This is a genomic window from Sphingobacterium phlebotomi (genome assembly GCF_008180195.1).
In the GTDB taxonomy this organism is placed as follows: Bacteria; Bacteroidota; Bacteroidia; order Sphingobacteriales; family Sphingobacteriaceae; genus Sphingobacterium; species Sphingobacterium phlebotomi.
This window is the reverse complement of sequence record NZ_VTAV01000019.1, coordinates 1-57,671: the sequence shown is the minus strand read 5'-3', so window position 1 is coordinate 57,671 and position 57,671 is coordinate 1. Positions and strand designations below refer to the sequence as shown.

Below are 57,671 nucleotides of genomic sequence, written 5' to 3'. Positions count from 1 at the left end.
CGGCAGTGGCGGGTACAACAAATGCTTTGGTGGAGATAGGACATGCCTTTCTAGCTGGTAAGACGGAAGAGGCGCTAGGTCTAGTCAAGCAGCATAAGGATAAGTACGAGGAATTAATTAAGGAACTTTTCACGACAGAACAAGGACTTGGAAAGGGAAAGAATCTAATTGACTATCACTTTAATTACATTGCTTCTTTGGGTAACGAAATGTTTACACCCATCGAAGAAAAAATCATCTTGGCACAAGGAGAGTTGTTATCCACCACTTTGTTTCATTTCCATTTAGAAGAGATCGGTGTTTCATCGGTGTTGTTGCCTGCGTTGGATTTTATGAAAATAGATGAAGACAACGAGCCTATGGTGCCGTATATTGGAGAGAAGCTTTCCGCTTTATTGGCGGAACATTCCGATAATACTTTGTTTATTACACAAGGTTATATCTGTCGTAATTCGTTTGGTGAAATCGACAATTTACGTCGTGGAGGATCTGATTATACGGCTTCGCTTATTGGAGCAGCTATTCAGGCGGACGAAGTCCAGATATGGACAGATATCGACGGGATGCACAATAACGATCCGCGTGTCGTAAAAGGAACACAGCCGATAGCAAATCTCAGTTTTGATGAAGCAGCGGAATTAGCTTATTTCGGTGCGAAGATTTTACACCCGCAGAGTGTTTTTCCAGCACAGCGGTATAATGTGCCGGTGCGTTTATTGAATACAATGGATTCGCAGGCAGTAGGTACACTGATAAGCAAAGAAGGGGGTAGCAAAGGGCAAATCAGAGCGATTGCCGCTAAAGATGGAATTACGGCCATCCATATCCACTCTTCCCGTATGTTGTTGGCTTATGGTTTCTTGCGCAAGATATTCGAAATATTTGAGCGCTATAAAACACCTATCGATATGATTACAACATCCGAAGTGGCTGTTTCGTTGACTGTAGATGAAACTCGAAACCTAGATGATATCATCAAGGAGGTTGAAGACTTCGGTTCTGTTCACATAGATCGCGATCAGACGATCGTCTGCGTAGTTGGTGATTTCAGTGCCAATACACATGGTTATGCCGCTAAGGTATTAGACGCGATCAAACATCTTCCTTTGCGCATGATTTCTTATGGAGGATCGGATTATAATGTCTCTATCCTGTTGGATACCAGTCATAAAACAGAAGCGCTTCGTTCCTTGCATAATAGGTTATTTTAGATTGTAATAAAGATTATATGTTGTTTAATAACAGTCAGCGAGAAAGAATCAAAGAATTAGAAACGCCATTCTACTACTACGACCTCAATCTATTAGAAGAGACGTTGGAGCAGGCGAAACGTGCAGCAGATAAGCGCGGTTTTCATGTGCATTATGCACTGAAAGCCAATTTTAACGACCGCTTGTTGTCTGTGATTCAATCGAAAGGATTTGGGGCAGATTGTGTGAGTGGAAATGAGGTGCAAAAGGCGATTGATATGGGCTTTGCAGCCGATATGATTACATTTGCCGGGGTAGGTAAGTCAGATAAAGAAATTATCCTGTCGTTGCAGCGTGGCATATTTGCTTTTAACGTGGAATCGATTCAAGAGATGGAAGTCATCAATGAGCTGGCAGGTAAGCTAGGTGTCATTGCGAGTGTGTCGTTACGGATTAATCCAAATATCGATGCGAATACGCATCATTATATCACGACCGGGCTTGATGAGAACAAGTTCGGGGTTCCAACTTCCGAATTGGAGAGTGCGGCGTCGGTCATCCGACAGGCGCAGCACGTGGAGCTAGTGGGATTGCATTTCCATGTTGGATCCCAGATTACCGATATGAATGTTTTCAAGAGCTTATGCGTAAAAGTAAACGAGTGGAAAAACTGGTTTGAGGAACGGGGAACGCAAATCAAAGTCTTGAATGTTGGAGGTGGTTTGGGGGTCGATTACCAACAGCCGGACGAAAACCCAATTCCTGATTTTGAGGCGTATTTTGATATATTCGACCGGTTTTTGGAGCGGAGTGCACATCAAGAGGTTCATTTTGAATTAGGACGTGCATTGGTGGCACAATCCGGCTCGCTTATTACGAAGGTATTGTATACTAAAAGTGGTATAAAGAAACACTTTTTAGTGGTTGACGCGGGGATGACAGAGCTGATGAGACCGGCACTGTACCAAGCGTATCATAAAATAGAGGGTGTGGATACAGACGAAGAGCCAACGGTCCAGTACGATGTTGTTGGGCCAATCTGCGAAAGTTCTGATTGTTTTGGTAAAGAAGTGCCTTTGCCGAAATCGAAGAGGGGAGACTTGATTGCTATCCGAACGGCGGGCGCCTACGGTGAAGTTATGGCCTCGCGTTATAATTTGCGTGACGAAGTACGCTATGTGTATAGCGATGTGTTAAATTTATCCCCCTCACTATGAATGGGTTTTTGTTTTTCTGAAAAAAAGAGGTGAAGAGTCTTTGGATTTTAAATCGAAATACCTACTTTTGCATCACTTCAAACGACGAAGCGATGCTTCAGAAAAAGAAGTAAGATTCCGTAGCTCAGCTGGTAGAGCAATACACTTTTAATGTATGGGTCCTGGGTTCGAATCCCAGCGGGATCACAAAAAAGCAACTCCAAAAGGGTTGCTTTTTTTGTTAGCTGGGATGAGAAGCCAAGGATTCGAAAATCCTGCTATTGTACGGCCGATATTTCTACCCGCCGATTTTGTTCCCTCCCGCTTTCTGTATCGTTGGATGCAACCGGTTTGGAAGCACCAAATCCTCTGGCGCTAAGATTTTCGGATGGCACTCCGGCGTTGACGATATAGAGCTTGACCGCATTGGCTCTGTCCTCAGATAGCGATTGGTTGTATTCGGCCGTACCCTCAACGGATGAATGACCATTGATGATAAAATTGGCCGACGGATCTTTCTGCATCTCTCGGACGATATTGTCCAACACACTATAGGACTCGGTTTTGAGTACACTAGAATCAAATTCAAACAGGACGTTCTTGAAATTGAAATTCGATTTTTCGACCACCGGTTCAGGGTCTTTGCGTGGTTCTTCCTGAGCAATGACAGGTTCTTCCACTACCTCTACGGGTTCTTCCCGTACGGGTGTCTGTTCAATCTGGCTACTTGGATTAACCACGATTTTTTTGGACTTGCAAGCAGACAGGTTGAAGACCAATAAAACGCAACTTGTTGCTAAAAAGCTTTTTATTATACGCTTCATAGTATGTTCCTTTATTAACGTGTATACCCCAAAGGTACGATATATTCTTTTATCCTCCCTAGCAAAACGTATGATTTTGGCTTTACGCCATACCTCTTGGAGGTAAACTGTCATTTTATTGCTTTGTCAATAACACTGGCCGTCTCTGCTGACAGCTTCTTTTCTTATCCTTGGATTTCGGTAACGATATTATATCTTTTTGATATGCGTTGTAGCATCTCGCAATCAGTCCTCAAAAACAGATTTTAGAAAAACATAAAGAAGAATAGTGCAGCTTATCAATATCAATGCAATTACCATTAATATGATGGAGAGTATGTAAACCATAATATTCATCGTTTCCAACGTTTATGTGTCCACAACCAACCGTATGGTTCTTCCCTGATATTTTCTGCTAATAGGTCTATGTACTTTTGGGTTATTTCGCCATCGGTCGTAGATTCCGCATTGGAGCATATTGGTACGCAGACTATTTTGTAGTTTCCTTTCAATAGCTGTGTAATGTGCAGGTAGATAACTGCTGTCTGTCCCTTTCGAGCCAATTTTTCCATACCTGAAAAGAAATAGGTTTCCTGATTCAATAAAGAAAATCTATATCTTTCATCTTTTATCCGTGGACATTGGTCAGCAAGAAAAAGATAGACGGCAGGCCTCGAACTTTTAGATAGAATATAGCGCATAACTGCACTGTCAGCTAATAGCTTCATACCAAAACGTGATCTTAGTTTAATCATCAGCCTGTTCATCATACCTGACCTAAGGGGTTTGTAAACAGCATATATTTCGTGGGGTATTTTATATGGCATAAAATTTAGCATCTCCCAGTTGCCACAATGTCCTAGACAGGCAATGACATTTCTTCCGGAGTTTACATATTGGTCTATCAATTCCAAATTCTCAAATATTATTTTTCTATCAAGTACTTCTGCCGGAGCAGAAATACTTTTTATAATTTCAGCAAAATAGGCGACAAAGCAAGCGTAGAACTTTTTTACAATAGCATGGACTTCCCCATATCGCTTTTCAGGAAATGAACGTGCAACATTTTGAAAAACTACCGCTTTCCTGTAGCCGATAATGTGATAAACAAGGAAAAAAGTGAAAGAAGCCATCACATAGAGAAAAACCATCGGTAACAGGCTTATGACGTAGGTGACAGTATAAATGCTTCTATAGGCAATAGTCTGTATGGCTTGCTTCATGTTCATGAATTAAAATTTCATTTTTAAACCAATGGATGCATACGGAGAGACAGAAAAATGATAGTCATTGTCACCTGCAAACACTCCTTTCAAAGTTCTGTCGCTGTATGATGCAGGACGGTATAGGTTCAGCCCCGCCATACCCGTCACGGATAGCCCTTTTTTACCAAGTTTTACTTCGGGGCGAAACCCAGTAACGATATACTGATGTGAGAATATCACGTCTTTGCCGTCTTTTTCCAACAAGGCTACCTGTCCGTTCATTTCAAGGGCATATGATAATTTGAACCTGTCATTGAAGCCATAGCCTACCGACACATCCAAGCCCTCGATCAGTTCAATATTTATATCGTATTTTCCATCTCGCTTCCAATTGACGTAAACGGCAGGAAACACCATTGGGTAGCCCAGAGAACTGTTTATAGCTAAACCACCTCCGATATCAAGATTGGGATTCAGATGACGGATAAAAACAACACCTCCACTTCCAAGTACATTTCTGAAGCTGATTTTGGAAAAATCGGTAGTTGGTGTAAATACCCCCATTCCGACACTTGCCCTCATCGACCACTTGTCGTTCAGCGGACGTAAATGATGGACGCCTAACTGTAAGTTCATCATTTCGGACACCATTTGTTCCGAGAAATTTTGGTTTTTCAACGAAACGTATGCCCCGCTAAAACCAATTCCCCAAGCAGTCGGACGATTGTTCTCGTTTAATTTCATGGATAATGGCATACTGAACGTTCCCTGGTAAACCATGGACGAGCCTTTTGCATCACCAATTTTTTCCTTTGGTTTCTCACCCGGAGGCAAATAATAGTAACCTGAATTTCCGATGTATTCTGTCCTGAACAACACCTGCTGTGCTTTTGCGTCCAGACATAATAGCATAACCCATGTTGCTAAGAATATTGAGATTGACTTCACGATTTTAAAATTGTATTTGTACTTATTTATTATATTTTGAGCAACAAAATGATGAAAGAGGCAAAACAGAAAGAGATGACGAACATGGCAATCCTTTTTATATAAGGACAATCTTGCCTAGCTATACCCTTATTCTGTTTATGTATACTCAAAAAAAGCAGTTGCGTACGTAAATTCAGGCATTTCGCTTTTGTTATGTGTCTAAACTTCGGTGCGCAATCTGTTTCTGATGACTTCGCGATTTTTAGAATTTATACGCTATTCCAACAGATATCCCATGGTTTTTCATTGAACCACCTTTGCCTTTGAGCAAGTCTGCAATGCCAAGCTGATAACTTGCATTTATTTGCCAATTTTTATCAAAGTCGTACCCAGCAATACCGCCTAAACCGTAGTCAAAACGGTTCATGACCAGTTTGCCTGCTTCGTTGCTATTTTTGAACAGGTTTACACCATTGGACTTCATACTGATGCCATAACCGACATACGGGCCTGCCCCTATAAAGGCTTTTCCGCTACCCAACTTTCCTTGTACAATTCCGTAAAGAGGTATCTCTACGCCTAAGGATTTCAATTTATTGGACGATTTATCTACCTTAGAATCCAGCTTGGAGGTGCTGTAATATAGATCAATCCCAGACTGTAGAGCGAAATTTGAGCTCAGGTCATATTTGACAAAACCTCCGACAGAACCTCCAATGCTCATTTTACTTGTGAAGCTTTTCATATCACCGCTCAACCGATAATTTGATAAACCTGTTCCGGCTTTGAAACCGACTGATAAGGGATTTTCCTGTGCGGATAATTGAGAGAAGAAAATCAGTGCGCCTACCGCGAAAATAAATGTTAATGTGTTCTTTTTCATTGTTCTAAAATTTTAATATTGTTTTTAAATTCTGAACAAAAGAACGACGAACGGTACGGTTACGAAATCTGTAAGCGATAAGCTTTAGAAATTAATAAATGAAATGCACTATCCAAGGGATGGAGTTTTCCGCCAAGCTATTGCACGATACCGTCCATCCATTTCAGAAAGTCTGGCACGCGTACTCGGCTTACCAAAACCTTATTGGGGCATTCCGGCAAAAAGGAAAGCTTCAGACGGCTGTTGAAATATTTCGTAACATTTTCAATAGCTTTGACATTCCCGATGCAATTACGCGACACACGGAAAAACAAATGGTTATCAAGCTGTTGCTCCAGTTGGTCTAACGTATAATTAACGATATATCGTCTATCGTTGAATGTGTGGAGGAAGACAACCCCGTCTTCACTATAAAAATGGGCGATATCGTTGGTCTCTATATAATGATAGTGTTCCCCTTTGGATATCAGGAAACGGTTTTTGGTCGTAAGCGATAATAGTTGCTCAAAGTCCTTAGAACTGCTATTGTAAGGGTTGTTATGAAAGATATTCTCAAATTTGGTCAATGCAGTCTCCAATTCTGTCTCATCAAATGGTTTTAACAGGTAATCGATACTGTTGAGCTTAAATGCCTTAATGGCATGTTCATCGTAAGCCGTCGTAAATATAACAGGTGTAGTAACCTCGACATGGTTAAATATTTCGAAGCAATTGCCGTCTGCAAGACGGATATCCATAAGAATCAAATCAATAGCGGATTCTTTCAGAAATCCAATGGTATCTATGACCGTTTTCGTTTGCTTCTCCAACAGATAATCTGGACGTAATTTCATCATCATACGTTTCAGTTCTTCGTATGCGAACCGCTCATCTTCTACTATCAGGTACTTCATGGCTGTATATAGGGGATTTTTACAATAAACATTTGTCCAGTATGCTCAACCGTAACTTCTTTAGCATAGATTTTATATTGCTTGGAAATGTATTTTAGCCCGATTCCACCTTTATCCGTACTGCCTGATGGTTGGATATTATTTTCGACCGTAATATAGTCTTTATCAACATTAATTGTAATATTCAAAGTTGATTCTTCGGTTGCGATATTGTGCTTGAATGCGTTCTCTATAAGCAGTTGAAGAGTAAGGGGAATAATCTTATTCTGTTCACTGGACGATATTTTATTTACGGTAAAAGTAAAAGAGTCTTCAAACCTCATTTTCATAAGGAATATATACGAATCCAGCGCATCTAATTCTTCCGCAACAGACACTACCGGCTGTTGGGTAAGTGATAGTACATACCGATAGGTTTTTGAAAGGGCTTTGGTAAACTTGTTGGCATTTTCCTGATTTATGTATATTAAGGAAGATAATGCATTCAAGGAATTAAATAGGAAATGTGGGTTTATCTGTGATCTCAATGTTTCGTGCTGAAACAGTAGAACCTTACGTTTGGCTTTCTCTGAATCGGCTATGGCTTTTTGTTCGGATTGGAAATAATGGATTAATTCGAATACCAATAGAATAGGAATATTTGTTGACATAGCAAATGCAAACTTGACAAGGAAAGGAGGCAGTCCCTCTTGGGGAATGAGAAATACATCATATATAAAAAAATTAAATATCCATAATAATATTAGGCATATCAAGGTTATACCTGCAATGTCTGCCACAATACGTAAAAATATATTTTTGGAATAAGGTAAATATTTGTTTAAAAACAGTAGTAAGCGGTAATCTGCTATACACATAGCAAAGATTACGACATAGTGAGCGGATAACTGTTTATGAAAATTACTCCATAAATCTTCTTTCATTAAAATAATGCTGAAAAGCATCTGGCACAAAGCGTATATCAGTGTGGAGAAGAAAAAGATAAGCAGTCTTTTTACATTTATTTTTTTTAGTTGAAACATTATTCAAAAGTAAAGTTTCTATGTAAGATTTATTGAAAAATGCTTCTGTTTTCAGATGAAGTTCATTTTCATGGGAATGAAATTCATTTGCAAGCAATTACTTTAAAATATTATATTCACAAAATATAGATACTATGAAAGAGAAAGTAGTAATGATGGATACACATATTGTTAAGGCGTTTGGCACGGAAGCGCCAACAGAAGATCTAAAACCATTAAGTATCGAACGTCGTGAAGTGACGGCGCTTGATGTTGAAATTGATATCTTATATTGTGGAGTGTGCCATTCGGATCTCCATACCGCCCGTAATGAATGGCGCGGTACGATCTATCCGAATGTACCCGGTCATGAAATCGTAGGGCGAATCTCAAAAATTGGTACTGGTGTAACTAAATTCAAGGTTGGTGACTTAGCTGCTGTCGGTTGTATGGTCGATAGTTGTCGCGAATGTGAGCAATGTAAAAAAGGTAGTGAGCAATATTGTGAAAAAGGTAATGTACAAACTTACAATGGTTACGAAAAATACCTCAATAAGCAAACTTTTGGAGGTTATTCAGAGCGTATTGTCGTAGATGAAGATTTCGTGCTGCGAGTGCCTGATAATTTGAATCTGGCTGCAACAGCCCCACTACTATGTGCTGGTGTAACGACCTGGTCGCCACTGAAACATTGGAACGTTGGCCCGGGAATGAAAGTCGGTATTGTCGGTATCGGCGGATTAGGGCACATGGGCGTCAAATTGGCAAAAGCTATGGGCGCTCACGTCGTCGTCATCACTACTTCGCCGTCAAAAGTGGACGATGCCCAACGATTGGGAGCGGATGAAGTCATATTATCCACCAGCGAAGAACAGATGAAAGCAAACGCAAACACCCTTCATTTTGTTTTAGATTGTGTTTCTGCACAGCATGATGTTAACGCTTACCTAAGTTTGTTAAAAGTAGATGGAACATTAGCGCTTGTAGGAGCTCCAGAACATCCACTTCCTATTGCCGCGTTCAGCCTTATCCCAACACGCAGGAACTTTGCAGGTTCGACCATAGGCAGTATTGCGGAAACGCAAGAAATGCTTGACTTCTGTGGTGTGCATAACATTGTGTCAGATATTGAACTTATCAAAATGCAGGATATAAATACAGCTTATGACCGACTTTTAAAAGGTGATGTGAAGTACCGTTTTGTTATTGATATGGTGTCTCTGAAAAATTAATGATCAAGGACTTTTACCTGCAAGCACATTCGTGATGTGTGTTAATGTAGTCAATGGATTCTTTGCATAGTTCGTGCAACGTTGAAATGTTGATGTCCGCAAGTTTCTTTATATAAATGCAGGCTTTGCCCATTTTGAATTTACCGAGGTCAGCCAACAATAGTTTACTTCTCTCTGTCTCGGAGAAAACGTATAACGAAAACGCGGCTTTTCGTGGAGCAAACCCAAGAATCGGTGCGTCGCCTTCGTGTCCACTCGCATACTTGTAATGGTAATTGCCGAACCCAATGATGGTCGGTCCCCACATTTTGGGTTCAAAACCGGACCATTCCTGCATGAGTTCGATCAAATGAATACTGTCGGCTTTTTTCTCTTCGTTGTCAACATAGGAACTTACAAAAGCCATAACATCATCCCCTGTATAACTCGTTTTTGTCTTTGCCATCTATCAGACTTTTATTGTCTTAAAATCTTTTCCATCTTTCGGCCTTTCGCCAGTTCGTCCACCAATTTGTCCAAATACCGGGCTTGTCTTGTTAATGGGTTTTCAATTTCTTCTATCCGATAGCCGCAGATTACGCCTGTTATGAGTGACGCATTGGGATTCAGATTGGCTCTCTCAAAAAATGTTTCAAAAGTTACTTTCTCATCAATGAGTTCTTGCAGTTTTTTGCTGTCAAATCCAGTCAACCATTCTATAATTTGATGTAACTCTTCTTTTGTTCTGCCTTTGCTTTCCACTTTGGCCACATAATGTGGATAAACAGAGGCAAATGTCATTTTTGCTATGCGTGCATTATGCTCCGGTGTTGTTTTCATGTTGTGTAATTTAGCTGTGCCTCTTTATTTTTAAATTTAGCATTTTTTTGTAGATGTTTTGTATACGGATTTCAAGACGAAGTATACGGGTTGTTAAAGGTTTCTGATTGAATCGCTAGATTATTCTTCAGAATTTTGTATGGAGGAGTGTATGCATTGAAAAACGTTCGACATGAAATTAAATAAAATTCTTGTAATCACTATTTTGTTCGGCAATTTGGTGTCTTGTACAAAAGATTCTGATGATATAAATGACGATATAAAAGAACCTGTATTTTATTATGCAGGATATTCTTTTAGCAATAATTATAATGAACACGATCGAAAGGCTGTCCTGATTGTTCAAGATTCGGTAATAAAGTTATCTCCAGGCCAATCGGCTGATGCGAAAGTGATCTATGCTCATGGTCAGGATGTCTACGTCGGAGGAAGTCAGTATGCTGAGGGAAAGAAAACGCGCATCGTATATTGGAAGAATGGAGCGATAGAATATTTATCTAGTGCAGTTCAAAATAATTCTGCTACGGCTATTTATGCAGAAAATGGAAATGTCTATGTGGCCGGTACGGTTTATCAAGATAACCGACCTTATCAACGGCTGTGGGTAAACGGTGAACAGAAAGTAAATTCGGGCGCCCTGCAGTTTTCTGGTATTCGTGCTATCACAGTGTACGATGGTGCATATTATTTAGCGGGACAATTTGCGCAAGCAGCAAGTATATGGTACGGAAGTACGATGCAAACTATTAATAATGCCCCCTCTGAAGCCACTTTTATACATGTTGAAAACGGAGAAGTGTTGACTATGGGATATGGAAATGTAGATTGTAATACAGATGCCGCGAAGGTTTGGAAAGGTACCGACGAAATATTCTCTCACCCTGTTGGAACGCGAGTTAGTAATATTTTAACAACAATGAACGGAGATGATTATTACTTTGTAACCAATAGTATGTCAGCGAGTGGTATAAAACTTGCGAGAGTATATAGGAATAACCAGTTACTATATGAGTTAAATACGGATGGGCAAAATGTTAGCGCTATGGGTATTACTATTTTTAATGATAAAATATATGTTTTAGGAAATATCTTGAACGCAGGAAAGTCAGTTCCTACCTTATGGGTAGACGGTACGCCAAAAACGTTGTTTACGGAGCAAGATAATATCTATCTAAATCATTTGTATATTAACTAATTACACTCTACTGTAGAATTGCTCAAACATCCTATACCAGATTCTGATGAAAATCCCTGTCTAATAAAGTTCAATACGAGGAAGAATTTATTGTGGAAATCCAGTAATTGACTAGAGAATTTTGTGGATTTGAGATGGGATTTGTTCTCAAACGAGAAAAATAACAGAATATTTTTTAAAAACCGAAAATTTTACTAAAAATATAAGTTGCCATTGATAATAATTTAGAAAATGATGAGGTTTGATGAAAGAAATTAGTTTATATGAAAAGATTGACAATAATAATCATGGCCTTATTTGCCCTAAATGCAGTACAGGCACAGATCTTCGATCCTGTTAAGTGGACATTTGCTGCCAAGAAGACTGGAAAAGATGAAGCAGTACTTTTTCTCAAGGCCACAATCGATAATGGCTGGAACATCTATTCGCAACATATAGGTGAGGGCGGCCCTGTTCCAACTTCGTTCAATTTTACACCGTCAAGCGACTACCAACTTGTTGGAAAGGTATTGGAACCAACACCGAATAAGAAGTTTGAAAAGACTTTTGATATGCAGGTCTTGTATTTCAGCAAGGAGGTTGTATTTCAGCAAAAAATAAAACTGAAGAAAGGCCAGACGATCGTTAAAGGTGCAGTGGAGTTTATGGTCTGCAACGATCAGCAGTGCCTTCCTCCGGATGAGAAGGCGTTCGCAATTACTGTAAAATAGTTTTCGTATAACACAATTAAAAAATAGCGATGAATATCAAGCATAGTTTTTTCCGTATTTGTATCTTTTTCATCGGATTGGGTGTTATCCTACCTGCTGCGGCACAGGAAAAACACAGCTGGAAAGAGGCAGAAGCCGCGGGATATAAGTATCGTTACGTCAGTAATGATCCGATGAATACGCGTTTCTACACATTGAAAAATGGATTTACCGTTATCCTGACCGAAAATGCAATTGAGCCCCGGGTAACGGCTCAGATTGCTGTACGTGCCGGCAGTAACAACGATCCGGCTACCCATACAGGATTAGCGCATTATCTGGAGCATCTTTTATTCAAAGGCACCGATAAAATCGGAACGTCCGATTGGGTGTCAGAAAAAGCGTTATTGGATCAGATCGAAGAACGGTATGAAATGTATACAAAGGAAACCGATATAGCTAAACGTCGATCAATTTATAAAGATATTGACAGCCTATCTGTGGAGGCCTCCCGTTACTCGATTGCAAACGAATATGATAAGCTGATGTCGACAATCGGCTCACAGGGTACTAACGCACACACGTGGTTTAATGAAACCGTCTACAAAGAAGATATCCCCTCGAGTTCGATCGATAAATTTTTGATGATACAGGCCGAACGTTTTCGATACCCCGTTTTTCGACTTTTCCATACCGAACTCGAAACCGTCTATGAGGAAAAGAACATAAGCATAGACAATGATGGGAGACGTGGCTTTGAAGTACTATTGGCCGAACTTTTTCCAAAAACCAACTATGGGCAGCAGACTACATTGGGAACCGTAGAACATCTTAAAAATCCATCCCTAAAAGTAATACGTTCATTTTATGACACCTATTACGTAGCCAACAATATGGCTGTTGTGCTGGCGGGAGATTTCAATTCAGATGATATGATTAAAAAGGTGGACCACTATTTTGGCGCATTTCCGTCCGGCACAGCTGTATCCGATAGCGATGTTTTGGAGGAACCAATTCAGAAGTCCGCTGTTCTCGATGTCTTCGGTCCAAGTGCACAGTACATGATGATGGGGTACCGTGTGGGTAAGAGCAGCAGTCGGGAGGCGTTGTTGGCCGATGTGACGTCCTCATTGCTATCGAACGGGAAAGCTGGGTTAATCGATCTAAATTTATCCCAAAAACAGCTTGTATTGGGGGCAGGTGCGAATTTGAATCAACAAAAAGACTATGGATTCTTTACGCTCTTTGGCTATCCGAAGCAAGGTCAGACACTGGAAGAAGTGCGCTCGCTGTTGCTGGAACAAATCGAGTTATTGAAGAGGGGAGAATTCGATGCATCTTTAATAGAAGCCATACGTGCGAATAGCACACTATCCTTTTTGCAGGGTTTGGATAACAACACAGCGCGCACACAGCATCTGGTTACCGATTTTATCCGTACTAAAAGTGCAGGTTGGGACCAGGAAGTAGGCTATCTTGATGCACTGGCTAAAATCACCAAAGAGGAGATCGTTGATTTCGCTAAGACGTTTTTTAAAGACAACTATGTTGTTGTCAACAAAAAGCAAGGGGAGGCTGGTGATATCGTTAAAGTAGAAAAACCGCCGATTACCTCCGTGCATACCAATGCAGACAAGCAGTCTGTCTATTTAAACGAGATTGCTGCAATGCCATCACTACCTGTCGAGCCTGAATGGTTAGACTATGAGCGCGATATCCAACAGGCAAAGGCTGGTAAAGCAGATGTCCTTTATGTTCAGAACAAGGATAACCAGCTTTTCCGACAAACATTTCTTTTTGACATGGGAAGCTGGAACGACAAGTTGCTGCCCTTAGCAGGTAATTATCTTTCTTATCTTGGTACCGGCAAGATGACCGCGGCCCAGGTACAGGAGGCTTTCTATAAATTAGCCAGTAACTACAGTATAAATATCAGTAGCGAAGAAACACGTATTACGCTGACTGGTCTACAGGAAAATTATGGCGAGACGATGTTATTGTTTACTGATTTGCTAAAGAACTGTAAAGTTGACGAGGCCGCTTTAGATAATCTTAAAAACGACGTATTGCAACAGCGTCAAAACAATAAGACTAACAAGCGCAATATTATGCAAGGTTTGATGAGCTATGCAGTGTATGGTGCAAAAAATCCTTTCAACGACCAACTCTCTTCAGCTGAGTTAGCAGCTATAACAGGGGATGAACTGGTAGCCCTGCTGCATAATCTGTTGAATTACGAGCACAAAGTTATCGCATACAGTCCCTTGAGCTTGAAACAATATACGGCTGATCTTAGCGCGTATCACAAATCACCGGAATCTTATAACAGCATACCTGCGAAACGCCAATACAAACGTTTAGATCATATAGAAAACACGGTGCTCTTCACCGACTATGACATGGTACAGGCTGATATCAGCTGGTATAGAAAAGGAAGCGACTATCGGGCAGATAAAGAGGCGAGCGTAGCCCTGTTTAACAGTTACTTTGGAGGAGGAATGGGATCCATCGTTTTTCAAAACCTGCGCGAAGCGAAAGGTTTGGCTTATACGACCTATGCTACCTATTCATCACCGGCAAAAAAGGAAGATCCTTTTGCTGTGTCTGCGTTTATTGGTACGCAATCTGACAAAATAAGTGAGGCCGTAGCGGGAATGAATGCACTGTTAAATACCTTGCCACGTTCAGAGAAAGCATTTAATACTGCCAAGAAAAGCTTCCTCAGCGATATAGAAACGCAACGGATCAAAAAGGATGCTATCATCTTCAGCTACTTGCAAAATCTTAAAAAGGGTATCGACTATGATCGCCGTAAGGATTGGTATAGCCAAGTGAAGACGATGGAATTCGCTGATATTGAAAAAGTCCACCAAACGGAGTTGGCCAATAAAGCGTATACATATTGTATTGTCGCTTCCGAGAAGAATGTTACGGATGAGCAACTTGGTAATATCGGAAAACTTACGAAGTTAAGCCTCGAAGAGATATTTGGATACTAAGATCGTCCCTCATGGGTCAACAAAAGAAGGCGTCTTTAATAGAAGGGCGCCTTCTTTTATGATTTGATTTATATCGGATAAGCTGTTTCGCTTTTCGTTTCAGACAACACAAAATAGGTTTGCACCGTATTGACATGCGGTAATACCGCCAGTTTATACCGTAAGAACTGATGGTATGCTTGCATATCTCTGGTCGCAATACGTAGCATAAAATCATACGAACCAGCCATCTGGTAACACTCCATTACTTCCGGAAATTTTGCAACCTCCCTTTCAAATTCGTTTAGTACCTCGGCAGTATGTGCCTTCAAAAATACTTGGGAAAAGGAAATGAGGTCGATCCCTACTTTTGAACGGTCCAATATAGCTACCGTACGTTTTATGTATCCGTTAGCTTTTAGTTTTTTCACGCGTTCGTGAACCGCTGCAATCGATTTGTTTAGATGATAGGATAACTCTTTGTTGCTGAGTGAGGCGTCTGTTTGCAAGAGACGCAAAAGCTTCATGTCCACATTGTCAAGTTCCATGGTATGTTTTTCTTGATTTAATCGTTCAAAGATATGAAAAATTGAAATAATTATTGTTTAATTCTATTTTTCAATTATATTTTCGAATTTTTGTAGTAAGTATTGAATATTATTTTGTTTAATGCAAATTTTGTAAAATAATTATTTAAATATGATGGAAGAGATAATCAGCGAATGTCTGTCTCCAAAGCTGGATAGTAAATTTAAACACTTATGGTGTTTGGTAGGTAATACGCCGATGCTAGCATTACAATATGTTTACCAAGGAAGGCCGGGAACGATTTACGTGAAGTGTGAAAATTACAATTTAACAGGTAGTATCAAAGATAGGATGGCTTTGTACATTTTGTATAAAGCCTATATGAACTGTGCGATACGCCCGGATGATATGATTGTCGAAGCTACAAGTGGAAACACCGGAATAGCATTCTCTGCTATTGGCAAAGCATTGGGACATCAGGTTAAGATTATTATGCCCAATTGGCTTAGTAAAGAGCGTATCGATATTATCAAGAGTATGGGGGCAGACATACAACTGGTCAGTAAAGAGGAGGGAGGTTTTCTTGGTAGTATCCGTTTGAGTGAGGAATTGGCTGCAAAAGGTGGTGTATTTCTTCCGCGTCAGTTTGAAAATCAGTATAACGCTGAAGCGCACGAGTTGACTACCGGACGGGAAATTGCATCGCAACTAGAATCGATTGGGAAAACAGCAGATGCATTTGTGGCAGGCGTGGGAACAGGTGGTACGGTAATGGGGGTTGGAAATTATCTACGCCAAATAAACCCTGTTGTGAAGGTACATCCGTTAGAGCCTGCAGAAAGCCCTACCTTAACGACAGGATATAAAGTAGGATCACACCGTATACAAGGGATTTCAGATGAATTTATTCCTGCTATTGTTAAACTTGATCAATTAGACGAAGTCATTCAAGCTTCTGACGGTGATTCTATTCTCATGGCGCAAAAACTGGCAAAACAGTTGGGGCTCGCAGTGGGTATATCGTCCGGAGCAAACGTGATAGGCGCAATTAAATTGAAAGAACAGCTGGGACCCGATGCAACGGTTGTAACGCTCCTGTGTGATGACAATAAAAAATATTTAAGTACAGATTTGGTTAAAGAAGAGCCTGTTCAGGATGGATTTATCACGACAGACGTGGCGTTTGATGGATTCCATCCCATTAGTCGTCTAATGCAGCCTCTTATATCACTTCCAATATCTGCTCCACTTTCATAACTTTTTCAAAAAAACCAAAGTGTATGAACAGCATACGTAAATTTCTTATAAGTTTAGTCTTGATGATTCCCTTAATCATATTCGGGCAAGAAGCAGACACGCTGATTTCACCCGATGGGATCGAATTTAAAGAGAGTCAGGCAGATGATGAATCGGCTTCTACTGGAAGCGATACCCTGTTGGAAATACCGGAAGATCTGATCTTCGAGGAAGGAACATCAGGGAGTGACACAGCGGCAACCCTAGCAATTGACTCCCCTGTGCAGTCGGTAGACGCGAGCGCCGAGGGGGGACAGTCTCTCTGGGGGATCTTCATTGCAGGGTTACTCGGCGGATTCGCAGCCTTCATTATGCCCTGCATTTTCCCAATGGTGCCACTTACCGTCAGTTTCTTCACCAAGAAAGGAGGTTCCCGTGCCAAAGGTGTATCACAGGCATTCCTATATGGTCTGTTCATCATCGTCATCTACGTTGCCCTCGGTATGCTCATTACCATAACATTTGGCTCTGATGCACTGAATGCCCTGTCCACGAATGGTGTATTCAACTTTCTATTCTTTCTGATACTGGTCGTGTTCGCTGCCTCTTTCTTAGGAGCCTTCGAGCTTACCCTACCAAGCTCCTTTGTGAATAAGATAGATGCCCAATCAGATAGAGGTGGGTTATTAGGTCTGTTTTTTATGGCCTTCAGCCTGGCCTTAGTGTCTTTCTCCTGTACCGGCCCGATTATTGGTACACTGCTGGTAGAAGCAGCCTCCAAAGGTGAGCGGCTGGGACCTGCCATCGGTATGCTTGGCTTCTCTATCGCGCTGGCGATACCCTTCGTACTCTTTGCTTTCTTCCCTTCCATGCTGAAATCCTTGCCCAAGTCGGGTGGCTGGCTTAACAGTGTCAAAGTGGTACTGGGCTTTCTGGAGCTTGCATTGGCCCTCAAGTTTCTTTCAAACGTAGACCTTGCCTACCACTGGAACTGGTTGGATAGGGAAGTGTTTCTGGCGCTTTGGATAGTGATCTTTGGGCTCATGGGGCTATACCTGATCGGTAAGATACGCTTTGCGCACGATAGTCCGGTGGCTCATCTTTCTGTTCCACGTACCATCCTGTCGGTCATCGTATTCGCCTTTGTGGTATATATGGTACCCGGTATGTGGGGCGCACCGCTGAAGTCGATATCGGCATTTCTGCCACCATCGGCAACACAGGACTTTGATTTGTCTACAGTAGGTTTTGGAACACCAGTCGCTACAAGTTCCACTGCCACAGGCAAGCAAAAGAAATACTATGAGATCTTTCATGAGCGCGGTACGCCAAAAGGTTTCGACCCATATTATGATTATGAGGAAGGACTTGTTGCTGCCAAAGAACTTAATAAACCAGTACTGATTGATTTCACAGGTTGGAACTGTGTGAACTGTCGTAAGATGGAGGCCAATGTATGGACCGATCCAAAGGTGGCTTCGCTGCTTCGAGAAGAGTTCGTGATGGTAGAACTGTTCGTGGATGACAGGACGGAACTGGTAGCCGATGAGCAGTACGTATCGGAATACTCGGGAAAGAAAATCAACACTATCGGTAAGAAGAACAGCGATTTTCAGGCTGCTTCGTTCAATAGTAACTCACAACCGCTATACGTGATTGTAGATACCGACGGTAATGTGCTTATACCGCCAAGCGGCGCAAATTATGACGTAAACAGCTATGCGGCTTATTTGCAGAAAGGTATTTCCGTATTTAAAGGTAATTTGTGATGATAATACGATTTTATAGTTTTGTTTAGTTAGTTAAGAGGGCAGTCGAGAGATTGCTCTTTTTTATTTATTCACTTATAACGCGTACTTCTATTGTTTTTTGAAATATTGTTTTCATTTTCTATTTTTAGTTGTTACTTGAACTAACATAAATAATCTATAGTATTGGTAGACTTTTGTTTTTTTAATGTTTATATTTGTCTCCCGTCGATTAGCGTATGTATTAAACCCCTAGTATGCCAATCGCTAGTGGATTTTTTAGCAAAAATAAGAAAGAGGCATAGATATGAAGGTGCTGTTAGATGATTTTGATAAGCAATATATAGCTGCCATCAAAAATGGAGATAAGGAAGCCTTTGCACAAGTATATGAACACTATTGGAAAAAATTATTAGCCATTTCGTTTCAGCACACAAAGAATAAGGAAATGGCAGAGGAGATCGTACAAGATGTCTTTATTTCCCTTTGGCAACGCCGCAGTAAACTTGAAATAGAACATTTATCTAGTTATCTAGCTACGGCAGTCAAGTTCTCTACCTTTAAAATGTTGGATCGCACGCGCAGGCAAGAGATGATTCGAGATGCTGTTTTGCCAAAAGATGATCATCAACTAGACGAAGAGGTGATCGATGCACGTTTTTTACAAGAGTATGTTGATGGTATCGTGGAAAAATTACCAGAAAGATGTAAGCTAGTGTTTCAGTTGAGCCGAAAAGAGCAGAAATCTCATCAGGAAATCGCAGAAGAACTACATATTTCTGAAAAAGCAGTAGAAGCAAACATCACTAGGGCATTGAAAATGCTTCGTATTAATCTTCGGAGAGTGGGTTTTAGCTTGTTTTTGTTTCTTTTTCTTTAATTTCTTTCTTTTTTTTAAAAAAAACTACTTTTTCATGTAGGGATACCCTATCTCATATGGTACTCTTTATATAACAACCGGATTTATGGAGAATAATGAACTATATCATTTAATTCGTAAATACTTGCAGGGAACGGCAAGTACAGCAGAACGTGAGCGTCTTTTGAAATGGTATAGACAGGATGCCGATCGAGATGTGTTTTGGGAAACGGATGACCCATATGAAGAGGAGCTTGTGCATAATCGTATCCAGAGTAAAATATGGGTGGAGCTGGATGAAAATGTGGCGAACCGAAAAACGGGGAAACGCCTTTGGTTGTATACCGCCGTAGCAGCAATATGTTTGGCAGTTTTGGGAATAAGCTTTTGGAAAATGAATGATAAGGGAGAGGAAGCATTGATAGCAACATCACCAAAAGAACAATCGGAAAACCGATTTGTATTGTTGCCAGATAGCTCCCGTGTTGTTCTTCGACCCGGTAGCAGATTGGAGTACACAACGGATTTTAAGGGAGCGACCCGAGAGGTTTCCTTGGTAGGTGAAGCCTATTTTGATATTTATAGAAAGGAAAATCAACCTTTTATTATACATACCGGAAAAGTAAAAACCGTCGTCTTGGGGACAGCCTTTACGATAAAAGCAGCTGATGGAAAAGAAGAGGTGAAGGTAATGGTACAGCGTGGGAAAGTACGGGTGGAACGTGAAGAAAAGGTCATGGCTGAACTGACTGCAAACGAGCAGATAGAAGTGCGCACGACGATTGAAATTCCTAAACAGGAGGTATTGGCAACAGTGGAGAACACATTTGATTGGACAGGGGAAGACATGCGTTTTGATGCGCAGGCTTTCGGTGAACTAACCTCGAGACTGGAACGCCGATATGATGTGGAGATTCGTTTCAATAATCCCGATTTGGCAGACTGCCCTATCAGTGGGAAATTCAGCGGACTAGAAACACTAGAAGAAGTGTTGGATTTTCTGTGTACCACGCGCGGTGCTACATTTCACCGAAATGGAAAGGTAGTAGAAATAGACGGGAAGGGCTGTTAGGAGAAAACAAACAATATAACAACATATACACTAATCCTTTCACTAACTTAATGACAAATGAAGATAAACAAGTATGACGACCCGTAGTACGATAAGATAAAGAAAAAAGCCCCTGCCGCCGTAGGAAGCACAAACAGGGAGCTTAGGTTTTTAAAATTTTTGTTAAAACTTTTAACCCAATACAAATAATGCAAAAAATCTTGTTTTTTGCAAGTAGAGAACCGTGTCGTTTTCCGAGCTTGCATAAGCGATTTAACTTTCTTTTTCTTATGAGGGTCAATTTAATCTGTGGCGTTCTGCTGACCTTAACAATCAATCTTTTAGCCTCTAATTCCATTTTGGGGCAGAACATCCATACGAACACAGTTGAGTTAGGTATTCGCACAACTACCTTAAAAGCTGCGTTACAACAATTGGAAGTGGAAACGGGCATGAGCATTTTCTACCCGAGTGAAATTGTGGATAGATATGGTGCACCCATCTTACCTGCCCAGAAGCGTACGATTGCAGAAACTTTAGATCTACTGCTGCAGGGGAAATCCCTGGGCTATAGCCAACGTGGAACAAGCATCGTACTTTTTGAGAAACATATGTCTTTTGAAAGAGGTGACCAGACAGCACAGCATAGGGTCGTCAATGGACAGGTGCTGGATGTTTTAGGTAAACCGCTGGGTGGAGTGTCTGTCTATATCCGTAATTGGCAGCGTCTTCCACAAGAACTTAGAAATGTCTCCAGCACAGCAACGGACGAGAATGGTATCTGGTCTTTGCCTGTTCCGAGTGACACAACTTTCCTCGTATTTTCCTTTATCGGATATGAGAAGCAGGAAATTCGAGTGGGAAATAGAAGCTCACTGGCCGTAATGTTGGAGCCGGACCAGGCTATGCTAATCGAAGATGTGGTCGTAACAGGTCTATTTGAGCGACCAAAGGAGGTCTATACTGGAGCGGTGCGCTCTTTTAACCAAGAAGAATTACAGCAAGTGGCTGGAAATAATGTGCTCACAGCACTTAAATCATTAGATCCGTCTTTTCAGATGCCGGAGAATATTAACTTAGGTTCCAATCCTAATGCCTTACCAGAGGTCACGCTTCGTGGTGGAAATAGCTTGGTGGATCCGGGTGGTGCGACAACCAGCCCGTTTAATTATGAGACGGCACCAAACACACCGCTTTTTATATTAGATGGTTTTGAAGTTTCTCTCACCCGTATCAACGACCTCGATCTTACCCGTATCAAGTCCGTTGATCTATTGAAAGATGCTACAGCGACGGCTATCTATGGCTCGAGGGCGGCGAATGGTGTCGTGGTTATTGAAACTATTCGGCCCGAGGCTGGAGATTTGCGGGTAACCTATACCGGCAACATGTCGTTGGAATCTGTGGACTTGAAGGATTATAACTTGTTGAATGCAAGAGAGAAGCTGAACATCGAAGAACAAACGGGTGTTTATTTGTTTTGGGGAGATACGCGTACCGAACAACGGCTAGAACATTATTACAACCACCGTCTTGCCGAAATACAAAGAGGTGTAAATACAGACTGGACAACCTTGCCCTTGCAGGTAGGTGTCGGACATAAACACAACCTGTACATAGAAGGTGGAGATGATGTGATCTTGTACGGGATCGGAGGAACTTATTTGAATACGGAAGGCGTGATGAAAGGGTCGAATAGGCAAAATATATTGGGAAATGCCTACTTGTCCTATCGCAAAAATGGCTTGAATGTTCGCAATGAAATCACGATAACAAGTAATGTTGGGAATAATTCACCCTACGGTACGTTTCAGCAATATACAAGGTTAAATCCGTATTGGACACCATATAACGACGACGGCTCCTTGAAATATTTTCTGGAGACCGTCTACGATGGAGAAGGTAACCGGCTTACCAACTTTGATAATTATGATAATTTGGACGGAAATACCACCGACCCCACAGTACGACCTACCAATCCATTATATAATGCCGATCTCGGCGTCAAAGATCAGACACGATACACGAATTTGATGAATAACACCGCTTTACAATGGCAGGTGAACCCTTGGCTACGTCTGACGGGTAGTGTGGCGTTGCAGTTCCAGTGGGACGAATCTGACCGTTTCTTACCGGCACAACATACCTCATTCGCCAATACACCTACCTTTGAGAAAGGTTCTTACGATAAGGGGCATGGAAAGCGAATAAATTATGATGTTAATCTAGGCGCAAACTTTAATAAAGCAATAGATAAACACCTCCTGTTCGGAACGCTAGGCTTCAATGCACAACAGGTGCGAAGCTATACTAATCTTTATACGGTAATTGGCTTCCCCAATGCCCGATTGGATGATATTACACAAGGATTGGGATTTAGAGATGATTCCCGTGTAACAGGAGAAGAGAATTTTACGCGCTTATTGGGTGGGTTTGCCAACGCATCCTATGCTTATGACAATCGTTTTTTAGCGGATATGTCGTTTCGTTTAGACGGTTCTTCCCAGTTCGGTGCAAATAATCGTATTGCGCCTTTTTGGTCTCTCGGAGCTGGGTGGAATGTGCATAATGAACCGTGGCTGAAAGATACCGATTGGTTGGATATGTTTAGGCTTCGTTATTCCTTTGGTTATACGGGTTCGCAAAACTTTTCCTCGTATTTAGCGCGTACAACCTCGAGGTTTTACAATGGATCTGATTATAGAGGTATGATAGGTTCATACCTTTTAGGCTTTGGTAATGACGATCTTTCCTGGCAGAAAACTCAAAAGAACAATTTTGGATTTGACATTAATATCTTTAATAGATTAAATATCGTCGGTAACTATTACATCGAAACTACACAAGGTTCTATTGGCGACGTGAATACGGCACCATCGTCCGGATTCACCAGTTATTCCGAGAACATAGGTGATATGCGTACAAAGGGCTATGAGCTTTATGTGCGCTATAATATCATGAATTCGCCAGGGAATCGAAACAATTGGTCTGTATTCGCCAATTTGTTCCATGTGGACAATGAGATTACGAAACTATCCAGTACGTTGGAAGCCCTAAATGCCCGGGCAGATACAACCTTTTCGTCAATTCCTATCACACGCTATGCCGTGGGGCAATCCACGAATGCGATATGGGCTGTACGGTCGCGTGGAATTGATCCGGCGACCGGATACGAAATTTTCGAAAAACAGGACGGTACGCTGACTAATATATACCACCCGAGGGATCAAGTAATCATTGCCAATGGTCGTCCGAAATTGGAAGGTACTTTCGGTACGAACTTCGAATATAAAGGGATTGGTGCAAACGTGTTCTTACGATTCCGAATCGGTGGGTATGCCTATAACCAAACATTGGTAGACCGGGTGGAGAATGCCGAAGTCAATATGTATAATGTAGATAGGAGAGTGGCCGAAGAGCGATGGATGCAGCCAGGCGATATCACGTTTTTCAAAGGATTGATCGATTATTCAGGTAGAACAATTACTACACCAACACGCAGCTCTTCTCGTTTCGTGCAGCGTAATGATCTCTTATCGTTAGAGAGTATTTCAGTTTATTATCGGTTTAGCGATGCGCTGAATAAACGTTTGAGCCTGTCCAACACGCGGGTTACGTTGTTTAGCAACGAGTTATACCAATGGTCCGCTATACAGCGGGAACGCGGACTGGACTATCCGTTTTCACGAACTTTTACATTACAAGTATCTACTTCATTTTAAGAATTATATGATGAATAAGAAAGTAATACAAAGAATAATCAGCAGTATAACCGTTGCTTTTGCTGTTACGGTAATGGTTTCCTGCAATAAATGGCTGGATGTACGTCCATCAAACCAATTTGACGAAGATGAGCAATTTAGTACCGAACAGGGATATATAGACGTGTTGATTGGCACCTATCAATCCATGACCGATGAAGCTACCTATGGTGCAGAGTTGAGTTTTCGCTTTGTGGATGTGTTAGCACAGCTTTATGGCAATAAATCTTCCGGAACAGATTATTATAGGCTATCTGCGACGTATGCATATACACAGGCAAATAACAACCAGCATAGTCCCAGAACTATTATTGAAAATATATGGTCTAAACAATACAACTCCATCGCACAACTGAATTATTTACTAAAGCGCTTGGATACGCGACCAGCGGAATTGACAGAAGCCAACTATAAGTTGATTAAAGGAGAAGCGTTGGCTTTACGGGCGTTTTTGCATTTTGACCTGCTTCGATCGTTTGCGCCGGCCTATAGCGAAGCTACTGTAGGAAAAAAGACCATCCCCTATGTGACTGAATTTACCGTTTCTCCCAGTAATGTGTTAACATTTACAGACGTGGTTGATAGAATGGAGACTGATTTACAGGAAGCTATCGACTTGCAATCCGGATTTCAAGAGATTGACCAAATCATCGACAATCAAGGAACAACTTCATCCGGGTTGTTTGACATGTTTCGGCAAAACCGTATGAATTATTGGGCTGCTAAAGCACTTTTAGCGAGAATGTACCTATACATAGGAGATAAGGTGAACGCGAAGAAATATGCAGACGAGGTTATCGATTCGGGACAGTTTCGTTTTATTCCTACAGCCAACCGGATTTTTGATGAACGAGACTCTCTTTCTAATATTTCTTTCACACAGGAGCATATTTTTTCGTTATACCATTCCGGTTTGCGAAATGTAGCGGATAACTTTTTTAAGACAACAGCACTAAACCCAGAAGGATCCGATTTATTTAATACCAAGCCCGTATTGGATGGTATTTATGAATCAGCCGGGGAAGGGTTGGGATCCGACATACGCTCCACAATCGCCTCGCCGAGCCGATGGAGCGAACATAATACCAGTGCGGTTTATACGAAGAAGTATTATTCAGACCATGCGCGTAATGTCAACCAACGCCTAATACCCTTAATCCGTTTGCCAGAGATGTATTATATTGCTGCTGAGGCTTCCACCAACATGAGCGAAGCATTGGAATATCTCAACGCTGTTCGCGATGCACGAAATATCTCCACAATGTTGACCAATGAAAACGTTTCGGATGAAACGGCATTTCGGAATGAACTGTTCAAAGAGTATCGGAAAGAATACTATGCTGAAGGGCATTTGTGGTATTTCTATAAACGATTGGCATATACGTCTTTGCCGAACACCGTGTTTTACAACAACATGGCGTCTGTATATACCTTTCCTATTCCGGATGGCGAACTAGAATTTAATCCTGATTATAATTGATAATGATAATGAATACAAAATATACGAACTGGGCCATGTATTTCCTGATAGCCGTACTTGTACTGGTAGGTTGTGCAAAAGACGAAAGACTACTGTTTGACGATGCGGCAAGGGTATACTTTGGTATGCGGATTGATGGACCAACCTTGGTAGGTTCCGATTCTCTTGACTACTCTTTTGCGTTCCGCACAGAAGATGTCATAAGGGATACATTCTATGTGCATTGTCGAATTACAGGACTAGCTGTAGACTATGACAGACGGGTAAATATTGTAGCGGAGGAAAAAAGTGACGCGCAGGCTGGCTATCATTATGAGATTTTACAATCTATTATTCCGGCAGGACAATATGATAATAGTGTACCCATTGTCGTGCATAGAAGACCTGGTCTTCAGGATTCTTTAGTGACAGCATACCTGCGTATTGTTGACTCGGAAGATTTGCTGGCGGGTTATAATGACATTGGGCCTGGTCCCGTTTACCGGGATAAATATACGCGACAACAATTTAAGCTTACGATTACCGATCGGTTAATCAAACCCGCCAATTGGGATAGTTCCTGGTTGCCGGTATTTGGTGCATATTCTGAAGTGAAGATTCGATTCATAAGTAATGTAGCAAACTTTACGGATTGGACAGGCGTAGTATATCCGCAAGATCGGAATTTTATTATCCAGACCGCGTACTATGCACTTTATGAGTATGAGCAAGCTAATGGAGACTTAATTGACGAAAATGGTAATCCTGTTAAATTTTACTAAGCAATGAAACAAGTGAGAAAATATATGTATGTGATGCTTCTGTTTATCATAGCAGCATGTACGAAAGACAGCAATAACTTCTCTTACGAAGAACCGTTTGATTTTCAAATTAGTGACGATATAGAAGGTGTTATCCAGATCCGGCAAGGAGAAATACTAAGTTTGACTCCCCATTTTGATGACTCGAATGGCGACTACAGTTACCTTTGGTTTGCCTGGCCAAATACTGGTGCCTTGGGTTACAATAATATGCGCGACACTCTAGGGACAGCAAAGGAACTGACAGCTGAAATCAGAGGCAGTTACTATATTGTAGGAGTACCGTATAAACTGACGTTCAAAGTGACAGATAATCGTACGGGCGTATCGGATTTCTATTTTTACGATTTGAATATAACGAATGTTTACAGTGAAGGCTGGATGGTATTGGAAGATCGAAATGGACAGGCGGATTTTTCGATGCTCTTACCGGATGGGGATGTGATCCGGCAAATTTATTCTTCTATAAACCCTAATCATCTCATCACCCAGCCACTGATGCTAGGGCTGAGTAGTGGTTCCGTAAATGATGATATTGATCCTCTTCCTGTTCGAAAATTTTATATAGCAGGGAAGAATGATGCTGTGGAATTGGATGTGCTTACCATGCAAAAGAAAGCTGATTTCGATTTTCTGTTTTTTCAACCACCACCTGTTACCCAACTGTCTTTTATAGGATGGTCAGGAACTTCTCTAGGCGTTATTATTAATGAGAAACTTCTCTGTACCAATTTTGTTGGAGGATTTCCTGGAGCTAAAAAGTTTGGCCTGTATATGCAAGCTCCCGAATTAGAGTATGATTATGAAATAGCTCCCTTTGTCGCGAACATTGGTGAATATGATTGGAGAGCACATCCCGTGGTATATCAACACATTATGTATGATCAGAAAAACAAGCGTTTTTATAATGTAACTGGCGAAAATTTGAATACATTTCCAACAAATGCCAGTAATACCTCGATTTTTAACATGAATGATGTGGGGTTAACGATGAAATATATGGCATCATCCAATACTTCGAATGCCCATAATGCCATTATGTATGAAGGTGCACAGGCATACCTTTTACAGTTTTCTTCGTTGACGACTGACGGTAATCCGATTATTACGCAATCGAAACGGATAATGACCGCACCTTATATTTTAGAAACCTCAGCATCGTCTATTGCATCTTCAACCCTATCCGGGCACATCTTCTATGGGTATGAAAACACACTGTATCGGTATGCGATTAATTCCAATACGACTAATCAGGTTCATACTTTTACCGCTAACGAAGAGATCATCAATGTAAAATTCAGAATGATAAGAACAGCCGATGACGAAAGTGGGCAGTTGCTGGTAGCGACATGGGATGGTCAAGAGAGTAAACTGTATGACTTCGCGATCTCCGCAACAGGTGCAATCGCAGAATCCGGTGAGCCAGCAAAGGGTGGCTTCGACCGTGTAGTGGACATGGTATATAAAAATGTGAATTAACAAAAGAAAACCATAAAACGATATAGAAATGAAACTACAATTAACATGTGCTTTGTTGCTCATCGCGGGCGCGACATGGGCACAAAGTAATCTGGAAGAAAAAAGAGAAGCCTACGGTAAAATAGCGCAATCTGGTACGAAAGAACAAAAAGACGCGGCGACACAGGAGCTATTGGAAATAGCAAAAACAACTAAAAGTGAAAGCGAGCTGGAATTTGCAAATAATTTTCTCTACCGGTTGGGGCATCAAGACAGCGCAGACTCGCTTCGATCGGTAATTGCCAAGAAATTTCCAAAAAGCGTGACGGCACGTGGCGTGTATATTCAAGATGTTTTCTATAAACAGGAAGGTGCAAAAGCAAAAGAAAAAAGCTACAATCACCTTATCAAAAATTGGCCTGTAGATAAAACAGCTAGTGATAATGTAGCCTATGACTATGTGATTGCAAGTGTGGCGAAGTCTTTTGCTGATGAAGGAAATAAGGAGAAGGCCTTGTATTATCTGGACCAGATGAACGAGCGCTTTTGGCGAGCACAGGGTTATATTCCCGTTGCGACCAAACTCCTACAACAAGGAGACACCGTTGCCGCATTGCCACTGATTCAAACTGCGATTAACGATGCGGAATATTATATCAATCTCCCGAAGGAACAAAAGGACAACAAAGCGGGATTTGCAGCTGTAGGTTATCCGGGCTATGTAAGTCAATTAGCCGAAATATACGATGCGCAAGGCAAGCAGACGGAAGCGTTACAACTTATTGAGAGAGCAATCGCATTAGTACCCGAACAAGCACCGCGTTTTAGCGTAACTTATTTTAAAGGCTTGGAAGCCGCTGGTCGCAAGTTGGAAGCATTACAACAACTGGAGATACTCTATAAGCAGGGAGAGTTTACCCATAAAGAGAACATGAAGGCGTTATATACAGGCTTGAACGGGTCGGATAGTGGTGTGGATGCGTATTTCACGCGATTGGATGGAGAAGTCATCAAAGGAATTCGAGATCATATCAAGGAGATGGAAGCGTATAAACCAGCACCGGCATTTGAATTGTTGAATCTAAAAGGAGAAACCGTTTCTCTGGCAAGCCTGAAAGGTAAAGTGGTGGTGTTGGATTTCTGGGCAACCTGGTGCCAACCTTGTATCCGTTCGTTTCCTGGTATGCAAGCGGCTCAAGTTCTATATGAAAACGATGATGATGTACAGTTTTTATTCATTAATACTTGGGAACGCGATAAGGCATATAAGCAAAACGTAGTCGATTTTATCGCGAAAAACAAATACCCGTTTCAAGTATTGTACGACGATCAGAAAGATGCCGAAACAGGAGAAGTTTTGGCAGCCAAATACGGTGTGCAAGGGATCCCGGCCAAATTTATTATTGACAAGGAAGGCAATATCCGCTATTTCTTAACTGGATCTACTCCCAATGTAGACTACATTAAGTTGGAAATGCGCGAGCTGATCGAATCCGCAAAAAAGCCATATAAAGGGTAAATTAAATAAAGCCTCTGTGCCCTGTAAAAATCGCAGAGGCTTTTTAAATGATTTCCTTTGAGTTTGAATCAAAAATCTGTAAAACTTCATCCATATTGTTCGTATGAAATTTGCGGAGTATGTTTTGTCTATGGGCTTCCACAGTACGTATACTGACATTCAAAATTTCAGCGACTTCTTTTGTGCTGAGATTATCACGGATCATCTTTACTATTTCGTGTTCTCTCCTGGAAAGAGATATACTACCTGTAGAAGCCAATTTGTTAGCGTTAGTGTTCTTTTGGGAGTCGAGGTATTTTTTTACCAATATATCGGTTACTTCACCAATGAAATAGAACCGACCGGCATAAACGGAACGGATGGCATTCAGGAAAATTTTATTGCTTGTATCTTTTAATATAAATCCGCTGGCTTTCATATCTAAAGCTCTCGTTACATAATCTGGACTATCATACAAACTAAAGAAAATTATTTTACTATTGGGACGCAGCCGTAATATGGCTTCTGCAGTTTCAATACCATTAATTCCCGGCATTCGGATATCCATGATAATCACATCCGGAATTATGGTGACCAAATCTTCCAGTGCAGTCTCGCCGTCCGCGGCTTCACCAACCACTTCCATATCTTCTTCACGGTCTATAAGTTGTTTCAATCCATTCCTGAATATTTCGTGATCATCTACCAAAAAAACTTTAATCGCTGTGTTCATGTTAACATGGTATTTCTAGTACAACAGTTGTTCCTTTCCCGGGCTCTGTATCGAGCGTGAATATACCGCCCAATAGTTCAGCGCGTTCTTTCATGCCTTTTAAGCCGTTCATCTTACGCGTTCTGTTAGGGTCATATAAGTGGTTCTCTTCAAAATAAAAGCCGCTGCCATTGTCTTTGACGATTAAATTAAGAAAATCTTGCGAAGTATCCACATATATTTCCACTAAAGTAGCCTCTGCGTGCTTGATAATATTATTTAGGCTTTCTTGCATAATACGGTATAACGTAACTTCAAGTTCCGGCGAGAGTACCTTCTGTCCAATATTGCTGTCCAGCACAAAAGAAATGGAACGATCTGCATCCTTACACGTCTTAATAAGATCCTCGATTGCAGATAGCAGGCCGAAATCTTCCAGGACACTTGGTAATAGGTCTGCACATATTCGGCGAGTTTCGATAATCAGTTTATGAAGCATGGAGTTAACGGCAAGCATATCGGCACTTTTATCACTATTTTCATCAGCGATCTGTTCCAACTTCATACGGAGGCTGGTCAGCATTTGTCCAATACCGTCATGTATTTCAGTGGCTATACGCTTGCGCTCCTTCTCTTGTCCGTTAATAATGGCAAACGAACGTATATGTTTATCCTGCGTCTCGCGTTTGAGCTTTTCTTCAATGAGTAACCTATTCTCACGTTCTGCGTTCTTTCGTTTCGTAATATCGTTCGCAATGACCAAGTATTGATATAGGCTCCCCATTTTATCGAAGACAGGAATTAAGGTCACATCTAGCCAGAATCCACTTCCATCAGATGCATAATCAAAGATTTCGTCCTGCCACACCTCGAAACGTTTTTTTGGATGGCGTATATGTTCGTAAATGATACATTCGCTCGCGGTCGTGTTATTGTAAAATATGAATTTGTCACGCAGTTGAGACATCGTATACCGCGTAACGTGGCCATACTTTTCATTCGCATAGAGGATCTTACCTTCTGGATCAATCTTAACAAGATAGGTAGCTTTATCTAATGCAAAATTTATTTCGCGGATTTCATTGTAGGAATGTTCCATGGCGACATGAGCCTCCTGCAGTTTTTCGGAAAGTTGTGTGGAACGCTTTTCCGATTTTACCAATCCGATGACAACACGTCTAATGTATATGGACAACGGATAAAAAATAAATAATACCTCTAACGTGATTGTCAGGAGGAGTATGCCACACATGATATAATCGGTGTCTTTCAGCCGGCTGATTCGCTCTCTGGCAAATCGATCATATTCAAATACAATTAAATCCATTCCCAGTAGATAGGATTGTTCATTGTTCAGTATAGTTTCTACATATGGCCGCAAAAGGGTAGGATTTGCCGAAGTAGTTGTATCAATAATAGCGATTATATGTTCTGCTGCCAGCATCATTTCATTACGTGGATGACTGACCAGTTCAAAAAGCTCTTTTATTTCCCCTAAATTGTAAGTGGGCAATTCGAGAAATTTATTTCCATCTTCCAGGCTTTTTTGTACTTTCTCCCACTGGCGGAGCGTATTTAGAAATTCTTTCTTACTATTTTCGTAATCGTAACCATTTTGCAGCATAAGGGCCGTCTTACTAAGTGTTTGACTGTGGGTGCGCAAACGTGCCGTGAAATTGATTACATGCGAATCGTCTAAAGAGCGACTCAGGTGTTGCTGTATCCGCCATTGGCTCGCCATTGTCAGGAATGCAATGATGGACAAGGCGATGATGTACCGCGATGTGAATTTTTTAAATAGCTTTCCTTCTACAGATTTTTTCACAGGATTTTTTTCTTAGTCCGATACGCACGGCAGCGCTGTCATGCCGTTGTTTTAATGCAACAGAAGCCGCTACGGCTTCTGTTGAAAATCGCTATTTCTAAAATAAGCTATACAGCTGTGTCAATGGGAGTTTTTCTGCCGGTTCACAGCTGATCGGTGTTCCATCGGCAGTTACTTCATACGTATCCGGGTCAACCTTTATTTTTGGAAGAGCATCGTTGAAGACCATATCTTTTTTTCGTACATTTCGTGTATTTCGTACAGGTTGGATCATTTTATTCAATCCGTAAGTTTCCACGTTATCTACCGAAGCTTGCGATACGAAAGCGATGGAAGTATTACCTACAGCGCTACCTAATGCACCGTACATTGGTCTAGAAAATATCGGCTCCGTCGTTGCAATAGAGCCATTTGGATCTCCCATCTGTGCTTGTACAACAGTCCCTCCTTTAAGCGTAAGTTCAGGTTTAATACCAAAAAAACGAGGATCCCATACGATAAGATCTGCCAGTTTACCCGGTTCAATAGAACCGATAAGGTGGCTACATCCGTGTGTGATTGCTGGATTGATGGTGTACTTTGCAATATATCTTTTAATCCGGAAATTATCCGTATCAGTCTCACTATCTTCAGGGAGGCTTCCACGCTGTATCTTCATTTTGTCCGCAATCTGCCAAGTTCTGCATATTACCTCTCCAACACGGCCCATGGCCTGCGAATCAGAAGTAAACATGGATATGGCGCCCATATCATGCAGTACATCTTCAGCGGCAATGGTCTGTTTTCGGATGCGGCTCGCGGCGAATGCTACATCCTCATCTATACTTTTGTCCAAATGGTGGCAGACCATCAGCATATCGAGGTGTTCATCCACGGTGTTAATAGTATACGGGTTAGTAGGTGACGTAGACGACGGTAGTACATTAGGTTCTCCCAACATGGTGATGGTATCCGGCGCGTGTCCGCCGCCAGCTCCTTCAATGTGGTAGCAATGTATTGCTCTATCGTTAAACGCTTTGATTGAGTCTTCGACATAGCAACTTTCATTCAAAGAATCCGTATGGATACACACCTGTACATCGTATTGATCGGCTATAGATAAGCAATTGTCGATAGCTGAAGCCGATGATGCCCAGTCCTCATGTAGTTTAAGTGTCATTGCGCCAGCCTTTATCTGTGCCTCCAATTCTTTCGGTCCGGAAGAACTACCTTTGCCTAAGAAACCTATGTTCAAAGGAAAAGTGTCCGTCGCCTGCAACATCATTTTTATATAAGTAGCATTGGGGGTAATCGTCGTTGCCAGTGTGCCGGTAGTTGGTCCGGTACCCCCTCCAATAAGTGTCGTTATGCCACTCGATAATGCTTCTTCCGCTTGTTGTGGGCAGATAAAATGTACGTGCGTATCTACCCCGCCGGCAGTAATTATTTTTCCTTCACCTGAAATGATTTCCGTATTTGCACCAATAATCATGTGTTGGTCTACACCGTCCATGATGTGTGGATTTCCGCCTTTTCCTATGCCGACGATCAGGTTGTCTTTGATGCCTATATCCGCCTTATATATCCCCGTATGATCGATAATCAACGCATTGGTAATGATCATATCCAGCACTTCGTCGGGCTCAAACCCTGTAGCTTGCGCCATGCCGTCGCGCACAGACTTACCACCGCCGAAAATACATTCTTCGCCATACACGGTAAGATCTTTCTCTACGGAAGCAATGAGGTTTGTGTCACCCAAACGTATTTTATCACCCGTTGTCAGTCCGAACAATTCGGCATATTTTGTTTTTGATATCTTGTGTGCCATTTTATTAAAGTTTTTTAAATAATCTGATGTTGTAAACGATTTAGACGGTTGTTTCTATGTAGCCCTTTTCTTTTAGGATGGTTTCTATTTCTTGCATCCTACCTTCGATTGAACCGTTAATCAGTGCATTGGCACCGAACACCTTTTTTTCGCCACCTATTTCGACGAGTTGTACAGTTTTGGTTTCGTCCGGCTTAAATCGGATGGCCGTACCAGAAGGAATATCTAATCTATACCCCAGCGTAGCCAGGCGATCGAATTTTAACACTTTGTTTGTTTCAATAAACGGATAGTGAGATCCGACCTGTACCGAGCGATTTCCAGCATTATATACGGATATTTCTACAGTAGATTTTTTAGCATTGAGTTCTATTTCTCCTGCTGTTACAAAAGATTCACCAGGAGAAGCCGTAGTGCTGTTGTTAATTACCTTTTCCGTACCCGTTCGTGTAAGTCCGGATCCGTAGAGTGCAAAACCATTGTCGATCGCCGATCGATTGATGGGTTGGTGCACTGTAACCAATTTTGTGCCGTCAGGAAACGTACCTTCAACTTGAACGGTATCGAGCAATGCAGGCACACCGTCCATCACATCGTCAAATCCAAGTATTTCCCGACCCTTCTCCATCAAGTTTTTTACGGATTCACCTTCACGGATGAACTCCAGCAGCTGTGTGGCTATCAGCGCCACAGATTCCGGATAATTTAATTTGATACCTCTCGCGTATCTTTTTTGTGCTACAAATCCTGCATTATGCAGCATGAGCTTTTCTATTTCTTTTGGGGATAATTTCATGCTTTTTAACTGTTTTAAATTTCTGTAAATACTATTTCTATACCGCTATGTGCTCCTGTAATTCTCCGAAATCGAATAAACCTGCTACACCGTTTTTTATCATCTTTCCTCTATCCATAAGGTAAAAATGATCGGAAACATGCTTCGCAAAATCTATTTTCTGTTCGACCAGTAAAACAGATAGATTTTTTTCAGATACGAGCCTTCGTATAATGTCACCTATTTCATATGCAATCGAAGGTTGGATACCTTCAGTCGGCTCATCCAGGAGCAAAAGTTTGGGAGCGCTGATTAGCGTTCGGGCTATGGCAAGCTGTTGTTGTTGTCCGCCGCTGAGGTTACCTCCAAGTCGTTTTCTAAACTCCTGGAGTACAGGGAAAAGATCATAGATTTCTTCCTCGGTCATTTTGGCTTTGTAGTCTGCTGTTGCTTCTAGCCCCAGAAGTAGGTTTTCGCGTACAGTCAGTTTAGGGATGATTTCCCTGCCCTGCGGCACGTAACCTACGCCAGCTTTCGCAATTTTATAGGAAGCTTGGTTTACGATGGACGTGCCATTAAAATCTATGTTTCCTTCCTGTGTCTTGACCAAGCCCATAATGGTTTTCAGCAGCGTTGACTTTCCAACACCATTGCGTCCCATCACGGTAGTAACCGCTGCTTTTTTTACCTGCATGTCCACAGACCATAAGATGGTGCTTTGTCCATATGCGGCTTTCACGCGGTCGACAGACAATATTATTTCTTCGTTCATATACTGGCTTTTATTCGTTCTGAATTCGATCTTCCGAGATAACTATCGATTACACGTTGGTCGTTTCTTACCTCTTCAAATGTACCTTCTGTGAGCTGTTGTCCATTGACAAGTACGGTCACGGTTTTTTGGGCAATCTGTTTGACAAAGTGCATATCGTGTTCTATAACGATTACACCGTGCTGCGTCGATAATTCGAGAAGTAGTTCTCCGGTTTTTTCCGTTTCCCTATCAGACATTCCTGCTGCAGGCTCGTCGATCAGCATGAGTTTCGGATCCTGCAGGACCACGATAGCAATTTCCAACCATTGCTTCTGTCCGTGCGAAAGCTCACCTGCACATTTATCTAATACACCGTGTAGACCAACCCGTACAGCCGTGTGACGTATCTTATCGTCGATAGCACTATCCATTTTGAAGAAGAGAGAGGCAAGCACACTCTTTTTCATTTTTGTCGCCAGCAACATATTATCATATACTGATAAACTCGGGAATATCGAAGGCTTTTGGAACTTGCGTCCAATGCCCATCTCCGCAATCTGTATTTCTGTCATGCCCAAAATCTGCTTGCCATCGAAAAATACGGTGCCGTGATCAGCTTTGGTTCTACCACACAGCAAATCCATAAACGTAGACTTGCCGGCACCGTTAGGACCTATTATGACGCGCAGTTCCCGGGGTGCTAAAGAAAAATTGTGGAGATTCAATGCCTGCAATCCTCCAAAGGACACCGAAAGATCTTTTACTGTTAATAACATATCTATCATTTTATGATTATTGATTTAGGGGAGGGGTGCTGCTGCGGTCTTTCGCGACTTAAGTCCCACACGGATAGCCAGCTTTTCGAACAATCCTAAAAAGCCTTTATCGAAGTACAACACTGTAAGTACGTATAATACGCCTAGAATGAACAGCCAACCTTCCGGGAATACCGTGGTGCAGACGCTATACAGACAATTGACTGATATGGCACCCAAGATCGCTCCTTTGAGATGGCCCCGTCCACCAAGCGCTACCCACATGAGCATCTCCACGGACGCTTTAACATCCATTCTGCCGGGGGTGATAATCCCTGTCTGCGGCACATATAGCATGCCGGCTATGGCGCCTATTACCGCTGCAATAATAAAAATGGTTAGTTTATAATGGAGTACCCTATAGGCGGTAAAACCCACTCTAGATTCACTATCCCGGATGGCAAGCAACACCTTTCCGAACTTTGATCCAACAATATGCCGACAGATCTGATATACACCAGCGAGCGTAGCTAGGGATACCATATATAAGCCTAATTTGACAGCAGGCTGGCTGAGATCAAAACCTAGTAATGTCTTAAAATTAGTAAGACCATTGGTGCCGCCCATATTCGTTTCATTGCGTAAAAATAATAGGTATACCGAAAGCGCCAGCGCCTGGGTAATGATAGCCATATATACACCTTTTATGCGGCTTCTAAAGATAAAATATCCTATGATGAACGCCACAGCTGCTGGAATAAGAAGTCCCAATAATAGCGTAGGAATAAAGTTTTGGAAAGGCATCCAGAAGAAAGGAAGTTCCGTTAAGTTATTCCACGACATAAAGTCAGGCAGAAACGCGGGTGATGAATCCGCCTGGAGTGTAAGATACATGCCTATACCATATCCGCCCAGACAAAAGAAAATGGCTTGGCACATGGACATGATGCCGGTGTACCCCCAAATGAGGTCGATGCCCAGTGCAGCTATCGCAAAGCAAAAATAACGCCCCCATAATGATATACTGTTCACGGATATCAGCCCTGCGCTATACCCCAGCGGGAGGAGTATAGCAAAGAACGATAAAAATACAATAGGAATAATTTTATCCGATTTTAATAACATGTTTGCCGTAATTTAATGATGTACATATTTGATTTTATTCTTCGGCTGACCGGCCCTTGTCAGGAAATAACCCTTTGGGTCGGAACTGCATAAAGATCATGATGATAAATAAGATGGTAACCTTGCCGTATACAGCCTCAAAAAACGCTTCGAGGATCTTGGACGAGATGCCAATTCCTAATCCTGATACAATGATGCCTACAATTTTCCCCACACCACCTATCACGACCATGAGGAAAGAATCGACGATGTAAGACTGCCCCATATCGGGAACGACATTCCCGATCAGCGTCATTGCACAGCCAGCTAGACCAGCTAATCCCGATCCCATGAAAAAAGTGATTGCATTGACGCGTTTGGTATCTATACCTAAGCAGGCACTCATGTTACGGTTCTGGGTGACTGCGCGGATCTGAAGTCCGAGACGCGTATGCATTAAAACCCAATACACGATTGCTACGATAATCAACGTCAGCACAATGATAAACAATCGGTTATACGGAAGCACGAGCTGGGGGTTAATGTAGATTCCACCCGAAAGTATGGCGGGCAATTTGACAGCCGTCATATCGCCGAATATCCATCGCGCAAGTTGGATAAGGATTAAACTAACTCCCCAGGTCGCTAACAGACTATCAAGTGGTTTTGCATAAAGGCGTCTCACGACCAGCCTTTCTAATAGAAGTCCGGCCGATCCAGCTACAATGAACGATAGGGGCAGCGCCGCCAGAAAGAACCAGTCAGAGGATTGTATTCCGAATACATTGGAAAAAAGGAGCTGTACGCTAAACGTCGCATAAGCACCGATCATCAAAAATTCGCCATGTGCCATGTTGATGATACCCGCTAAGCCGTATACGATTCCTAGGCCAAGCGAAATCAGAATAAGGATACTCGCTAAACTGAGTCCGCTGAAAACGTTTTGTATGCGCTCCATCCAAGCGGATTTTGCGGCCAGTTTTTCTGATTTGGATAGGAGATAGGCAGATGCGTCTTCAGGCAATCCGTCCCGTTTCCTGAAATTTTGTAAGAGCTGAAGTGTATTGTTGCCACCAGTATTATATAGGGAATCCGCCCATGCCGTTATTGCGCTGGTAGTTGTTGCCTTCGTCATCTGAAAATAACAATATGCTTCCCGTCCGGCCACCAGTACCTTGGGGTCGTCCTCATGCGAGAGCGCCCAAGATAAAAGTTCCGGTGCTATATCATCGGATTGTAGAGCCTCGAGGTAGGACGCTGCTCGTATCTGTGTATTCGGATTGAACAGATTTGTTCGAACGCCTAACCCTGATACTGACAGACGATCGGGACGTGCGATAGGTACGCTTTGTAATTCTTCCTGTGAAACCGATAAAGGTTGCTGCTCGTCGTCCAATACCATGGTGTATGTTGGGTATAACTTTCGGAGCACCATATATCCTTCTGGTCTATCAGCATCCTTACGAGCGACTACAAGCTCGTCTTTCCATATATATAAAGTGGAATTTTGTACGGCGGCCAAAAAAGGTAAAACAGCTGGATTGTCCTGTTGAAGCAATTTTTGGATTGCCTCAGATCTATCAACCTCGCCGGAAGGATTCGCTACCTGTTGCATGAAAACGGTGATCGAATCCTGGGAACCATATGTCGTTACATAAAAGAAACAACATAGTATTCCCCAGATAAACGTTTTTAGTGCTTGTACATTGTTGGTCATCATGAAATCTTATTTTGCTCCACCAAAATCGAAGAAGGGTTGCGGTTCTATCAATCCTTCCGACTGCCATATGATATCAAACTGTCCATCAGGTTTAATCTCCCCAATCAACGCCGGTTTGGCCAGGTGGTTTAGTTTGCTGTCCATTGTTACAGTTCCTGCAGGAGAATCAAACGATAGGCCCAAAAGCGCTTCGCGCACTTTGTCTACCTCAAATGACCCTGCTTTTTCTACAGCTTTAGCCCATAGATAAACATTGGTATAAGCCCACGTTATCGGGTCATCTACGACGCGGCTACTTCCTCCAGGTAATTTATTTTCGTCACAAAATTTCTTGAAATTTTCGACGAACTGTTTGTTCTCTGGTGTATCCATCGACTGAAAATAATTCCAAGCGGCCAAGTGACCTACTAAAAATTCCGTGTCCATAGACCGCAGCTCGTCCTCTGCTACCGAAAATGCCATTATAGGGCATGTGACCGCCGTCAGTCCTTGATTGGCAAATTCTTTATAAAAAGGAATGTTGGAATCACCATTGATAGTGGATAGTACACAGGCTTTGCCACCAAGGGCAAACTTTTTGATTTTAGACACGATCGTCTGATAATCTTGGTGGTGGAACGGCGTATATTCCTCGATGATGTTTTCGGGTGGAACACCATTCGTCAATAAGTAAGATTTTAGTATTTTATTGGCTATACGTGGGAAAACATAGTCTGTGCCCAGTAAATAGAAACGTTTGTAGCTGCCCCCCTCAGGACTCATTAAATATTGCGCTGCCGGGATTAATTGCTGATTAGGTACAGCTCCTGAATATACGACATTTTTGGAACTCTCCTCGCCCTCGTATTGTACCGGGTAAAAAAGCAGACCATTTTGCTGTTCAAATACCGGTAGCACCGATTTTCTGGAAACGGAAGTCCAGCATCCGAAAACGGCTGACACCTTTTTATCGATCAGCAGTTCTTTCGATTTCTCGGCAAATAAATCCCAATCTGACGCGGGGTCGACTACTACGGGTTCGATCTGTTTCCCCAATACACCACCATCGTTATTAATTTCATCGATTGCCATCTCTACGGCATCCCTAAGCGAAACCTCTGATATGGCCATCGTGCCGCTTAGCGAATGTAAAATACCGACCTTTACCGTATTTTCACCACTGGTTTCCGTGGCGGATTTATTACTATTTCCTGAATTGCAAGCTGCAAGTAACAGCGCGCCTGTTCCGATTAATAAAGTGGTGGATTTTAATAGAGATTTTAGTCTAACATTCATGTCGTTTATATTTTAAGGTGTGTCAAAGTGTAATTAGAAAATAAAAAACTGTAGTTGCAGCCAGCACTGTCCGTATGTCTGTTTGTCAAATTTTGCTGTGGCTGTATTCTCTACATTATAACTACGTGTCGTATAGGAGAGGCGTAGGTTTGTTCCAAAATCGTTAAAAAAGTAATTTAACCCTCCGCCAACTACAGATCCCGAATTCAATTTATCAAAACGGTAGAGGTCAATCTCGCCAGCCTGTATAGATTCGGCTTTCACCTGGTTATTTTCATACTTGATCCAGGGTTGTAAGCGAGCGCTCTTGAAGTAGTATCCTAGCTCTAGAAATTGAACCGTTTGCTTCGGTATCGATGTTGCAAAAGAATATTTGCCGGTTGATGTGCCGCCAGACATATACTGAAAAGCCGCACTCAATGTTATGGAACCGTCGTTCGATACCGGATAATCTAAAAAGAGGTCGCTGCTATAATTATGATAACTGCTTTGCGTGTCGTATCCTAGGCCCCATGTAAGTACTTTCCGTTGGCCGAGATTGGTACCGGCGTAGTAATAATCCTTATCCTTATCCAGAAAGTTATAGGCGAGGCGTCCAACGTAACGCAATGGATCTTTTTCATCTACAATGCGACCGGTGAATACGCCGATACGATATTCAAATTTATCCTTAAATAGAAATCCCCGTGCATTCACGCCTAAATCCCGTCCGAAGTTGCCCTGCAATGGACTATCTTCAAACATGTTGTAGGGATATTGAAAGTAAGAAAAATCATTAGTCAGTAACGTTGCTGCACTTTGGAGGCCGTTTCGATTGTTGGAAACGAGTTGTTTTCCGACGACAAGCTGAAACGCGTTTGTGAATTCATGCTGGTATTGGGCGTCCAAAATAATCTGAGATACTTTCACGTTTTTTGTGCCGTCAGCATTTCTCGAGCCAATAATGGAAGGCAGATCTGTCTCTATAAAAAAGCTACCTTTCTTGGATAACTGGCCGCCTACTAGTACACGCGCACGGTATAAAGAAAAGCCCTTGCCCCATGATTTCGGTTCTGGTGCCGTGTGTGGGGCCGAATAACCGTCTTGTTGAGTAGAAGCAAACATGTGTATTAGTGCACCGATTTGAATCGAAGGTCTAAATGTAGAATCTTTTTCTGTTTGCTGTTTACGATGGTTTATATCTAATAGACTGTACTTACGTATATTTTCCAAGTATGGAACCTCGAGTAATACATGTGGTCGGTTAGGAGGGGTTGATTTTAGTTTGTTGTCTGTGGATTTGTTTGTAAAAAAAGATTCTTTTGTGTGTTTTTTTGGAATATTTGCTTGTGTTGTTGTTAAAATTAGGAATGATATTGTAAAAAATGATAACTTTTTGAAGTTAATTGTTGATTTTGTTAGTCTTTTCATGATTTTAAGTATAAAAATACGTAAGTGTTGCTAATTATTTAGTCAAATATACTTAAGTATTTTTAAAAATAAATTTTAAAATTATTTTTTGGTGTTTTTTACAAATAAATTTATGTTTTTTTAGTTTTTATTTGTCTTTTTATGTGTTTTGTGTTTATTTATTTTATGTTTTTGATTTTTTTTCTGGTTTTTTGTTGATGGTTAGGTGTTTTTTTTATGGTATTATTGTTTTGTGGTGTTTTTTTTTCATTTTACCCCATTTTCGGTTATACCAAATTATGAAACCGGTAATAGGAAACGAAGCGCCGATTAGCGATACTATTGACGTTAATATCATTACGATGTCTTAACATCAAAGACATCGTAATTCTAATTAGGATCTATAAATGTTTTTATGAACCTTAATGTTGATTGACGTAGGAAAAGACAATGGGCTGTCTAATATTTTGTTAAATGAAGTTGAACAAAACCATTATTGGTTTCGCAACTTACCAAGTTAAATTTTGAATTTAGGGAACTATTACTTACAAGATGCCCACCTTGTCCCGTAATAATCGGACTAATATTGAAATATATATCCGTTACGAGATCACTATCCAAAAAAGCATTGAATGTGCCTATCCCGCCGCCGATAGCTATTTCTTTAATGCCCCTTTTTGAAAAATAAGTAATAGCTTTCTCGGGTGTGTTGGCTACTGTATATTCTGCTGACGCAAGATGTCCGGCGGACAGTATTACAATTTCAATATCTGCGAATAATTCCTTTATGTGTTGCGGAAAGCGCTGAAAGTTTTCAAAAGTTTTTGCGCCAATGACCATGCTCCCAGCACGTTTTGCTAGCGACAGATAAAAATCCATTGCTTCCTGTGGCAGCGAATGGTGAGGATTGTCTGATAACAATGCTTTTCCGTTGGCTGAAATGTTTGCGATAAGTGTTACTTTCATTATATTTATCTTTTAGAATTTCTCCGGCAAAACTATGAGATATTAACTTTATATTTACTATTCGTTACCTTTAGGAAAGTAACTATATGATGGAATGCAAGCAAAAGAAGCCCTCAAAAGAAACCATATTGGCATTAGGAGATGCCATCGAACTGCTTAGAGGGAAATGGAAAATTAGTATTCTTCGAAACTTATCATTTGGAGAAATGCGGTTCAAAGATTTACTGGTGGCGGTGGCAGGGATTTCACCCAAAGTCCTTTCAAAAGAATTACAGGATTTGGAACAAAATCTATTGATTACTAGGACGGTTAATAATACCAAACCTATTACCGTTTCTTACGCCATAACCGATCATGCCGATAGTACGGTTCCTCCCATCATTAACGCCTTACTTGAATTTGGATTGAACCATCGAAAAAAAATAATGGCCCATAGCCAAGTCGAGCAACTTTAATTTCAGTTGAGCGGTTGATCGGCCGTGCGATCAAGTTGACGACGAGTGGTTGTAGCCGCCATCAAAAATGATGATAAGAAAGTCGTCGATTTTATTGCGAAAAACAAATACCCGTTTCAAGTATTGTACGATGATCAAAAAGATCCCGAAACAGGAGAAGTTTTGGCGGCCAAATATGGTGTACAAGGGATTCCGGCCAAGTTTATTATTGACAAGGAAGGCAATATCCGCTATTTCTTAACTGGATCGACTCCCAATGTGGATTATATTAAGTTGGAAATGCGTGAGCTGATCGAAGCTGCAAAAAAACCGCATAAAGGATGAGTAAATAAAGCCTCTGTGTCCTGTAAAAGTCACAGAGGCTATTCTTCTTATATCTTTTCGAAATTACTATATTCGGAATAGGTTTCTATATTTACATGTTGTCCCAAAAATTTACTATTCATTTGAAGTTCGTTTCGCACGGTAAAATAGCGATGTTCACGCTCATCCCATTTGTAATGAGCGGTGCCAACAAATTTATCTGCCGTAAGCATTTTTATTTTAATAGGCTTTTCATTACTTACAGATGAGCTTTCTAGTCTTTTTGTCGTCAGGTTGATACGAAGAAACATTCTACAATCCTTCATAAAGTTTGTCTCTTTAGAGAGTGTACTGGGATCCACTTTGTAGCTCAGCAACAAATAGTCATTTTTCTCATCTTCAACTCTAAAACTTTCGTCCAGCGGCTTTGACTCATCTTTTTCTTCTCGTAGGCTTTTAGTAAAGGTCTTAATATCCCCCTTACTAGGAGACTTGCCGTCCACGGAAACTATAGTCCATTTTTCGCCTTCTGGCAACGCTGGATTGTATTTGGCTTCAAGTGCAGTTGTTTTGTCAACAGCTTTCGTTGTCTGTTGCAGGTCATAGGCATAATTATCCGGCTGCTTAAAATATCTCGGATTGACTAGATCTTTGTCTAAACCATGTTTAGTAAGTACAGCCAAGACTACTGATTTTTGTGCGGATACTTGGAAGCCTACTAATAAGAAAGCGATGCTTAAGAAAGCGTTAATTAAATTTAAACTTTTGTTCTTCATTTATTTATTATTTTAAAAGTGATGCCTCAAAATTATGTCCGAATTGACTATAGCTTTTTGATAATTCAGTGAAGTGAATAAAAAACCAGATGAACGGTAATATTGCTAAGGTGAAGTGACTTCTGAGTAAGGACAAAAAAGAACGCACACTCCTTAGAAAATAGACCATTTAAAGCCCAATTGAAATTGATTTATTTGTGCATCACCGTTGTCTATAACCGTATTGTAATGGCGCATATTACGGTAACGAAAATACAGGTTGCCCAAATCAATACCGAGCATATAACCCACATTGGGTCGCTTAATAAAAGCCTGCGCTTCATTATTCAGCCGATGCACACCCACGTTTAGTAGTTGGTTGAGATCAGGGCCGCCCAGTAGCGCGAATCCGTTCGTCAGGTGGAGCTTCAGCAGCAGCGGCACGTTGATGTATCGTAAGGAACGCCTTCCAGCACTGATACCCTGTGGATTGTCAGGGGCATAGGTATGGCTTGCCACACGTAGCAGGTGGTAGGTCGGTTCGGCCTGGATGGCGATCTTTTCATGAAACTTGAACGTCAGGTCGGCACCTGCTTGAAATCCGATACGCTTTCGTGATTGAAAGGCACTGCCATCGGTTCCGGTTAGATTTCCACCCAGCCGTATACCCAAGCCAAGTTGGGCAAAGCTGGATTGGCCGATGAAAATTACCGCGATAAGGGTAACTAATGATTTGATTTTACTTAACATAATTTATTGTTGTTTTTAAGACATGAAAAATTTTTAAAAGTTGGCGGTTTCTGACTGTTTTCTATTCGTAACGGAGTGCTTGGATAGGATCCAAACCAGACGCTTTGCGGGCTGGATACCACCCGAAGAAAACACCCGTAAGAGTACACACCGCAAAGGATATTAGAATGGCCTGTGGCGGTATAACCACTTGCCAACCGACAATATGGCCCACCAATAAACTGATTAGCACACCGCAAACAATCCCGATTAGTCCGCCGGTAAAGCTAATGAACACAGACTCCATCAGAAACTGTCGTAGGATATCCACCGCCCGACCGCCAACTGCAAGTCGGAGACCTATTTCCCGTGTGCGTTCCTTTACGCTGACGTACATAATATTCATAATGCCGATACCGCCGACAACCAAAGAGATACTGGCTATGGTAACAAGCAAGAGCGTCAGCATTTCTGTGATGGAGCTGAACGTATCAATAAGTTCCTTCTGCGATGATACTTCAAAATCATTTTCCTTGCCATCTTGTATCTTATGGTTGTCTTTCAGGATGTCGACCACCTGCTTCACGGCTTGCTCAGCAGCACCTTCACTGATGGCCGATGCCACGATGGAATGGAGGTGATTAATACCCAAAATCCGTTTTTGTACAGTTGTATAGGGAGCGATAATAATATCATCCTGATCCTGTCCAAAGGTGCTCACGCCCTTGGCTTCCAGAATGCCGATTACCTTAAAGGGAACGCTATTAAAACGGATCGTCTTACCGATAGGATTTGCTTCATAGGGAAACAGGTTTTCTAGCACCGTTCTCCCAATGACGGCTACCTTGGCATTGGTTTTTACATCATAATCTGTGATCATTACCCCATCCGCAACCTTTAAATTGCGGATAAGGAGATATTCCGGAGCCGATCCAAAGAGCGTAACCTTCCAATTGCTGGCGCCATAAATCGCTTGGCCGCTTCCCGAAACAATGGGAGATACCGCATTGACCAATGCCACCTGCTGCTCGATTGCCCGGCAATCTTCGATTAGTAAACTCTGTGTGGCCGATGCGTCTAGACGTACGCCAGTTTGCACATTGGATTTTGGGGATATCATAATCAAGTTGGACCCCATATCCGAAATATTGGAGGTGATCCCTTTTTTGGAACTTTCACCTACCGTGAGCATTACAATTACCGAACAGACGCCGATGATAATGCCCAACATGGTCAAAAGAGCACGTACTTTGTTTATCAATATAGCCTTAAAGGATATCTTGATCAATTGTATAAAATCCATTGCACTATATTTTAGGGTTGTTGAGGTTGAGCGCATGTAGCATATCGGCAGCGCATTTAGGTTTGCCGTTCTGTTCGTCGGCTTCGATCAAGCCATCACGCAGCCGTATGGTGCGGCTGCTGAAATCGGCAATATCCTGCTCGTGGGTCACAAAAGCAATGGTGATGCCGTTTGAATTCAGTTCTTGAAAAAGCTCCATAATCTCATAGGATGTCCGCGTATCTAGGTTGCCGGTAGCTTCATCGGCAAACAGCATGATCGGGTTGTTGACCAGCGAGCGAGCTATGGCCACCCGCTGTTGCTGCCCACCTGACAGCTGGCTGGGAGTGTGCAGCAGCCTTTCGCCCAGGCCTACACGATGCAATAGCGTTACGGCCCGCTCTTTGCGTTCCTTGCTGCTTACGCTGGAATCATAGAGTAGCGGCAGCATCACATTGTCCATACAGCTTGTTTTGGAAAGCAGGTTGTAGGATTGGAAGATAAAACCCAGTTTGCTGTTTCGCACCCGCGCTAGCTGATTTCGGGAGAGCTTTTCCACAGCGGTTCCGTCAAGCTGGTAACTGCCCGCTGTAGCAGTATCCAGGCAGCCCAATATATTTAGTAAGGTCGACTTACCAGAACCGCTGGGCCCCATAATGGTTACGAATTCACCGCGATCAATCTCTAGGTCGATACCTTTTAAAATGCGATTCACCTGGTTCCCAAGCACAAAATCCCGCCGAATACCGTTCGTTTTTATTATATTTTTTTTCATTTGTTGGTTCTTGCTTGCGTTTCTTCCGTGGTGTTTTTCTGCGCCTTGCCGGGCTGTTCTTTGTCATCTGTTTTTTTACTGTCGTACAATGCCGTCATGATAGAGGTTCCGGGTTTCAGCCCAGTCAGAATCTCGGTGCGCACACCATCACTGATTCCGATCTTTACTTTTTTGGGAAGTATCGTTCCCTTTTCCGCAACCCACACTATCCTTTCGTTTTTACCGTCTACCGTTGGCAATTTTTCGATGTCAGACTTCTTGTTGTATTTGTCTTTTATATAGCGATCGAGCATAGCCAGATCAGGTACAAAGCTGAAGCTTTTGTTCTCTACCAGCAAGATTCCCCCATGCTCTTTCGTTAAAATGGATATCGTCGCTGTCATACCGGGCATTAGCAGACCACTACTGTTATCTGCATCCAGGATACAGGTGTAGGTTACTACATTGGAGTTGATCGACGCATTCAGCCGTACCTGTGCCACACGTCCTGAGAAAATCTCATCGGCATGGGCATCCACCGTGAAGGCGATTGTTTGTCCTACCTGCACGGCGCCTATATCGGCCTCATCCACATTAGCCTCAACCTGCATTTGTTTCAGGTCCCGGGCAATGGTAAATAATACCGGCGTGTTAAATGTAGCCGCCACCGTTTGCCCTTCGCTTATCTCGCGCGAAAGTACCACCCCGTCGATTGGCGAATATACATTGGCAAAGCCGAGGTTAGTCTTTTCCGTATTGACATCCGCCAGCCGCTGTGCCACGGTGGATACTGCATTCTTGTACGAAAACTCTACCTCTTGAAATTCGGCCAAGCTGATCAGTTCATCGTCAAAGAGCATTTTGTTGCGCGCATAGATGGCTTTTTGGTAGTAGAGCGCTGTTTTCGCATCATTATACTGCGATTCCGCTAAGGACAACTTCTGTTCGAGGTTCTTTCTGTCCAGTTCGGCTAACAGCTGACCCTTTTTCACCGGCGTATTGTAATCCACGTGTACCTTGTTGACGATACCCGAAACCTGCGTTCCCACCTCGACGAGCTCGATTGGTTGCAGCACGCCAGTCGCAGTTACTTGTAGTTGTAACGTCCCTTCGCTAACTTGGATGAAATCCGCTTGCATATTGCTTTTCGTGGCTCCTACAAATAGCTTGTAACCTAAGATGCCAGCCGCTATAACTGCTGCAAGCAGCGCTATCATTTTATATCTTTTCATCGTTCGTTTTGATCTGTTATTGTTTGTGTTTGATAGAATGAAATTAATTTTTGGTAAAGAGCGAAAGTAAGTTTTGCCTGTAGGTATTTATCGGCTGCATTGAGATACTCATTCTTGATCACGATAAATTCCCCCAAGCTTAGGGCACCCAAGCTGTTTTTTCGGTTTGCGAGTTGGTAGGAGAGTGCGGCTGCCTGCTCGGCGTCACGTGCAGCGTTTAGCTGTGCATGTGCGGAGCGTGCTTCCTGGATGACACTTTCCAAGGTGCTATACAGCTCGCGGTCTTGCTTCTTGATATCCAGCGTTGCGCGCTGGATAGCCAGCTTCGCATTTTTGACATTTGTGCGGTTTGTAAATTGTGTGAATATTGGTATTGTAATGTCCAAGCTCACATTGGGCGAAAAATTGTTCTGGAGCTGGTTGGCAAAGCCAAAGAACTGCGTGTTGGTATATCCTGTTGTCATCCCGCCCCGCAGGCTCAATTTCGGGTAGTAACCGCTTTTGGCGAGCTTGAGCTCGGTCTCTTTTATATGCAGATCTAGGCGAGATAGCTTGGTCTCTGGCATATGGTTTTTTATCTCGCTGTATAGTTCAGCCGCAGCTGGTATAGGGTACATCTCTTCTTGCAGGGCTATCTTTTGGATGTCAAACGTGCTGTCCGGCGGTATCTCGAGCAGCTGTTTCAGCTGGAGTACCTGAGAACGATACTTATTTTCCGCGTTGATCAATGTCAAAGTATCGGTAGATAGCTGTGCTTTGTATGTCGATAGGTCTATGCTGGATAGTGTGCCTACTGCATGTCGACCCTTTGCCGTTCGGTATTGCTCCAAGGCATTCGCTATTGTCTTTTCTGCAATAGCAATGCCTTCGTAAAGGTTAAGTGCTGTCATGTAAGCTTGTATGGTCGTGAGTACGATGTCGTTTTTTGCTCGATCTACGAAGAACTGGTTTTGTACCAGGATCAATTTATTCTTATCTATATCATTCTTTAGATATCCGCCATTCCACAAGGTGATGTTTGCGAATGCGGCCAAGCTGGTCGACCGTAGCCGCGTGTTAATGAAATCGCTGGTAATGGGGTCTATTGTTCGGCCTGTAGAGTGCTGTTGCACCGTATTGGCCGCAAGTACGGGCAGCCTATTGTTTTTTGCCTGTTGCAGGTTGTTTTCTGCAATGGAGAGATCCAGTTTGCTTTGGTTCAGCTGCACATTATTCAGAATGGCATACTGTATGCAATCTTCCAAACTCCATTCCCGAAGGGGCTGCCTGTCGGCTGATTGCGAAAACGGCTGTGCAATGCTTGATTTCCCTAGCAATACCGCCATAAGCATGGCGAAAAATATTTTCATGGCTATTTCGTTCTTCAAAATATGTATATTTTACCTACCGGTAGCCATACAAAATGATGAAGCAGATGTATTGCCGCCGATGTCGCAAAACAACATTATTCGGATAGGATATGGCGTTTGGAAATGTTGGACCGCTAAAATAGGTGGATGAAACAACAATAACGCTCCGTGAAATGAATGGGGCAAGTGCTTAGTAATCCAGCCAGTCGCGTAGTAAAGGTGCTTTTATCCGGCTTACAATAACACCTTCTTGGCAATTTCGGATTTCGAGTTTTAGCTTAGCATTAAAGTAATTGTGCACCTTGTCTACGGCATTCATGCTCACGATATATTGCCTGTTGGCTCGAAAAAACTGCTTCGGATCCAGCTGCTGCTCTAAGCTGTCCAGCGCCTGTGCGATGAGATAGCTCTTGCCGTTGAACAAACAGGCCGAAGTTACACCATCTTGCGAAAAGAAATAGGCAATTTCGTCGGTGGAAATCCGAAGATATTCATCACGGTACGGAATCAAAAATCGCTTACGGTAGATCTTTTGATCCATATAATCTAGGAGATTCTTGAGCAATGGTTCCTGTTGCGATGGAGGTATGGCTGCTCGCTCATACTTCGTCAAAGCAAGCTCTAAATCTGCAAGCTCTATGGGCTTTAGCAGATAGTCTATACTATTGTATTTAAAAGCTTGCACGGCATATTCATCATAGGCGGTGGTAAATATGACGGGACAGGGGAGGTCCGTTCGGTTGAAGATTTCAAAACTGATGCCATCGCGCAGCCGGATATCCATAAAAACCAGATCTGGGGCAGTGTTAACTTCAAACCAGCTGACGCTCTTTTTTATGCTGGGTAGCACATCGAGTACCCTATAGCTGGGGCGTATCTTCGTTAGTAGTCGAGTGAGACGATCGCTGTTGGCTTTCTCATCTTCAATGATCAATATTTTGGCTAGCTTCGTCATGATAATAATGGTATAGAAACGGTAAACGACACATCATCGTGTAGGATGCGTGGCTTTCTATCTGTCAGTAGATAATAGCGGCTGACGATGTTTTTTAGCCCGATGCCGGAGGAGCTATGTTTATTCAACAGAGGCAAGAGCTCGTTGTACACCACAAGTTCTTCGTTTTCATTGCTATAGATCTGAATGTTAAGGGGCCTTTCCTCGTCTAGGCTATTGTATTTTAGCGCATTTTCGACAAGTAGCTGCAGGGTTACGGGGGGCAAGTGATGATCTAGGAGTGCTTCCGCTACGTTGATTTCAAAGGCTGCTCCGTTTCCGATTCGGCTTTGCAGCAGCAAAAGGTATAGTTCGAGAAATTTCAACTCCTCCCGCAGGGTAATGATATCTTTTTTTGCATTGACGAGCAGGTATCGATATACTTTAGCAAAATTTTCAGTGTATTCGAACCCTTGCTGTGGGTCCTTCAAAATCAGCTCAGCCAGTACCGTCAAATTATTGAAAACAAAGTGAGGGTCAAGCTGGAGACGTAGCGATTGCAGTTCGGTTTCTGCCGCCAGTTGCTTGCTCTCTGCCGCCTTAACCTTATAGGCCGCTGCATTTATTAGTTCCGACTTCCAGTTTGCGGCTAAGTAATACACGGAATTGGCAATATTGATGATCAGGGTGAGCACTAAGATCGCTATGACGTAGTGCCAAGCTTGTGTAACGGTTAAGCCCGCGCTGTTGTCAAGTTTATCGATCAAGGAGAGATATATGGCAAATACAGAAGCAGTAACTAGGACGACGATAAACGTGCCCACAATTTGTATAACGGTTTGAAAAAATAACCGATTGAGTGCACTCTTTGTCCAGGGGATCCACTTATCTAATCGCTTGTCAATAAAAAAATTGAATTCTACAATCACCAGACAGATGATCAGTGTGGTGAAAACATCAAAAAATAGCTCTGAAGCAGACATGTTAAAGAGGGCATCCCAATACGATTTTGGGTAAATAAAGAACGATACCACATACAACCCTATGAGGATATACAGTACCATAGCTAGTTTAGCGATCTTATTACCCGAGTATTTATGTTCCTGTTTCTTCATCAGACGCTCTTTTCAACGGTCGTCCATTAAAATTATCCCGCTATGCAAGTTAACTATTTTTTGAAATAGCCAGACGTGTAAGTTTCGTCTTCAGCAATTTCAGATTCTGGCTTTTTCCGTTATTGTATCGGTCCTGCACGTAGCTGGTATGAAATTGATGGTTCTCCAAAAATTTGATGGATAGTGCCATCCATATATTTTTGTCGAGTTCAAATTTTCGTAAATCCATAATCTCTTGGAACATACAGAAGTTCAATCTAGAAAAATTCTTTTGTCCAAGATGGATCAGATCGGCATCACAAAGGATAGATTCCAAAAAGGTAGTAGGATGCTGCTTGTCGCGTGTAGCCATGATACAGTTGATCACGCTTTGCGTCAAGTCGGTGGATACCGATTTGCTGTCGAGAAATGCTTTGGCCAGCAGGGCACCCTTGGCTTCATGACCTTGTGGACCATGGCTTATATAGCCCAAATCGTGAAATAATGCCGCTGCTTTCACAATAAAATAATGTTCAGCATACAGCTTATAGTAGTCGCTTATCTCATCAACGGCCTTGGAAACGTTGGCGATATGGTGCATGTTATGAAAGGCATACTGTTGTTGTCCATATCGTTCGACGTACTGCTCGATATAATTGTTCGCTTCTTTCAGTATTTTTTTGTAGTTCATTAGCGGGATCATATTGACAAATTTATTTATTGTCAATTGTAGCAGTTCCACAAATACGATTGAAACGACATTATTTTGGGCCGAACCGTTAAAATTGGAGGATGAGTCGTTTATGTCATCCAGAAAATCGAAATTCTCTGCAGCATCGACGTATTGTTCTGGCATTTAGCTATGAAACTCATTGTTAGGAATGCCGCCTACGTCACCCTACCAAAACAGAAATCTCTTCTTTTTGACATTAGCGACTGGAGAAGAAGCTGCAATACCTTTTGAACTTACAATAGCATACTTGGCATTTTGCAAAACTTCATAAAGTGGTTTTAAAACTATTCAGTATGCCCGTTGTTGATGTAAGAGAAGGTATAAACATAACAACAAAGACTATTGGAAAATAAAGAAAAACCGGTAAATGGAAAAGCCATTCCATTACATCGTATCTGGACAATTGTTGGCATTACGGCATTGGTATTAGTAGCGCTATTGCTAAGCTGGAAAGCCGTACAAGTATTTCTGTTTATTCTTGCAGGGGTCATTATCTCTATCTATTTTCATGGTTTCGCGCGGCTGATCGGCCGTACGATCAAGTTGGCGGCGAAGTGGTCTCTTGTCGCTTCTGTACTTATAAATATTGCTTTTCTTTTAGGGATATCATATTTGATCGGAAGCCGTGTAGCAAATGAAGCTGTCCAGTTTTCGGAACAAGTTCCTGACCTGATCGCCGATGCTAAAAAGTATATACAACAAACGGAGACATTGAAATCTGTCTATCAGAAACTACAATCATCAGAAATGCTGCAAAAAGTTACACCGATACTTTCCGGTTTCTTCAATAGTACATTGGGTTTCTTTGGTGATATATACGTTGTACTATTTATTGGTGTCTTTTTTACCGCTACTCCCGAAGTTTATAAAAAAGGTATGGTAAAGCTATTGCCCGCCCAAGCGCGAGATGAGGGCCGGAGAATTATCGACTTAATCGCAGGAAATCTTAGATCCTGGTTAAAAGGTATGCTGTTTTCGATGTTTGTTGTTTTTGTATTGACGAGTATCGGTCTATTATCACTGGGTATAGAATTATGGCTTATCTTGGCATTAATAGCAGGGCTTTTAAGTTTCATTCCTAACTTTGGTCCCGTCATGGCGCTCATACCCGCAGTGTTGGTTGCCCTGTCACAGTCGCCGACAGCAGTGCTATGGGTAGTTTTGTTATACAGTCTGGTACAACTCGTAGAAAGCAATTTTATTACGCCCCTCGTTCAGCAGGAACTGATAAAAACACCCCCCGCCCTGATTATTATCTCCCAGGTTTTTACCGGGATTTGGCTTGGGGCCTGGGGAGTGGTACTCGCAACACCAATACTGGTGATCGTGATGGTACTTATCGATGAATTATATATTAAAAAGCAGGATATCAAATAAATTTCCTATTCAACATTTTTTTGGAATTCTCCATTCTTAAATCTTCATCGCATGCATACAGGTTTTCATACGTGTAATCGGGCTTTATATCGCACTTACTTTTACAAGAGGGAGGCATAAAATACTTTTGGAGAGACAAAATCCAAGAGTGTTATGTATGCGAAGATAGTCCTTACAGTTAATACCGATGCCATCAAGGACGCGACATTGTACAAAGGAAATATTCCGGCGATGTACGGTGGCAGAAGTTCTTCCGTATTGGATTTCGTATACATTTTTTCTGATAGTTTCATAACAGTAAAATTCGATACTGTCGCTAAGCTTTCCAAGCCGGCATAAAATAGTTCATTTGGAAAAAAAGTGGTATAATTTTCACGTTAACTCCATAACCTCCTTTTCTTTCCTATTTTTGAGAAAAACTACAATTTTGTGAATAGATTTTTCATTGTATGCTGTTTCTTATTCATAGTTGAATTTGGAACTGCCCAGCATTCTAGGGTTTCGGGCATTGTTAAAGATTCTTTATCGACTACCCCCATCCCTTATGCCAGTATCGGTCTTTTAGATAACAATAATCAGGTAATCGATGGGATGATAACCGATACAGCAGGTCATTTCAGTTTTTCCGGTCTTAAAAATGGCAAATACAGCCTAACTATTAAATTCATCGGGTATGGTCAAAAGAAAACAATGTTCGAAATTAAAGGTCAAAAAAGCATAAATCTGGGAACCATCTTTATTTCCAACGCCAACAATAGTCTGGAGCAGGTTATGGTAAACGCAGTTATTGCAGGACAGAAACATGGTAGTGATAGACAAACTTACCAAGCCAGTCAGTATAAAAATGCCATTGGGGGAACAGCATTGGATATCGTGAAGAACCTGCCTTCTGCAACCGTAGACGCCAATGGAAATATCAGCATGCGGGGCAATACCGGGGTGATTGTATTGATAAATGGAAAACCCTCTTTCTTAGATCCAGCGACCATATTGAATCAAATAGCTGCCAACGATGTTTCAGAGGTGGAATATATTACCAGTCCTACTGCTCAATTTGATCCCGATGGAAAAGGTGGTATCATTAACCTAAAGACTAAAAAATCTGTGGCTAATGGGTTTACCTGGGTGCTTAACTTACAAGGTGGTCTTCCCAGTATCGACGATTATGATAATCTTGAACCCCAGAAACGATTTGGTGGCGATATCGCCTTTCAGTATAAAAAAAATAGGTTGGAATTGAATGGTTCGGCAAACTACCTAAGAAATGACAATGCAGGGTTTAGGGATGGTGACGTAAATACAATTATCGGGGATCGACAGACTTTTTTCCCTTCGAAAGGTGAAAGAAGTTTTGATAAATACAATTTCGGGATCCGATTGAATAGTGCTTATGAAGTAACAGACAAACACTCCGTAAACTTGGGCGTACTTGCGTCGAGAAGATTCCAAGACCGTGTGGCTGATATTCACTATAGCAATAGGACAATACGCCCCTCTACAGGGGAAGAAATTTCCACGACAAACTACTTTAACCCCAACCTTCAAAATAAACAGGGAGAATTTTATCTGCTAGATTTCTCGTATCAATACAAAATCAATGCGGCTCATACTCTGCAGCTAGGTGCCATGTATGAATATGCCGATATCTACGGGTCAACAAAAAACGGAAATATTGAAAATAGTGTTGACACTGTACAATGGACCCATAATAGGTATACTAACCCATTGCGAGGTTTGAGACTCTCTTTACAGCATAGCTGGCAACTGGAAAATGCAACGTTGTTAACAGGCTATCAATTAAGGAACGATAGCCAAAAAGGTAATTTTGAATATTATGCTTCCGAGAACGGAAGGAATAGTTTACAATTGATCCCAGAGTTTACAGGCAAAATGAATGCATCAAACCGGGTACATGCCCTTTTTTCGCAATATGATAGGGAATTTAGTAAAACACAGCTTTCTTTAGGCCTTAGATACGAATATTATCAAAGGGATCTGCTATTGCTACATACCGGTCAAGAATATCCTTATTCCATCCATCAGTTATACCCTACGTTTAATTTAATACATGATGTGGGAACGGGTTGGTCATGGAAAATGGCAGCAGCAAGAAGGGTACAACGCAACAATAATTTTGAATTGAATCCGATCCCCGAACGGGAGCACTCCGAAACCTTAGAGCAGGGAGATCCGGAGCTACTACCGGAATTCACTACCAATGTAGAAACAGGACTGGTCAAGAAACTTACCGCCGGAAGTCTTTTTTTGAACGCATATTACCAACATACGAAAAACCCAATCCAAAGGGTTAACGCTGTTTATGCCGATACCATCTTACACCGCGTATTTACGAACGCGGACCGGGCTTCACGCTATGGGTTTGAGCTTGGTGGAGAGGGAAAACCGCTATCTTGGTTAAGGATAAATGGCGGATTGAACCTATATAACTATAAAATTTCAGGCCAGGTATTAGATTACCAGGAAGTGAGGGCAAATCAAGATTGGGTGCACTCCATTAATGCCGGTGTCCAAGCGGATTTCCTAAAAAGCTGGAGTACAGGAATACAGGTTAATTACCTTTCAGAAAGACCTACCGTGCAAGGCATGGATTCGAAATTTATTACCCCACATTTCAATTTAAGCAAGGGCTTCCTAAAAGGAGCTATTATGGCTCAACTGCAATGGCAATTTGTGGAACTTGGTAATTGGGGTGTAAATGAGCAACGAATCACGACATTCTCCAGTGATTTCTATACGACAACCAATTACATTTATGAGAAGAATATCTTTTTAGTGAACTTAAATTTCAACCTTCATCAATTGAACCAAGTACTTAAACTTCCTAAGAGTGAATTTGGAGAAAAGGAATTCTAGGCTTCCTGTGTCTTGAATTCCCTCGGCGTAATGCCGGTATATCGTTTAAAATATTTAGAGAAATTTGACTTATCAGAGAATCCTAATTCAAAAGCTACCTCGGATATTGAATTGTTCGTATAGAAGAGCAACCTCTTGGCCTCTTTGATTATATACTCTGCCAATACTTCCGAAGCTGTTAAATTTGAATTTTTCTTGCAGGCAGCGTTCAAGTTCTGGGGGCTCGTGTTTAACTTTGTGGCATAATTCGCTACATTGTTGATGACCTTTGCATCTTCATTGAGCAATCCACAGAATTGATGATAGATATTCTTTTGGGTAGCCCCAGCTTGTTTAGGACTGTCTATATGTTCAAGGGCCTTTGCCAAGATTACCTTGAACAGCCCTTCCTGACATACTTTATTTTCTTCGACAGCCAATACTCCTAATAAAGCCTCCATAGTTTTGCTTTCCTTAAGGTATACCGTATCAAACCGGACAATTCCATCCACCAGCCTTTTTATCTCAAAATCAAGGCTTTGGTTAATAAATATATCTTTCACTAAAACAACAAACCCTGTTACAGGATTGGTTAATTCCCAATGGTGCACATTCCCCTTTCTGATCACCAATAGGCAAGGCGTTTTTATTACAGATTCCCTTCCGTCGATTACATGCTTTCCAGATGTCGAAGATAGGAACACCAACTCCAAATATCCATTATGCTTGTGCGGTCTGGTCATATTCTTGGATTGATCAAAAGCAACGACCTTTATGAGTTTTTGTGTTATCAGCTTGTCTTTCACCTCAATTTTCTTTCTGTTTTTCATCGCTTTGTGATTATAACAACTAATCTACGATTTTAAATTTGAAGAACTTATCAACGTTAACAAGCCTCAGGTAAGTTAGTGTATTCCTAGATGATCAACATACGTTTATTTGCGCTTAAAGCAGGTGTGAATAGTTTGGTAAAATCTCCTACATGTAGCGCATTATACTATCTGTTTGCAAATGCAGTGTGAGATAATCTTTCATTGTTACAACTAGCTATCAGCACTATACAAGAAAAAAATAAAATGCTTTTTCATTTTAAATGTTGCCAAGATTTTTCACATTAAGCCTCCCATTATACACTAAACTAAATTATTATATGCTCAGCTCATGCTCCAAGATCAATCCCGGATGCTATCTGTTTTTACTAAAAATATTAGTTTTTATCAGGTTTTGTGCTTATCTTTGGATTTGAACCCAATTGTAAGTATTATGAAGAAGAATAGAAATTTTCTGGGAAAATATGTAGACA

General features: G+C 41.7%; 50 protein-coding genes and 1 tRNA gene (1 of these 51 running past the window's edge). 21 read left to right on the top strand and 30 right to left on the bottom strand.

Annotation, left to right across the window (positions count from 1 at the left end):
• The 3 genes from FXV77_RS19295 to FXV77_RS19285 all read left to right on the top strand — a co-directional run.
• Positions 1-1,211, top strand: the 3' portion of a protein-coding gene (locus FXV77_RS19295) for an aspartate kinase (protein ID WP_148920880.1). Its footprint begins 103 nt before the window's first position; 1,211 of the gene's 1,314 nt are visible here — the last part of the coding sequence; its start codon lies off the left edge, out of view; its stop codon occupies positions 1,209-1,211.
• Positions 1,212-1,231: 20 nt separating this feature from the next.
• Entirely contained in the window at positions 1,232-2,407 is a 1,176-nt protein-coding gene (gene lysA / locus FXV77_RS19290) for a diaminopimelate decarboxylase (protein WP_394344154.1), read from the top strand.
• Between the two features lie 113 nt (positions 2,408-2,520).
• Positions 2,521-2,593, top strand: a tRNA-Lys gene (locus FXV77_RS19285).
• 71 nt (positions 2,594-2,664) lie between these two features.
• On the opposite strand, the gene FXV77_RS19280 is transcribed toward FXV77_RS19285, so the two are convergent.
• From FXV77_RS19280 to FXV77_RS22485, 6 genes are all read right to left on the bottom strand, one after another.
• Positions 2,665-3,210, bottom strand: coding sequence for an OmpA family protein (locus tag FXV77_RS19280; protein ID WP_148920878.1), 546 nt, complete (start codon positions 3,208-3,210; stop codon positions 2,665-2,667).
• A 332-nt stretch (positions 3,211-3,542) separates the two neighbouring features.
• A complete protein-coding gene (locus FXV77_RS19275) occupies positions 3,543-4,418 on the bottom strand; it encodes a lysophospholipid acyltransferase family protein (RefSeq protein WP_148920877.1) in 876 nt (291 codons plus the stop codon).
• Positions 4,419-4,421: 3 nt separating this feature from the next.
• Positions 4,422-5,342: a DUF6268 family outer membrane beta-barrel protein gene (locus FXV77_RS19270; protein ID WP_148920876.1), complete on the bottom strand. Its 921-nt coding sequence runs from the start codon at positions 5,340-5,342 to the stop codon at positions 4,422-4,424.
• A 244-nt stretch (positions 5,343-5,586) separates the two neighbouring features.
• Positions 5,587-6,207 (bottom strand): porin family protein, encoded by a 621-nt coding sequence (locus tag FXV77_RS19265; protein WP_148920875.1) that lies wholly within the window; start codon positions 6,205-6,207, stop codon positions 5,587-5,589.
• Positions 6,208-6,344: 137 nt separating this feature from the next.
• On the bottom strand, positions 6,345-7,100 hold the full coding sequence (locus FXV77_RS19260; RefSeq protein ID WP_148920874.1) for a LytR/AlgR family response regulator transcription factor: 756 nt from the start codon (positions 7,098-7,100) through the stop codon (positions 6,345-6,347).
• Positions 7,097-7,750 carry a sensor histidine kinase gene (locus tag FXV77_RS22485; protein WP_246162526.1) on the bottom strand — a complete coding sequence of 218 codons (654 nt, stop codon included), beginning with the start codon at positions 7,748-7,750 and terminating at the stop codon, positions 7,097-7,099. Before FXV77_RS22485 ends, FXV77_RS19260 begins: the two co-directional genes overlap by 4 nt.
• Before the next feature lie 524 nt (positions 7,751-8,274).
• Between FXV77_RS22485 and FXV77_RS19250 the strand changes: the two genes are divergently transcribed.
• Positions 8,275-9,333, top strand: coding sequence for an NAD(P)-dependent alcohol dehydrogenase (locus tag FXV77_RS19250; RefSeq protein ID WP_222867826.1), 1,059 nt, complete (start codon positions 8,275-8,277; stop codon positions 9,331-9,333).
• 13 nt (positions 9,334-9,346) lie between these two features.
• Here FXV77_RS19250 and FXV77_RS19245 read toward each other — a convergent pair whose 3' ends face one another.
• Both FXV77_RS19245 and FXV77_RS19240 read right to left on the bottom strand, forming a co-directional pair.
• Complete coding sequence (locus tag FXV77_RS19245; RefSeq protein ID WP_148920872.1) at positions 9,347-9,778, bottom strand: DUF1801 domain-containing protein; 432 nt, start codon at positions 9,776-9,778, stop codon at positions 9,347-9,349.
• Positions 9,779-9,789: 11 nt separating this feature from the next.
• Positions 9,790-10,152, bottom strand: a complete 363-nt coding sequence (locus FXV77_RS19240) for a DUF2200 domain-containing protein (RefSeq protein WP_148920871.1) — start codon at positions 10,150-10,152, stop codon at positions 9,790-9,792.
• A gap of 172 nt (positions 10,153-10,324) precedes the next feature.
• Here FXV77_RS19240 and FXV77_RS19235 point away from each other — a divergent pair, with 172 nt between their 5' ends.
• The 3 genes from FXV77_RS19235 to FXV77_RS19225 all read left to right on the top strand — a co-directional run bounded on the left by FXV77_RS19235 (position 10,325) and on the right by FXV77_RS19225 (position 15,035).
• Positions 10,325-11,347 carry a hypothetical protein gene (locus FXV77_RS19235; RefSeq protein WP_148920870.1) on the top strand — a complete coding sequence of 341 codons (1,023 nt, stop codon included), beginning with the start codon at positions 10,325-10,327 and terminating at the stop codon, positions 11,345-11,347.
• A 263-nt stretch (positions 11,348-11,610) separates the two neighbouring features.
• The gene (locus tag FXV77_RS19230) at positions 11,611-12,057 is read left to right on the top strand and encodes a protein-disulfide reductase DsbD domain-containing protein (RefSeq protein ID WP_148920869.1); all 447 of its coding nucleotides are present in this window, start codon (positions 11,611-11,613) and stop codon (positions 12,055-12,057) included.
• 29 nt (positions 12,058-12,086) lie between these two features.
• A complete protein-coding gene (locus tag FXV77_RS19225) occupies positions 12,087-15,035 on the top strand; it encodes a M16 family metallopeptidase (protein ID WP_148920868.1) in 2,949 nt (982 codons plus the stop codon).
• Positions 15,036-15,103: 68 nt separating this feature from the next.
• On the opposite strand, the gene FXV77_RS19220 is transcribed toward FXV77_RS19225, so the two are convergent.
• The gene (locus FXV77_RS19220) at positions 15,104-15,562 is read right to left on the bottom strand and encodes an Lrp/AsnC family transcriptional regulator (protein ID WP_148920867.1); all 459 of its coding nucleotides are present in this window, start codon (positions 15,560-15,562) and stop codon (positions 15,104-15,106) included.
• Positions 15,563-15,716: 154 nt separating this feature from the next.
• Between FXV77_RS19220 and FXV77_RS19215 the strand changes: the two genes are divergently transcribed.
• From FXV77_RS19215 to FXV77_RS19175, 9 genes are all read left to right on the top strand, one after another.
• The gene (locus tag FXV77_RS19215; protein WP_394344153.1) at positions 15,717-16,799 is read left to right on the top strand and encodes a PLP-dependent cysteine synthase family protein; all 1,083 of its coding nucleotides are present in this window, start codon (positions 15,717-15,719) and stop codon (positions 16,797-16,799) included.
• Between the two features lie 23 nt (positions 16,800-16,822).
• Positions 16,823-18,547, top strand: coding sequence for a protein-disulfide reductase DsbD family protein (locus FXV77_RS19210; protein WP_148920865.1), 1,725 nt, complete (start codon positions 16,823-16,825; stop codon positions 18,545-18,547).
• A gap of 286 nt (positions 18,548-18,833) precedes the next feature.
• Positions 18,834-19,406 (top strand): RNA polymerase sigma-70 factor, encoded by a 573-nt coding sequence (locus FXV77_RS19205; protein ID WP_148920864.1) that lies wholly within the window; start codon positions 18,834-18,836, stop codon positions 19,404-19,406.
• 85 nt (positions 19,407-19,491) lie between these two features.
• Positions 19,492-20,457 carry a FecR family protein gene (locus FXV77_RS19200; RefSeq protein ID WP_148920863.1) on the top strand — a complete coding sequence of 322 codons (966 nt, stop codon included), beginning with the start codon at positions 19,492-19,494 and terminating at the stop codon, positions 20,455-20,457.
• 269 nt (positions 20,458-20,726) lie between these two features.
• A complete protein-coding gene (locus FXV77_RS19195) occupies positions 20,727-24,158 on the top strand; it encodes a SusC/RagA family TonB-linked outer membrane protein (protein ID WP_187444187.1) in 3,432 nt (1,143 codons plus the stop codon).
• A gap of 7 nt (positions 24,159-24,165) precedes the next feature.
• Positions 24,166-25,677 (top strand): RagB/SusD family nutrient uptake outer membrane protein, encoded by a 1,512-nt coding sequence (locus FXV77_RS19190; RefSeq protein ID WP_148920861.1) that lies wholly within the window; start codon positions 24,166-24,168, stop codon positions 25,675-25,677.
• A gap of 8 nt (positions 25,678-25,685) precedes the next feature.
• Entirely contained in the window at positions 25,686-26,438 is a 753-nt protein-coding gene (locus FXV77_RS19185; RefSeq protein ID WP_187444186.1) for a DUF4843 domain-containing protein, read from the top strand.
• A 3-nt stretch (positions 26,439-26,441) separates the two neighbouring features.
• Positions 26,442-27,956, top strand: coding sequence for a PKD-like family lipoprotein (locus FXV77_RS19180; protein WP_148920859.1), 1,515 nt, complete (start codon positions 26,442-26,444; stop codon positions 27,954-27,956).
• 28 nt (positions 27,957-27,984) lie between these two features.
• On the top strand, positions 27,985-29,454 hold the full coding sequence (locus tag FXV77_RS19175; protein WP_148920858.1) for a redoxin domain-containing protein: 1,470 nt from the start codon (positions 27,985-27,987) through the stop codon (positions 29,452-29,454).
• A 43-nt stretch (positions 29,455-29,497) separates the two neighbouring features.
• Here FXV77_RS19175 and FXV77_RS19170 read toward each other — a convergent pair whose 3' ends face one another.
• From FXV77_RS19170 to FXV77_RS19120, 11 genes are all read right to left on the bottom strand, one after another.
• Positions 29,498-30,166 carry a response regulator transcription factor gene (locus FXV77_RS19170; RefSeq protein ID WP_148920857.1) on the bottom strand — a complete coding sequence of 223 codons (669 nt, stop codon included), beginning with the start codon at positions 30,164-30,166 and terminating at the stop codon, positions 29,498-29,500.
• A gap of 1 nt (position 30,167) precedes the next feature.
• On the bottom strand, positions 30,168-31,970 hold the full coding sequence (locus FXV77_RS19165) for a sensor histidine kinase (RefSeq protein WP_148920856.1): 1,803 nt from the start codon (positions 31,968-31,970) through the stop codon (positions 30,168-30,170).
• Between the two features lie 97 nt (positions 31,971-32,067).
• On the bottom strand, positions 32,068-33,780 hold the full coding sequence (ureC, locus tag FXV77_RS19160; protein WP_148920855.1) for an urease subunit alpha: 1,713 nt from the start codon (positions 33,778-33,780) through the stop codon (positions 32,068-32,070).
• A gap of 40 nt (positions 33,781-33,820) precedes the next feature.
• Positions 33,821-34,576 (bottom strand): urease subunit gamma, encoded by a 756-nt coding sequence (gene ureA / locus FXV77_RS19155; RefSeq protein ID WP_148920854.1) that lies wholly within the window; start codon positions 34,574-34,576, stop codon positions 33,821-33,823.
• Between the two features lie 37 nt (positions 34,577-34,613).
• Entirely contained in the window at positions 34,614-35,327 is a 714-nt protein-coding gene (gene urtE / locus FXV77_RS19150) for an urea ABC transporter ATP-binding subunit UrtE (RefSeq protein ID WP_222867825.1), read from the bottom strand.
• Entirely contained in the window at positions 35,324-36,085 is a 762-nt protein-coding gene (gene urtD, locus FXV77_RS19145; RefSeq protein ID WP_148920853.1) for an urea ABC transporter ATP-binding protein UrtD, read from the bottom strand. The genes urtE and urtD overlap by 4 nt, the downstream gene beginning before the upstream one ends.
• Positions 36,086-36,109: 24 nt before the next feature.
• On the bottom strand, positions 36,110-37,189 hold the full coding sequence (gene urtC / locus FXV77_RS19140; protein ID WP_148920852.1) for an urea ABC transporter permease subunit UrtC: 1,080 nt from the start codon (positions 37,187-37,189) through the stop codon (positions 36,110-36,112).
• A 34-nt stretch (positions 37,190-37,223) separates the two neighbouring features.
• On the bottom strand, positions 37,224-38,888 hold the full coding sequence (gene urtB / locus FXV77_RS22355; protein WP_222867824.1) for an urea ABC transporter permease subunit UrtB: 1,665 nt from the start codon (positions 38,886-38,888) through the stop codon (positions 37,224-37,226).
• Between the two features lie 6 nt (positions 38,889-38,894).
• Complete coding sequence (gene urtA, locus FXV77_RS19130; RefSeq protein ID WP_148920851.1) at positions 38,895-40,163, bottom strand: urea ABC transporter substrate-binding protein; 1,269 nt, start codon at positions 40,161-40,163, stop codon at positions 38,895-38,897.
• Positions 40,164-40,196: 33 nt separating this feature from the next.
• Positions 40,197-41,375 carry a porin family protein gene (locus tag FXV77_RS19125; protein WP_187444185.1) on the bottom strand — a complete coding sequence of 393 codons (1,179 nt, stop codon included), beginning with the start codon at positions 41,373-41,375 and terminating at the stop codon, positions 40,197-40,199.
• 636 nt (positions 41,376-42,011) lie between these two features.
• The gene (locus FXV77_RS19120) at positions 42,012-42,518 is read right to left on the bottom strand and encodes a dihydrofolate reductase family protein (RefSeq protein WP_148920849.1); all 507 of its coding nucleotides are present in this window, start codon (positions 42,516-42,518) and stop codon (positions 42,012-42,014) included.
• A gap of 86 nt (positions 42,519-42,604) precedes the next feature.
• On the opposite strand from FXV77_RS19120, the gene FXV77_RS19115 reads away from it, so the two are divergent.
• Entirely contained in the window at positions 42,605-42,973 is a 369-nt protein-coding gene (locus tag FXV77_RS19115; protein WP_246162525.1) for a winged helix-turn-helix transcriptional regulator, read from the top strand.
• Between the two features lie 45 nt (positions 42,974-43,018).
• Positions 43,019-43,297 carry a peroxiredoxin family protein gene (locus FXV77_RS19110; protein ID WP_148920848.1) on the top strand — a complete coding sequence of 93 codons (279 nt, stop codon included), beginning with the start codon at positions 43,019-43,021 and terminating at the stop codon, positions 43,295-43,297.
• Positions 43,298-43,344: 47 nt separating this feature from the next.
• Here the strand turns inward: FXV77_RS19110 and FXV77_RS19105 are convergent, their stop codons facing one another.
• From FXV77_RS19105 to FXV77_RS19065, 9 genes are all read right to left on the bottom strand, one after another.
• Positions 43,345-44,052 carry a hypothetical protein gene (locus FXV77_RS19105; RefSeq protein WP_148920847.1) on the bottom strand — a complete coding sequence of 236 codons (708 nt, stop codon included), beginning with the start codon at positions 44,050-44,052 and terminating at the stop codon, positions 43,345-43,347.
• Positions 44,053-44,205: 153 nt separating this feature from the next.
• On the bottom strand, positions 44,206-44,781 hold the full coding sequence (locus FXV77_RS19100) for an outer membrane beta-barrel protein (RefSeq protein WP_148920846.1): 576 nt from the start codon (positions 44,779-44,781) through the stop codon (positions 44,206-44,208).
• 61 nt (positions 44,782-44,842) lie between these two features.
• The gene (locus tag FXV77_RS19095) at positions 44,843-46,063 is read right to left on the bottom strand and encodes an ABC transporter permease (RefSeq protein WP_148920845.1); all 1,221 of its coding nucleotides are present in this window, start codon (positions 46,061-46,063) and stop codon (positions 44,843-44,845) included.
• A gap of 4 nt (positions 46,064-46,067) precedes the next feature.
• A complete protein-coding gene (locus FXV77_RS19090; protein ID WP_148920844.1) occupies positions 46,068-46,817 on the bottom strand; it encodes an ABC transporter ATP-binding protein in 750 nt (249 codons plus the stop codon).
• Positions 46,814-48,028, bottom strand: a complete 1,215-nt coding sequence (locus tag FXV77_RS19085) for an efflux RND transporter periplasmic adaptor subunit (protein ID WP_148920843.1) — start codon at positions 48,026-48,028, stop codon at positions 46,814-46,816. The genes FXV77_RS19090 and FXV77_RS19085 overlap by 4 nt, the downstream gene beginning before the upstream one ends.
• Positions 48,025-49,395, bottom strand: a complete 1,371-nt coding sequence (locus FXV77_RS19080) for a TolC family protein (protein ID WP_148920842.1) — start codon at positions 49,393-49,395, stop codon at positions 48,025-48,027. Before FXV77_RS19080 ends, FXV77_RS19085 begins: the two co-directional genes overlap by 4 nt.
• Positions 49,396-49,567: 172 nt before the next feature.
• Positions 49,568-50,332 carry a LytR/AlgR family response regulator transcription factor gene (locus FXV77_RS19075; protein ID WP_148920841.1) on the bottom strand — a complete coding sequence of 255 codons (765 nt, stop codon included), beginning with the start codon at positions 50,330-50,332 and terminating at the stop codon, positions 49,568-49,570.
• The gene (locus tag FXV77_RS19070; RefSeq protein ID WP_148920840.1) at positions 50,329-51,426 is read right to left on the bottom strand and encodes a sensor histidine kinase; all 1,098 of its coding nucleotides are present in this window, start codon (positions 51,424-51,426) and stop codon (positions 50,329-50,331) included. The genes FXV77_RS19075 and FXV77_RS19070 overlap by 4 nt, the downstream gene beginning before the upstream one ends.
• Before the next feature lie 49 nt (positions 51,427-51,475).
• Positions 51,476-52,261, bottom strand: coding sequence for an HD domain-containing protein (locus tag FXV77_RS19065; RefSeq protein ID WP_148920839.1), 786 nt, complete (start codon positions 52,259-52,261; stop codon positions 51,476-51,478).
• A gap of 219 nt (positions 52,262-52,480) precedes the next feature.
• On the opposite strand from FXV77_RS19065, the gene FXV77_RS19060 reads away from it, so the two are divergent.
• From FXV77_RS19060 to FXV77_RS19050, 3 genes are all read left to right on the top strand, one after another.
• Positions 52,481-53,515, top strand: a complete 1,035-nt coding sequence (locus FXV77_RS19060) for an AI-2E family transporter (RefSeq protein WP_148920838.1) — start codon at positions 52,481-52,483, stop codon at positions 53,513-53,515.
• Between the two features lie 153 nt (positions 53,516-53,668).
• A complete protein-coding gene (locus tag FXV77_RS19055; protein ID WP_148920837.1) occupies positions 53,669-53,854 on the top strand; it encodes a hypothetical protein in 186 nt (61 codons plus the stop codon).
• Between the two features lie 90 nt (positions 53,855-53,944).
• On the top strand, positions 53,945-56,389 hold the full coding sequence (locus FXV77_RS19050) for a TonB-dependent receptor (protein ID WP_148920836.1): 2,445 nt from the start codon (positions 53,945-53,947) through the stop codon (positions 56,387-56,389).
• Here FXV77_RS19050 and FXV77_RS19045 read toward each other — a convergent pair.
• Positions 56,386-57,198: an AraC family transcriptional regulator gene (locus FXV77_RS19045; RefSeq protein ID WP_148920835.1), complete on the bottom strand. Its 813-nt coding sequence runs from the start codon at positions 57,196-57,198 to the stop codon at positions 56,386-56,388. The genes FXV77_RS19050 and FXV77_RS19045 overlap by 4 nt on opposite strands.
• Positions 57,199-57,671: the final 473 nt, after the last annotated feature.

Coding starts and splice junctions, on each gene's coding strand:
- FXV77_RS19280 (WP_148920878.1), bottom strand. CDS start 3,210: ATGAAGCGTATAATAAAAAGCTTTTTAGCAACAAGTTGCGTTTTATTG.
- FXV77_RS19275 (WP_148920877.1), bottom strand. CDS start 4,418: ATGAACATGAAGCAAGCCATACAGACTATTGCCTATAGAAGCATTTAT.
- FXV77_RS19265 (WP_148920875.1), bottom strand. CDS start 6,207: ATGAAAAAGAACACATTAACATTTATTTTCGCGGTAGGCGCACTGATT.
- FXV77_RS19260 (WP_148920874.1), bottom strand. CDS start 7,100: ATGAAGTACCTGATAGTAGAAGATGAGCGGTTCGCATACGAAGAACTG.
- FXV77_RS22485 (WP_246162526.1), bottom strand. CDS start 7,750: ATGTCAACAAATATTCCTATTCTATTGGTATTCGAATTAATCCATTAT.
- FXV77_RS19250 (WP_222867826.1), top strand. CDS start 8,275: ATGATGGATACACATATTGTTAAGGCGTTTGGCACGGAAGCGCCAACA.
- FXV77_RS19245 (WP_148920872.1), bottom strand. CDS start 9,778: ATGGCAAAGACAAAAACGAGTTATACAGGGGATGATGTTATGGCTTTT.
- FXV77_RS19240 (WP_148920871.1), bottom strand. CDS start 10,152: ATGAAAACAACACCGGAGCATAATGCACGCATAGCAAAAATGACATTT.
- FXV77_RS19235 (WP_148920870.1), top strand. CDS start 10,325: ATGAAATTAAATAAAATTCTTGTAATCACTATTTTGTTCGGCAATTTG.
- FXV77_RS19230 (WP_148920869.1), top strand. CDS start 11,611: ATGAAAAGATTGACAATAATAATCATGGCCTTATTTGCCCTAAATGCA.
- FXV77_RS19225 (WP_148920868.1), top strand. CDS start 12,087: ATGAATATCAAGCATAGTTTTTTCCGTATTTGTATCTTTTTCATCGGA.
- FXV77_RS19220 (WP_148920867.1), bottom strand. CDS start 15,562: ATGGAACTTGACAATGTGGACATGAAGCTTTTGCGTCTCTTGCAAACA.
- FXV77_RS19215 (WP_394344153.1), top strand. CDS start 15,717: ATGGAAGAGATAATCAGCGAATGTCTGTCTCCAAAGCTGGATAGTAAA.
- FXV77_RS19210 (WP_148920865.1), top strand. CDS start 16,823: ATGAACAGCATACGTAAATTTCTTATAAGTTTAGTCTTGATGATTCCC.
- FXV77_RS19205 (WP_148920864.1), top strand. CDS start 18,834: ATGAAGGTGCTGTTAGATGATTTTGATAAGCAATATATAGCTGCCATC.
- FXV77_RS19200 (WP_148920863.1), top strand. CDS start 19,492: ATGGAGAATAATGAACTATATCATTTAATTCGTAAATACTTGCAGGGA.
- FXV77_RS19195 (WP_187444187.1), top strand. CDS start 20,727: ATGAGGGTCAATTTAATCTGTGGCGTTCTGCTGACCTTAACAATCAAT.
- FXV77_RS19190 (WP_148920861.1), top strand. CDS start 24,166: ATGATGAATAAGAAAGTAATACAAAGAATAATCAGCAGTATAACCGTT.
- FXV77_RS19185 (WP_187444186.1), top strand. CDS start 25,686: ATGAATACAAAATATACGAACTGGGCCATGTATTTCCTGATAGCCGTA.
- FXV77_RS19180 (WP_148920859.1), top strand. CDS start 26,442: ATGAAACAAGTGAGAAAATATATGTATGTGATGCTTCTGTTTATCATA.
- FXV77_RS19175 (WP_148920858.1), top strand. CDS start 27,985: ATGAAACTACAATTAACATGTGCTTTGTTGCTCATCGCGGGCGCGACA.
- FXV77_RS19170 (WP_148920857.1), bottom strand. CDS start 30,166: ATGAACACAGCGATTAAAGTTTTTTTGGTAGATGATCACGAAATATTC.
- ureC (WP_148920855.1), bottom strand. CDS start 33,780: ATGGCACACAAGATATCAAAAACAAAATATGCCGAATTGTTCGGACTG.
- ureA (WP_148920854.1), bottom strand. CDS start 34,576: ATGAAATTATCCCCAAAAGAAATAGAAAAGCTCATGCTGCATAATGCA.
- urtE (WP_222867825.1), bottom strand. CDS start 35,327: ATGAACGAAGAAATAATATTGTCTGTCGACCGCGTGAAAGCCGCATAT.
- urtD (WP_148920853.1), bottom strand. CDS start 36,085: ATGTTATTAACAGTAAAAGATCTTTCGGTGTCCTTTGGAGGATTGCAG.
- urtC (WP_148920852.1), bottom strand. CDS start 37,189: ATGTTATTAAAATCGGATAAAATTATTCCTATTGTATTTTTATCGTTC.
- urtB (WP_222867824.1), bottom strand. CDS start 38,888: ATGATGACCAACAATGTACAAGCACTAAAAACGTTTATCTGGGGAATA.
- urtA (WP_148920851.1), bottom strand. CDS start 40,163: ATGAATGTTAGACTAAAATCTCTATTAAAATCCACCACTTTATTAATC.
- FXV77_RS19120 (WP_148920849.1), bottom strand. CDS start 42,518: ATGAAAGTAACACTTATCGCAAACATTTCAGCCAACGGAAAAGCATTG.
- FXV77_RS19115 (WP_246162525.1), top strand. CDS start 42,605: ATGATGGAATGCAAGCAAAAGAAGCCCTCAAAAGAAACCATATTGGCA.
- FXV77_RS19105 (WP_148920847.1), bottom strand. CDS start 44,052: ATGAAGAACAAAAGTTTAAATTTAATTAACGCTTTCTTAAGCATCGCT.
- FXV77_RS19100 (WP_148920846.1), bottom strand. CDS start 44,781: ATGTTAAGTAAAATCAAATCATTAGTTACCCTTATCGCGGTAATTTTC.
- FXV77_RS19095 (WP_148920845.1), bottom strand. CDS start 46,063: ATGGATTTTATACAATTGATCAAGATATCCTTTAAGGCTATATTGATA.
- FXV77_RS19090 (WP_148920844.1), bottom strand. CDS start 46,817: ATGAAAAAAAATATAATAAAAACGAACGGTATTCGGCGGGATTTTGTG.
- FXV77_RS19085 (WP_148920843.1), bottom strand. CDS start 48,028: ATGAAAAGATATAAAATGATAGCGCTGCTTGCAGCAGTTATAGCGGCT.
- FXV77_RS19075 (WP_148920841.1), bottom strand. CDS start 50,332: ATGACGAAGCTAGCCAAAATATTGATCATTGAAGATGAGAAAGCCAAC.
- FXV77_RS19070 (WP_148920840.1), bottom strand. CDS start 51,426: ATGAAGAAACAGGAACATAAATACTCGGGTAATAAGATCGCTAAACTA.
- FXV77_RS19065 (WP_148920839.1), bottom strand. CDS start 52,261: ATGCCAGAACAATACGTCGATGCTGCAGAGAATTTCGATTTTCTGGAT.
- FXV77_RS19055 (WP_148920837.1), top strand. CDS start 53,669: ATGTATGCGAAGATAGTCCTTACAGTTAATACCGATGCCATCAAGGAC.
- FXV77_RS19045 (WP_148920835.1), bottom strand. CDS start 57,198: ATGAAAAACAGAAAGAAAATTGAGGTGAAAGACAAGCTGATAACACAA.